Source organism: Burkholderia sp. 9779_493 (assembly GCF_015712215.1).
Classification (GTDB): Bacteria; Pseudomonadota; Gammaproteobacteria; order Burkholderiales; family Burkholderiaceae; genus Burkholderia; species Burkholderia cenocepacia.
Genome location: NZ_JACCQA010000045.1, coordinates 1 through 46,281 on the forward strand (window position 1 = coordinate 1; position 46,281 = coordinate 46,281).

The 46,281-nt window shown below is 64.9% G+C and carries 39 protein-coding genes and 1 pseudogene; 13 read left to right on the forward strand and 27 right to left on the reverse strand.

The genetic code is table 11. The annotated features are described in order from the left end of the window. Positions 1-82: 82 nt before the first annotated feature. The 10 genes from H0X95_RS36230 to H0X95_RS31380 form a co-directional block, all read right to left on the reverse strand. Complete coding sequence (locus H0X95_RS36230; protein WP_269060594.1) at positions 83-211, reverse strand: hypothetical protein; 129 nt, start codon at positions 209-211, stop codon at positions 83-85. 18 nt (positions 212-229) lie between these two features. Beyond that, positions 230-1,222, reverse strand: a complete 993-nt coding sequence (locus H0X95_RS31340) for a type II secretion system F family protein (protein ID WP_059723727.1) — start codon at positions 1,220-1,222, stop codon at positions 230-232. A 4-nt stretch (positions 1,223-1,226) separates the two neighbouring features. After that, on the reverse strand, positions 1,227-2,219 hold the full coding sequence (locus tag H0X95_RS31345; protein WP_077056277.1) for a type II secretion system F family protein: 993 nt from the start codon (positions 2,217-2,219) through the stop codon (positions 1,227-1,229). Next, on the reverse strand, positions 2,212-3,585 hold the full coding sequence (locus H0X95_RS31350; RefSeq protein WP_059723731.1) for a CpaF family protein: 1,374 nt from the start codon (positions 3,583-3,585) through the stop codon (positions 2,212-2,214). Before H0X95_RS31350 ends, H0X95_RS31345 begins: the two co-directional genes overlap by 8 nt. A gap of 3 nt (positions 3,586-3,588) precedes the next feature. Beyond that, on the reverse strand, positions 3,589-4,863 hold the full coding sequence (locus tag H0X95_RS31355; RefSeq protein ID WP_059723733.1) for a fimbrial protein: 1,275 nt from the start codon (positions 4,861-4,863) through the stop codon (positions 3,589-3,591). Positions 4,864-4,923: 60 nt separating this feature from the next. Then, the gene (locus tag H0X95_RS31360) at positions 4,924-6,255 is read right to left on the reverse strand and encodes a type II and III secretion system protein family protein (RefSeq protein WP_059723781.1); all 1,332 of its coding nucleotides are present in this window, start codon (positions 6,253-6,255) and stop codon (positions 4,924-4,926) included. Positions 6,256-6,320: 65 nt separating this feature from the next. Continuing rightward, entirely contained in the window at positions 6,321-7,250 is a 930-nt protein-coding gene (cpaB, locus tag H0X95_RS31365) for a Flp pilus assembly protein CpaB (RefSeq protein ID WP_062884566.1), read from the reverse strand. Between the two features lie 92 nt (positions 7,251-7,342). Continuing rightward, positions 7,343-7,789, reverse strand: coding sequence for a TadE/TadG family type IV pilus assembly protein (locus H0X95_RS31370; RefSeq protein WP_059723737.1), 447 nt, complete (start codon positions 7,787-7,789; stop codon positions 7,343-7,345). Next, complete coding sequence (locus tag H0X95_RS31375) at positions 7,786-8,286, reverse strand: A24 family peptidase (protein WP_059723739.1); 501 nt, start codon at positions 8,284-8,286, stop codon at positions 7,786-7,788. Before H0X95_RS31375 ends, H0X95_RS31370 begins: the two co-directional genes overlap by 4 nt. A 97-nt stretch (positions 8,287-8,383) precedes the next feature. Then, complete coding sequence (locus tag H0X95_RS31380) at positions 8,384-8,599, reverse strand: Flp family type IVb pilin (protein ID WP_059723740.1); 216 nt, start codon at positions 8,597-8,599, stop codon at positions 8,384-8,386. A gap of 678 nt (positions 8,600-9,277) precedes the next feature. On the opposite strand from H0X95_RS31380, the gene H0X95_RS31385 reads away from it, so the two are divergent. From H0X95_RS31385 to H0X95_RS31400, 4 genes are all read left to right on the forward strand, one after another. Further along, positions 9,278-11,035 carry a collagen-like triple helix repeat-containing protein gene (locus tag H0X95_RS31385; protein WP_196446339.1) on the forward strand — a complete coding sequence of 586 codons (1,758 nt, stop codon included), beginning with the start codon at positions 9,278-9,280 and terminating at the stop codon, positions 11,033-11,035. Between the two features lie 40 nt (positions 11,036-11,075). Further along, a complete protein-coding gene (locus H0X95_RS31390) occupies positions 11,076-12,422 on the forward strand; it encodes a collagen-like triple helix repeat-containing protein (protein ID WP_062884568.1) in 1,347 nt (448 codons plus the stop codon). A gap of 144 nt (positions 12,423-12,566) precedes the next feature. Next, the gene (locus H0X95_RS31395) at positions 12,567-14,252 is read left to right on the forward strand and encodes a ShlB/FhaC/HecB family hemolysin secretion/activation protein (RefSeq protein ID WP_006495336.1); all 1,686 of its coding nucleotides are present in this window, start codon (positions 12,567-12,569) and stop codon (positions 14,250-14,252) included. A gap of 174 nt (positions 14,253-14,426) precedes the next feature. Beyond that, positions 14,427-14,888 carry a DUF2147 domain-containing protein gene (locus tag H0X95_RS31400; protein ID WP_006483501.1) on the forward strand — a complete coding sequence of 154 codons (462 nt, stop codon included), beginning with the start codon at positions 14,427-14,429 and terminating at the stop codon, positions 14,886-14,888. 101 nt (positions 14,889-14,989) lie between these two features. Here H0X95_RS31400 and H0X95_RS31405 read toward each other — a convergent pair whose 3' ends face one another. From H0X95_RS31405 to typA, 6 genes are all read right to left on the reverse strand, one after another. Further along, on the reverse strand, positions 14,990-15,400 hold the full coding sequence (locus H0X95_RS31405) for a transposase (RefSeq protein ID WP_006483499.1): 411 nt from the start codon (positions 15,398-15,400) through the stop codon (positions 14,990-14,992). A gap of 148 nt (positions 15,401-15,548) precedes the next feature. Beyond that, positions 15,549-16,646: a cell division protein ZapE gene (gene zapE, locus H0X95_RS31410; protein ID WP_012492563.1), complete on the reverse strand. Its 1,098-nt coding sequence runs from the start codon at positions 16,644-16,646 to the stop codon at positions 15,549-15,551. A gap of 98 nt (positions 16,647-16,744) precedes the next feature. Beyond that, entirely contained in the window at positions 16,745-18,175 is a 1,431-nt protein-coding gene (gene lpdA / locus H0X95_RS31415; RefSeq protein WP_006483484.1) for a dihydrolipoyl dehydrogenase, read from the reverse strand. 81 nt (positions 18,176-18,256) lie between these two features. Beyond that, positions 18,257-19,534 (reverse strand): 2-oxoglutarate dehydrogenase complex dihydrolipoyllysine-residue succinyltransferase, encoded by a 1,278-nt coding sequence (odhB, locus tag H0X95_RS31420; RefSeq protein ID WP_006493538.1) that lies wholly within the window; start codon positions 19,532-19,534, stop codon positions 18,257-18,259. Positions 19,535-19,670: 136 nt separating this feature from the next. Next, the gene (locus H0X95_RS31425; RefSeq protein ID WP_006495342.1) at positions 19,671-22,535 is read right to left on the reverse strand and encodes a 2-oxoglutarate dehydrogenase E1 component; all 2,865 of its coding nucleotides are present in this window, start codon (positions 22,533-22,535) and stop codon (positions 19,671-19,673) included. Between the two features lie 316 nt (positions 22,536-22,851). Next, complete coding sequence (typA, locus tag H0X95_RS31430) at positions 22,852-24,678, reverse strand: translational GTPase TypA (protein WP_196446340.1); 1,827 nt, start codon at positions 24,676-24,678, stop codon at positions 22,852-22,854. Positions 24,679-25,005: 327 nt separating this feature from the next. Here typA and H0X95_RS31435 point away from each other — a divergent pair, with 327 nt between their 5' ends. The 4 genes from H0X95_RS31435 to H0X95_RS31450 all read left to right on the forward strand — a co-directional run bounded on the left by H0X95_RS31435 (position 25,006) and on the right by H0X95_RS31450 (position 29,942). Continuing rightward, complete coding sequence (locus tag H0X95_RS31435) at positions 25,006-25,497, forward strand: MarR family winged helix-turn-helix transcriptional regulator (RefSeq protein WP_034178626.1); 492 nt, start codon at positions 25,006-25,008, stop codon at positions 25,495-25,497. An 87-nt stretch (positions 25,498-25,584) separates the two neighbouring features. Continuing rightward, positions 25,585-27,087, forward strand: a complete 1,503-nt coding sequence (locus H0X95_RS31440) for an efflux transporter outer membrane subunit (RefSeq protein WP_196446341.1) — start codon at positions 25,585-25,587, stop codon at positions 27,085-27,087. Positions 27,088-27,139: 52 nt separating this feature from the next. Beyond that, on the forward strand, positions 27,140-28,354 hold the full coding sequence (locus H0X95_RS31445) for an HlyD family secretion protein (RefSeq protein WP_059723744.1): 1,215 nt from the start codon (positions 27,140-27,142) through the stop codon (positions 28,352-28,354). A 28-nt stretch (positions 28,355-28,382) separates the two neighbouring features. Further along, positions 28,383-29,942 (forward strand): DHA2 family efflux MFS transporter permease subunit, encoded by a 1,560-nt coding sequence (locus H0X95_RS31450; protein WP_012492561.1) that lies wholly within the window; start codon positions 28,383-28,385, stop codon positions 29,940-29,942. A gap of 106 nt (positions 29,943-30,048) precedes the next feature. On the opposite strand, the gene truB is transcribed toward H0X95_RS31450, so the two are convergent. From truB to H0X95_RS31495, 9 genes are all read right to left on the reverse strand, one after another. After that, on the reverse strand, positions 30,049-30,981 hold the full coding sequence (truB, locus tag H0X95_RS31455) for a tRNA pseudouridine(55) synthase TruB (protein ID WP_034200655.1): 933 nt from the start codon (positions 30,979-30,981) through the stop codon (positions 30,049-30,051). 13 nt (positions 30,982-30,994) lie between these two features. After that, positions 30,995-31,393: a 30S ribosome-binding factor RbfA gene (rbfA, locus tag H0X95_RS31460; RefSeq protein ID WP_006495346.1), complete on the reverse strand. Its 399-nt coding sequence runs from the start codon at positions 31,391-31,393 to the stop codon at positions 30,995-30,997. A gap of 115 nt (positions 31,394-31,508) precedes the next feature. Continuing rightward, positions 31,509-34,424 carry a translation initiation factor IF-2 gene (gene infB, locus H0X95_RS31465; RefSeq protein WP_006495347.1) on the reverse strand — a complete coding sequence of 972 codons (2,916 nt, stop codon included), beginning with the start codon at positions 34,422-34,424 and terminating at the stop codon, positions 31,509-31,511. 91 nt (positions 34,425-34,515) lie between these two features. After that, positions 34,516-35,991 carry a transcription termination factor NusA gene (gene nusA / locus H0X95_RS31470; protein WP_006495348.1) on the reverse strand — a complete coding sequence of 492 codons (1,476 nt, stop codon included), beginning with the start codon at positions 35,989-35,991 and terminating at the stop codon, positions 34,516-34,518. Next, positions 35,991-36,449, reverse strand: coding sequence for a ribosome maturation factor RimP (rimP, locus tag H0X95_RS31475; RefSeq protein WP_006490686.1), 459 nt, complete (start codon positions 36,447-36,449; stop codon positions 35,991-35,993). The genes nusA and rimP overlap by 1 nt, the downstream gene beginning before the upstream one ends. A 430-nt stretch (positions 36,450-36,879) precedes the next feature. Next, positions 36,880-38,631 carry a 23S rRNA pseudouridine(2605) synthase RluB gene (gene rluB / locus H0X95_RS31480; RefSeq protein WP_196446342.1) on the reverse strand — a complete coding sequence of 584 codons (1,752 nt, stop codon included), beginning with the start codon at positions 38,629-38,631 and terminating at the stop codon, positions 36,880-36,882. A 60-nt stretch (positions 38,632-38,691) separates the two neighbouring features. Continuing rightward, the gene (gene scpB, locus H0X95_RS31485) at positions 38,692-39,729 is read right to left on the reverse strand and encodes an SMC-Scp complex subunit ScpB (protein ID WP_034200656.1); all 1,038 of its coding nucleotides are present in this window, start codon (positions 39,727-39,729) and stop codon (positions 38,692-38,694) included. A gap of 272 nt (positions 39,730-40,001) precedes the next feature. Continuing rightward, positions 40,002-41,204 carry a pyridoxal phosphate-dependent aminotransferase gene (locus tag H0X95_RS31490; RefSeq protein ID WP_062884571.1) on the reverse strand — a complete coding sequence of 401 codons (1,203 nt, stop codon included), beginning with the start codon at positions 41,202-41,204 and terminating at the stop codon, positions 40,002-40,004. 74 nt (positions 41,205-41,278) lie between these two features. Then, positions 41,279-42,181 carry a LysR family transcriptional regulator gene (locus H0X95_RS31495; RefSeq protein WP_006495352.1) on the reverse strand — a complete coding sequence of 301 codons (903 nt, stop codon included), beginning with the start codon at positions 42,179-42,181 and terminating at the stop codon, positions 41,279-41,281. A gap of 431 nt (positions 42,182-42,612) precedes the next feature. On the opposite strand from H0X95_RS31495, the pseudogene H0X95_RS31500 reads away from it, so the two are divergent. Further along, positions 42,613-43,008, forward strand: a pseudogene (locus H0X95_RS31500) (transposase); the annotation flags it as partial. A 201-nt stretch (positions 43,009-43,209) separates the two neighbouring features. Continuing rightward, positions 43,210-43,461 (forward strand): hypothetical protein, encoded by a 252-nt coding sequence (locus H0X95_RS31505; protein WP_006495353.1) that lies wholly within the window; start codon positions 43,210-43,212, stop codon positions 43,459-43,461. 194 nt (positions 43,462-43,655) lie between these two features. Here the strand turns inward: H0X95_RS31505 and H0X95_RS31510 are convergent, their stop codons facing one another. Further along, on the reverse strand, positions 43,656-43,973 hold the full coding sequence (locus H0X95_RS31510) for a hypothetical protein (RefSeq protein ID WP_006495354.1): 318 nt from the start codon (positions 43,971-43,973) through the stop codon (positions 43,656-43,658). A 160-nt stretch (positions 43,974-44,133) separates the two neighbouring features. Here H0X95_RS31510 and H0X95_RS31515 point away from each other — a divergent pair, with 160 nt between their 5' ends. The 3 genes from H0X95_RS31515 (at position 44,134) to H0X95_RS31525 (ending at position 45,729) form a co-directional block, all read left to right on the forward strand. Beyond that, positions 44,134-44,850: a YdcF family protein gene (locus H0X95_RS31515; protein ID WP_012492558.1), complete on the forward strand. Its 717-nt coding sequence runs from the start codon at positions 44,134-44,136 to the stop codon at positions 44,848-44,850. 209 nt (positions 44,851-45,059) lie between these two features. Continuing rightward, entirely contained in the window at positions 45,060-45,335 is a 276-nt protein-coding gene (locus tag H0X95_RS31520) for a hypothetical protein (RefSeq protein WP_006486101.1), read from the forward strand. A 136-nt stretch (positions 45,336-45,471) separates the two neighbouring features. Beyond that, positions 45,472-45,729 carry a hypothetical protein gene (locus H0X95_RS31525; RefSeq protein ID WP_006486090.1) on the forward strand — a complete coding sequence of 86 codons (258 nt, stop codon included), beginning with the start codon at positions 45,472-45,474 and terminating at the stop codon, positions 45,727-45,729. A gap of 47 nt (positions 45,730-45,776) precedes the next feature. Here the strand turns inward: H0X95_RS31525 and H0X95_RS31530 are convergent, their stop codons facing one another. Next, on the reverse strand, positions 45,777-46,067 hold the full coding sequence (locus H0X95_RS31530) for a putative quinol monooxygenase (RefSeq protein WP_006486097.1): 291 nt from the start codon (positions 46,065-46,067) through the stop codon (positions 45,777-45,779). Positions 46,068-46,281: the final 214 nt, after the last annotated feature.

Below are 46,281 nucleotides of genomic sequence, written 5' to 3' on the forward strand. Positions count from 1 at the left end.
GGCAACTCAGGCAGCGGCCCGCGGGCCGCTGCCTGACGCGCTACGGTTTGTCTTTTCTTCTTCATCGGCATATCCATGGCTTTTACACCTCATGATATGCCCCGCCCACAAAATGACGGATAGGTCCGCTTTCCTTGGTTGCGCATGCGCCGAGCATCAACACCGCCGCCAGCATGCCTGCCCGGGTCACCGCTTCGTCGATTCGCTTCATCGTCTGTCCTTCCGTCCTTCAATGCTGCGACGACAACGCACGCATCACCGCCAGCATGCCGGGCCCCGCCGTCACGATCAGCAGAGCGGGCAACAGCGTCAACACCATTACGCCCGTCATCTTTACCGTCAATCTACCGATCCGTTCGCGCAGCATCGCACGACGCGTCTCGCGCAAACGGTCCCCGAACTGTTTGAGCGGTTCCTGGACCGCACCGCCATGCTTGTCGACCTGAATCATCAATCGCACGATCGCGCGCAAATCCTCGTTGTCGAATCCACTGGACAGCCGTTGCAGCGACTGCTCGCGCGTACGGCCCGCGGCGAACTGACGCTGCGCGATTCCCACTTCCGACGACAAGACCGGCAGCATCCCGCGAAAATCGTTCGTCACGACTTGCAGGCTCTGATCGAGCGACAGGCCGACGCCTTGCAGTAAACGCAACATGTCGACGAGCAGCGGCAGTTCATCGACGACGCTCTGTCGCCGCGATGCTGCACGGCGCTGCACATAAAGTTTCGGCAGCATGAAACCCAACCCCAAGGCGATGCACAAACCGACCATCCAGATACTGCCTTTCATGCGCCCGCTCGCGCAGATCGCGAACAGCAGCGGCAACGCGATCCCGCACGCGACACGCGCACTCAGAAACAGCCCTCGCGTGCGTGCATCGACATATCCGCATTGCTCCAGCAGACGGCGGTCTTCCTCCGCGACCGCGTATTTTCCGAATCCGGTGTCCAGCCAGCGCATGCCTGCCACCGACAAGCGATCGAGCCAATGTTCGACACGTTGCCCGCCGCGCACCTTGGCTTTCGCCGGCACATCGCCATCCTGCGCGGGCCGCGCTTTCGCCGCCTCGAGTGCAGCCATGCGCCGATCCAACGCATCGACCAACGCTCGTTCGGCACGCGCCGCGGCATTCGCACGCAACATCGCAACCATACCGAGCAGCAGCACCCCAAGCGCGCCCACGGCCAATGCAATCGCTCCGATTTGAGTTGCTGTCATAGTGTCACCTGAGCCGAGCCATTCGATACAGCCATATGCTGCCTATCACTTGAGCCAGGAACGCGATCATGAGCAGCGATCGCCCGCTCGGATCTCCCCACATCCCGTACAGATACTTCGGATTGGTCATCACGACAAAGCTCCCGATTGCGATCGGCAGCATGACGAGGACGAATGCGGACAACCGTGTCTCCGACGACATCGCGGTCAATTCACGCTCGGCCTGTTCGAGGTCGCGCATGAATACGGCCATCCGCTCGAGCATCACATCCGCGCGACCACCGTACTTGACCGACAAGCGCAGCACCGAGCCGACGAGCTCGAACTCTTCGGTCCGGTAGATCTTCGCGATGTGCATCATGGCGCGGTCGATCTCGATACCGCCGCGCAGCATCCGCGACACGACGTCGAGACAGCCGCGCAGCGGCTCCTCGGTCGTCAGCAACGCGGACTGGAAAGCAGCCGGCACGCTATTGCCCAGCGTCACGAGACGCACGATCCCGTCGAGAAACGACGGGATCTGCCGAACGATCTTCAACCGGCGCCGTTGAATTCGCGACGCGAGCCAGACGCCGAGTATCGCGCTTCCGCACATGATTGCCGCGAAACACGCCAGCATACCGCCGCGACTACCCGCGACGACCGCAACCGCGACGAGCACTCCAAGCGCGACGAGCGCCTTGCCGCGCGCATCGTCGATCCCCGCGCGACTCGCAAGATTGGACAGATATTCGGAAGCGGTCGTATACCAGTGCGCCCAGAAAGCATCGGACGATATCGTTCGTGCTGCACCCGGTTGCTGCGCGGCACGCACGGCACCAGCGGCCTGCGCACGTGCCCCCTGTGCGGCGACGCGTGCCCCCGGCTCGAGCCGGCTGTCGATGAAGCGCTTTGCGTCGGTCCGTACGCGCCGGGTCTCCGCATGACGCCACAGCATCATCGCAGCCGCGACGCACAGCATCGCGATCGCCAGCACCCATACCATCGCGCTATACATTGAAGCCTCCGCCTCCGCGGCCAAACCCGCCACCGCCAAAGCCTCCGCCACCGAATCCGCCATCGCCGAACCCACCGCTCGTCAGCGTCTGACGGAAGCGCGCGAGCTTCGGTGAATGCGGATGAATGCCCAGGGTTTCCCAGTGATCGACTTCCTCGCCCTCCGGTGTCACACGCGCTTCGTAACGGTAAAGCTCCTGGGTCGCGATGATGTTGTCGGACAGCCCGGTCACTTCGGTGATCGACAGAATCCGGCGCCGCCCGTTCGACAGGCGTCCGATCTGCACGATGAAGTCGATGGCGTTCGCGATCTGCCGGCGCAGGCTCGACTCGGTGCCCTGGAAACCTGCAAAGCCGGCAAGCATCTCGAGACGGTACAGACACTCGCGCGGCGAACTCGCATGCACGGTGCCCATCGAGCCGTCGTGACCCGTGTTCATGGCCTGCAGCATTTCCAGCACCTCGCCGCCGCGCACTTCGCCGACGATGATCCGGTCCGGACGCATCCGCAACGTATTGCGCAGCAAGTCGCGAATCGACACGACGCCGGTACCGTCGAACCCGCCCGGTCGGCTCTCGAGCCGCACGACGTGCGGGTGGTTCAGCGACAACTCAGCCGTATCCTCGATCGTCACGACACGCTCGATCTCCGGAATATGGAAGGCGAGCGCGTTGAGCAGCGACGTCTTGCCGGAACTCGTACCGCCCGACACGAGAATGTTGCAGCGCGCCTCGACTGCTGCCTGAAGCAACGTGTTGATCTCTTCGTTGAACGTCCCGTTGCCGAGCAGATCGGCTGGCTTGAGCGGATCCTTGCGGAATTTCCGGATCGACACGACCGGGCCGTCGATCGACAGTGGCTCGATCACCACGTTCACGCGGCCGCCGTCGGGCAGCCGTGCATCGACCATCGGATTCGACTCGTCGAGACGGCGACCGATCGGCGCGAGGATCCGCCGCACGATCCGCAACAGGTGCGCGTTATCGGTGAAGCGTACCGGCAGCTTGGCAAGGATCCCGTGACGCGACACGTACACGTCGTTGTAGCCGTTGATCAGGATGTCCTCGACCGCCGGGTCCGCGAGCAGATCCTCGATCGGTCCGAAACCCGCGAGTTCCTTCGTCAGCGCCTCCGCGATCGTCCGTACTTCGTTCTCGTTGAGCGGAATGCGACGCAGACGCACGAAGCTGTCGATCTCGAGATCGACGAACTGGTTGATCGCCTGGCGGGACCATCTGCCGAATTCGGCGCCCAATTCTTCGATGCGCGTCAACAAATGTTCGTGCGCGGCATTCTTGATGTCGTGGAATTGCTGCGTCTGGGAGAACGGCGCTGCGCCGTCGGCAAATTGAATGTCGTGTGCCATCGCTTACGACCGCTTGGACGAGGGTTGAATGAAACGCTTCAGCGCGGACAGGCCAGGCGCCGGACGCGGTGCAGCCGGACGAATCGACACACCTGGCAACCGCGCGGCGAGCGATTCGAGCGCGCGCACGTACGGGTCGCGCTCCGCCATATCGACGATGAGCCGGCCCTGGTTCGCCGCATGGCCGATCACGACGCGGCGCGAGGGCAACGTGCCGGCCAGCGACAGCCCTAGGCGCTCCGCAATCTGTGCGGGCGTCAGATCGAGTGCAGGGTCGTACTGGTTGACGACGAGCCGTATGCGGTCCGTCTCGACACCCGCATCGCGCAGCCCGGTGAGCAGATCGGCCGCCGACACGATCGACGCGACGCCCTGGTCGCAGACGAGCCACGCTTCATCAGCCGAACTCGTGACCTGTGCAACGAATTCGCGGTTCGAAAAACCGCCGAGGTCGACGATCTGCTGATCGAAGAATGCACGAAACCGGTTCAGCAAACCGGCACACGACGCGTACGACACGTCGCGCAGCCCGCCGAGATCCGGCGGCAGCGTTGTCAATGCGACGCCGCTCTCATGCCGGGTCAACGCGGTATTCACGAAGGTGCGGTCGATGCGGCGCAGATTGTGAACCGCATCGATGAAATGGAATTCACAGCGGGTATTCAGGAACAGCGCGCCATCGCCTGCCGGCAACCCGAGGTCGACGAGCGCGGTCTGACGACCAGCCGGCGTCCCACCGTTCGGCACGCCGCCCCCCTCCGGACCCACCGCGCGCCTCTGCAACCATACGGCCAGATTCGCCGCGAGCGTGCTCACCCCCATTCCTGCGCGCGCGCCGAGCAATGCAACCAGCTTGCCGTGGCGGCTCGCCGGCTCGCCAACGTTAGTCAACAACCCGCGCGTCGTGCGCAACGCATCTTCCGCCGGTGCCGACACGTCGATGAAATCGCGGACGCCAGCGCGCAATGCAGCGAGCGTGCTCTCAGGCTGTGCGAGCGAACCCAGCGCGACAATCGGCAGCCCCGGATGCGTGGCGCGAATCGCAGCCGCAGCAATGCTCGCCGCCGCACTGCCGTCGGAGAAATCGATGAAGACGAGCGCGGGATTGAGGCCCGTAATGCGCTGCGCCAGCATACCCGGTTCAAGCGACGCGGCCTCGACCGCGCCGGCCGATACGAGCGTATCGGCCAGCCAGCGGACATGCGCCTCATGCTGCGACGCACACACGAAATAGTCGGTCACGGCGGGTTCACACAATGATTGAATTCGCGCATTCATGTCGGACACCCCCGATTACACAAGGCGTGGCGATGCATCGCAAGCCGCGAGACATTGCACTCATTTCGAAAATCCGGGAGCAGCGTCCGGCGAAGCGGCTCCGCCCAAATACGATTTCCAGACCGGCCCGTCGCGCTGCTCGGACAACTCGCCAGGCGTCGCGGGCAACACTGCGCCCTTCGCGATCGGCGCGACGAGATGCGGCGTCACGATGATCAGCAGTTCCTTGTCGTTCTGCTGATAGCTCAGATTCTTGAAGAACGTCCCGATGATCGGCAGATCGCCGAGCAGCGGCACCTTGCTCACGTTAGACATCGTCTGGCGATCGATCAGGCCACCAATCACGAAGCTCTCCCCATCGCCCAGCTCGACGGTCGTGTCCGCCCGGCGCGTCGTAATGCCGGGCACCGCAACGCCGCTGATCGTCACGCTGTTCACGAAGTCGAGCTGACTCGATTCCGGTGCGACCTTCAGTGCAATCCGGCTCGGACTCAGGACCGTCGGCGTCAATGAGAGTCCGACACCGTATTGCTTCCACTGGATCGCCGTCGAACCGAGTCCCTGCGGCGATGGCACCGGAATCTCGCCGCCCGCGAGGAAACTTGCGCTCTGCCCGGACAGCGCGACCAGTGTGGGCTCCGCCAGCACGCGTGCCAGGTTGTTCGCCTCCAGCAGAGACAGGTCGGCAAAGATGCCGCGTCCGGCCGCGTTCACGACCAGGTTGAATGCGGACGCGACTGGCGATCCGAGCGTCGGAACGTATCCGCCGGTCCCCGGGCCCGAACCGCCGCTGTAAGACTGCACGCCTCCCGGCGAAAACGATCCGAACGAAAAACCGTTGCTTTGCTTGAAGAAATTGAACCCGACCTGCTTGAGCACCGAACGGCTGAATTCGACGACCCGCACGTCGACTTGCACGACACTCTTGCCGGGAACCGTCGAGCGGTCGATCACGGCGCCCTTTACGCTCATGTTCTTGCCGACCGCGGCCGCCCGCGCATGCGCCTCGAGCGACGCTGCCGAGCCTTGCAGCACCGCCGTGCCGCCGTATGCATTCACGCGCGGCGCAGCGCCGTCGAGCACGGCTTGCGCGGCCGCGTCGACCACCTCGACGTTCCAGATCGTTGGTTCATCGCGGCCGCGCTCCCACAGCATCACGTTGGTTGCGCCGGGAGCCTTCGCAGTAAGCAGCACGGAACCCGAGCGGCTGCCCTTCATGATCAGCACGTCGGCAATTGCCGGATCGCCGACCGCGACGCGCTGCAGGGTGCGGCCCGCCGAAATCTGCCGTTGTGCGCCGACCGCGAGCTCGATCGTAGCGCTCGCGCTCGCGAACGAGGTGAAAGTCATGGTGCAGATGGCAATCGCGAATGCAATCAGTGTGTTTTTCATCGTTTGGTAGACCGTCGCGCGGCCCTTTGCTTGTCGTCGCTGATATCGATGGCCGTCGACCTGGTTCAATAGGCAACCGTTTCCGACCGGCCGCCGCGAATCACTTCGATACTGCCGCCGCCCCCGCTTGGCCGCACCGGCGGCGGCAAATGCGACGGCAACGGAGGCACGTTCGCGCTGGCTACCGGCGTTCTCGGTGTGCCAGACAGTTGTTGCAGCGAGACGCCTGCCGCGGCCAACGCCGACGGCGACAGTTTGTTGTCGGTACGCACCGCAACCGTCTGTAGCGCAAGCTCCTCGTCACGCGGATTACGCAATGCAAAGGTCAGCCGGCCGCTCGCCTCGCCGAGCGTCAGCGCATCGACCTGCGCGGTCGGCACCGCGAGCACCGCGATGCGGGCGCCGGTCGGCTGCCCGTTACCACCGTTGTTGTTGCCGCTGTCGCGCTCGGCGGTCGCATCGCCGAACGACAGCACCCGAACCTTCGATAACAGAAGCCGCGCCTGGGTCTGCGAAACCTCGCCGTCGAGCATCGTGGTGCCGACTTCACGTTTCAGGTTCAGGAACACGTCGACGAAATTTCCGGGCCGCAGCCGGTTACCGACCGCGTTCGTTTCGTCGACGCGAACCGCAACCGCACGCTCGCCAGGCTGCACGTCCTCGGCAAGCCCCGACACCAGGGCATCTGCAACGACCGGAGTCGAGGCTGGAACGTCACGAATCGGCATGCGGCCAACAAGCAGGGCCGGATCGTTGAACGCGCCTGCCGGCGCCGGCACCGTCGTTGGTTGAACCTTCAGCGCATCGGCCGGAATCGGCTGCCCCCCGGGCAAAGTACGCGTTGCAATCACAATCGGCACGGCAGTTACCGCCGTCATCGGCTGTGCCGGCGGGGGACTTGATGCGCTGCGTCCGAGCACCCATGCATAGATTCCGAGCAGAACGGCGATCGCAATCAGCAGCCCCGCAATGATCTTCGTTAAGTTGTTGGCCATGTTGTCGTATGGATGCCGGAATAAAAATCCAATGAGTTTCTTCTTGTTGCGCGATTTGCGTGTGACAGGTCTATCGCGTCATGATGCCCAACTCACAGCATGGACTGCGGGATTTGCACCACTGCCGTACCGGTCAGCGGTTTGGTGATGATCGCCCCAAGGAATGGCATGATCGTCATCCAGCTATCTGGCGTATAGCTCACCGTAACTGTCAGGCAATACAACAACGGCGTAGGCGTGCTGTTGTAGTTGCATTGCTGAGCCACCACGTTGGGCGGACTGCTGTTCAGCCAGCCGAGGACGTTCTGCGTAGTTGTTTTTGCGTTCGCGACGCGTGTCGTGAGATTCGGTGCGTAGCTCAATCCTGCGCGTGCCCCCTCGCTAGCAGCCAATGTCAAGCTTTGCTGAATGACGAAAATCATCCCGAAACTCAGGATCGCGTAAAAAATCACGAAGAACAGCGGAAACACGATCGCGAACTCCACCGCTGTCGCTCCACGTTGCCGTTGCCGTCCCCGACACGCGCTCTGTCGTTTCATCGCACGCCCCCTGTTGCGATCAGATAGATCAACCATGCAGCAGCCGGTACCGCGAGGCATGCGGCATAGGGCGTCGCCCGATATCTGCCAAGTATCAGCGTCGGTCGGCGCTGCCGCCACAGCCCCCCCAACAACGTGCGCGACAGCAGCATCAGTGCGAGCGCGTGCAGCCCTGCAGCCAGACTGGCAGCCACCCAGAGCCAAAGTAGCGCGTGCGCACCGCACCAGATACCGAGCACAGCGAAAATTTTCACGTCTGCTGCGCCCATGACGCGCAGAAGAAAAAATGGTATCAGTCCGATCAGGCCGACCAGCATGCCGACCACTGCTTGATGCACCGAAATACCAAATGGACTCGCGGCCACGCACGCGGCGCCGAGCCCACCGACTAATCCGGCCACGACAAGCACGTTCGAAATACGGCGGAGACGAATATCGCTGACCACGACCAAAGCCGCCCAGGCCAGAAATATCCCGCTAGAAATGAGATGTCCCATCACACCACGACCCGCAGCAGATGCAAGGGCGGGCGGATTACCGAGGCAGTCCGCCCGCTACTACGCCACGACGACTTCCACGAACGAAGAAGTCAACTTAGGCCGCATTTCCGCGAATCGCGTTGGCAGAACAGTTTGTAGCGGAAGGAGTGGACACGCAGGTGCCAAGATTCGTGAACATGGTACCGAGACTGCTACCGATGTTCGTCACCCCGGCGACGATCGCGACAGCGATCAGACCCGCGATCAGCCCGTACTCGATCGCGGTAACCCCGTCGTTTTCCTTAAGGAAACGCTTGATGATTGCTTTCATTTTATTCCTCGTGCCTGTATTTACGTTTTCTGGCCTTTTATACGTATACGTCCCCGCATATCTGGCCGTTTGCCCCAACCGTTCGCCACATCTGCTGTAACGACAACCGGGTGCGCTTTCTTTATAGGTCGCCCCGAAGGGCCTTGCTCACGATTTGATGCAAGTTAACATTCGCGATAGCGCTCCTCCTCGAACGTAGTGTACCGAACCGTACATTTCCTTACATCTGCTCCGGATTCTATATCCGATCCTATTTAAGTTCCAACCTCTTTTAACCACTCTGACGGAAAAAAAATGACCAGGAGCACAACGTATTTGTACGGCGTTTCGGTACGACTTACACATAGGATTTACGATAGGTTAGATGTGCACACCTAATCCACCAGTAAAACAATTGCCTCGTCCACCAAGCCTGCGCGGGCCCCACGTTACGCCGCACGCGTAACGCCAATGTTGTGACGTTACGTTACGAAACGGCCGAAACCGTTCTCATTCATCTGCACTTAAACAGATTCAACAATCTTTCAATTTCCGGAACTTCCTTTTCCGACAAGGAATTGCCTCGTTTAAAACCGGTTGTCGAACCGTCGAGCCTCGAAATGGCACGACAGTTGCAGAGTAGTCCTCGCACCACTCAACACAACGCAGTTCACAACACATTTTTAATGCGAGGACGAAATGGACATTAAGGTTATCCCTCATGGCGTGTTCCGGACGACTCTGATCGCGGCCACCGTTGCAGCCATGCTTTCCCTCTCCGCGTGCGGCGGCTCCGGCTCCATCAGCCAGGGTCTCGGCGGCGGCGGCTCGAGCTCCGGCGGCGGCGATACGATCTCCACGTCGGGCGGCAACGGCTCCAGCGGCACCTCGGGTACGAGCGGTACGTCCGGCACCAGCGGAACCTCAGGCACGAGCGGCACGTCCGGCACCAGCGGAACCTCGGGCACGAGCGGCACGTCCGGCACCAGCGGAACCTCGGGCACGAGCGGTACGTCCGGCACCTCCGGTGTGTCGGCGAACCCGGTGGGAAATGTCCTCGCACAAAGCAGCAACATCATCACGAATGCCGGCGACACCGTCTCCGGCCTCGGCTCCGTCATCGGCAGCCAGACGCTGCCGGGCGTCAATCCGGCCACCACGCAAGCCGCGGGCGGCATCGTGCAAAGCGTCGGCGGTGCGGTTACCGCACTCGGCAACGGCCTCGGCAGCGGGCTCGGCCAACTCGGCGCGACGAAGGATCCGGTCGGCACCACGGTCGCCAGCACCGGCGGCGTGGTGAATCAGCTCGGCGGCGCAGTCACGCAAACGGGCAACCTGGTCACGAGCCTCGGCAGCGGCCCGCTGTCACCGCTCGCACCGGTCACGGGCGCGGTCGGCGGCCTCGTCACGACGCTCGGCGGTGCCGTGTCGAACGGCGGCACCACGCTCACCAACGTGCTGTCGACCGGCCCGATCCAGCAGGTTACGCAGACGGTCAGCTCGGCCATCACGCCGATCACGACCATGGTCGGCCAGACGACCCAGACGATCGGCACCGCAACCGGCCTCGGCGCGCCGGTCAACACGCTGCTCGGCACGGTTGGCAACGGTCTGAACCAGGCTGGCGCCCTGCTCGCATCGACGGGCGGCAACCCGGTCACCACGGGCCTCGGCAACACCGTCTCGTCGACGGGCAACACCGTCAAGGCCGTCGGCGGCCTGCTCACGGGCGGCACCGGCGGCGTGACCAACCCGCTCGCCCCGCTCACGGGTCTCGTGTCGACGGTGACCGGCTCACTCGGCGGCGCAACGGGTGGCGGCAGCGGCCCGCTCGCCCCGGTCACGGGTCTCGTCTCGACGGTCACGGGCGCGCTCGGCGGCGCAGCCGGCGGCAGCGGCGGCCCGCTCGCGCCGGTCACCGGTCTCGTCTCGACGGTCACGGGTGCACTCGGCGGCGCAGCCGGCGGCAGCGGCGGTCCGCTCGCGCCGGTCACCGGTCTCGTCTCGACGGTCACGGGTGCGCTCGGCGGCGCAGCAGGTGGCAGCGGCGGCCCGCTCGCGCCGGTCACCGGTCTCGTCTCGACGGTCACGGGTGCACTCGGCGGCGCAGCAGGTGGCAGCGGCGGTCCGCTCGCGCCGGTCACGGGTCTCGTGTCGACGGTCACGGGCGCACTCGGCGGCGCAACGGGTGGCGCAGGCAGCGCAAATCCTCTGGCGCCCGTCACCGGTCTTCTCGGCGCAGTCACGGGCGCCCTCGGCGGCGCGACGGCTGGCGCAGGCGGCAGCAGCCCGCTCGCCCCGGTGACGAACGTCGTCTCCACGGTCACGAGCACGGTGGGCGTGCCGGCACTGAGCGGCGGCACGGGTGCCGTCACGAATTCGGGTCCGTCGTCGAATCCGCTGGCACCCGTCACGTCGCTGATCGGCGGCCTGCTCGGCGGCACGCACGGCAAGTAATCCGACATCCATTCATCGAAAAGACAGCGAGGAGTCCATCATGTCCCAGCAACGTTCCCTCCCGACGGTCGCCCTGCGCCATTGGCGCGCGCCCCTCACCGCCTTCGCCGCGGCGTGCCTGCTGGCCGCCTGCGGCGGTGGCGGCGTCAGCTCGCCGCCGACCAGCAGCAACGACAACAACAATCCGAGCACGAGCGGCACGTCCGGGACGAGCGGCACCAGCGGCTCGTCGACCGGCACCAAGGGTGTCATCAGCACGGTCGGCCAGACGGCCACCGACCTCGGCAGCACGGTCGGCAACATCAGCCTGCCGGGCCTCGGCGACGGCGTGCCGAAGGGTATCGGCAGCACGCTGTCCAGCACCGGCACGATCGTCGGTGCGGCAGCCGATGCGGTGAGCAACGGGCTGGGACAGATCGGTTCGACCAAGGACCCGGTCGGCACCACGGTGGCCGGTCTCGGCAACGTCGTCGGTGCGACCAGCAACACGGTGTCCGGCCTGAGCTCGACGGTCAAGGCGCTGGGCACGGGCCCGCTGGCCCCGCTCGCGCCGGTCACGACGCCGGTCGGCACCGTGCTCGACACGGTCGCCAACGGCCTGACGGCCGCCGGCACGACGATCGGCTCGACGCTGTCGTCGGGCGCCGTGCAGCAGGTCACGCAACCGATCAGCTCGGCGATCACGCCGCTCGTGATCACCGCCGGCCAAGTCACGCAGCAGGTCGGCACGACGACCGGCCTCGGCCAACCCGTCTCGGGCCTGCTCGGCCAGATCGGCGGCGCGATCAGCTCGGCTGGCAAGCAGGTCGGCGGCACGTCGAGCCAGCCGCTCGTCGGCGACGTCGGCCAGCTCGTGACGGCAGTCGGCAACACCGTGACCAACGCGGGCGGCCTCGTCAATCCGAACGGCCCGAATGGCGCGGCGCCGATCCCCGGCCTGATCACGAGCCTCGTCGGCGGCTCGACGGCAACCGTCCAGAACGGCTCGTCGTCAGGTTCCGGTTCGACGAACCCGCTCGGCGGCTTGTTGTCGGGTCTGGGCTCGACGCCGCTCGGCTCGCTCACGGGCGCGCTCGGTGGCGCAGCAGGCGGCAGCAGCGGCCCGCTCGCACCCGTCACGAATCTCGTGTCGACGGTCACGGGCACGCTCGGCGGCGCCACAGGTGGCGCAGGCAGTGCAAACCCTCTCGCGCCCGTCACCGGTTTGCTGAATACTGTCACCGGAGCAGTTGGCGGTGCGGCAGGGTCCGGGGGGGCGAGCCCGCTCGCGCCGGTCACGTCGCTGGTCGGCAGCGTGTCGGGTACGGCATCGTCGAGCAGCGGTTCGACGGGCCTGCTGGCACCGGTCACGGGGTTGCTGGGTACGCTGGGTAGCGTTGGCAAGTAAGGAGGACGGTCGCGTCATCGCAGCCGGAGCGAATGGCGCGGCCGTACAAACACAACCGGCATTGCGGCACGCGGCGCGCGACACCCCGGTGTCGCGCGCCGGCATTACAAAGAAGACGAAAAGCAAGGCCTACGAGGAAGAACAATGAAATCCAGACTCGACAGATGGATGATGCTGCTCGCCATCGCGGCAGCAGGTACGGCACAGGCACAAACGCGCGTCGGCGGTAACCCGCTCGACTCCCTTCCCCAGATCAACGCGCCGAAGACGGGCCCGAACGTCACCGTGCAGGTCGCGCCGCAGGCGCCGCAATTGCAGGAGCTGCTGTCGCGGCACCTGACGCCGAAGACGTTCCAGGTCGAAGGCGTGAAGTCGATACCGTTCGAAGAAATCACGCGCCGCTTCACACCGCTCGTCGGCAAGGACATCACGATCGGCGAACTGATCGAAACCGCCAACGGCGTGACGACGCTGTACCAGGAACGCGGCTACGCGCTGTCGTTCGCGTTCGTCCCCGCGCAAACGTTCGAGAACGGCGTCGTGCGCATCACGGTGGTCGAAGGCTATGTGTCGGACGTCAAGGTCACCGGCAAGCCCGGCGCGATGGAACCGAAGATTCGCGCGATTGCCGCGCACATCACGGCCGATCGCCCGCTGCGCCGCGCGACGTTCGAGCGTTACGTGAACACGTTCGGCCTGCTGCCCGGCCTCACGGTGAAGGCGAATGTCCCGCCGCCGCAGACCACCGACGGCGCGACGACGCTCGAGCTCGCGGTCGATCGCAAGCCGTTCAACGTCAGCACGGGTATCGACTTCAACCACCCCGGCGTGCAGGGCCTCATCACCGCGACCGAAAACGGCCTGACGCGGTTCGGCGAGCAGTTGAGCATCTCGGCGCTCGCGCCGCCGGGACGCGACAAGCAAACCTATTTCGCGTTCAGCGGCGCGGTGCCCGTCGGCAGCAGCGGCCTGATCACGCGCCTCGACGCCAGCACGTATCGCGGCAAGCCGACCGACAACCCGGGGTTGCCGTCGTACGTCGAGCGGACGGTCAAGAACGAAAAACTCGGTCTTTCGGCTTCCTATCCGTTGCTCTTGAACAACCAGCGCAGCCTGCTCGGCACCGTGTCGGGCTATGCGTCGCACAACGAGGACCGCTACCAGAACCAGATCAACGGTGCGAGTCTCGATACGCGCTCGCAGGTCCGCGTGCTGCAGATGCAGCTCGACTACACGAGCGTCCAGCCGAAACAGGTACAGAAGCTGAGCGTTAACGTCGCGAAAGGCTTCAACATCCTCGGCGCATCGAAAGCGCAGGACATCACCGTCGGCACGACCACGACCTCGGTGGACAGCCCGATCTCGCTGACCTTCGTGCGCACCGGCGCGACCTTCACGCAGACGAACGAATGGCCGTTCCGGATCGGCACGTCGGTCTCGCTGACCGGGCAATACAGTCCCGACTCGCTGCCGACGTCCGAACAGATCTCGTTCGGCTCGACCCGTTACGCGCTCGGCTACCAGCCGGGCGAGACATCGGGCGACTCGGGCTGGGGGATGTCGCTGGAGGTCAACCGCGGCTTCACGCCCGGCTGGACGTATCTGAAATCGATCACGCCGTACATCGCATACGACATGGCGCGCGTGTATCTGCACTCGGGCACGCCGTCGCCGAACCGCATGTCGTCGGTCGGCATCGGCGTGCGGCTCACGGACAGCCGTTACTACAGTCTCGACCTGAACGTCGCCAAACCGGTGGGCGACGCACCGGTCGAAAGCGCATCGCGCAGCCCACGGATCAATGCGGCGTTCTCCTATCAGCTCAACTGATCGGTCACCCAAGTCACGAAACAGCCCGCGTCACGCGGGCTGTTTCGATTAGAGTCCCCTCTATCAAACGTGGCGCGCGGTTTCACGTATTCTGGCGAAGCTCGCAACATGCCCGCCCCATGCAGACGGTCGTGCGGGCGAATCGAACAGACATGCAAAACAAGGAGGATGACAATGATTCAACTGACCCGCCCGTTGCGTGCAATCGCCATTGCCGGCGCCCTGCTCGCGTGCGCAGCCCCCACGTTCGCGCAAGCCGATAGCCCCATCGGCATGTGGCAGACGATCGACGACAACACCCATCAACCGAAGGCACTCGTACAGATCGCCGAAGATGGCGACGGCTCGCTGACGGGTAAGGTCGTCAAGGGCCTCGGCGCGAACGATACGCCCGATCGCCGCTGCACCGCGTGCACGGACGAGCGCAAGGATCAGCTCATCAAGGGCATGACGATCATCAAGGCGATGAAGAAGGACGGCGACCACTGGGACGGCGGCAACATTCTCGACCCGGAGAACGGCAAGGTCTACAAGTGCAAGATGACGCTCGAAGACGGCGGCCAGAAGCTCGTGGTGCGCGGCTACATCGGCGTGTCGCTGCTCGGTCGTTCGCAGACCTGGGTTCGCCAGCAATAACGCCGTACGCGCCGAAACGCGCGGCTCAATGAAGAAATCGGCCTGCGACGACGTCGCCAGGCCGATTTCTTTTGGTGCGCGCACAACGAAACGCGACGGCATCACGCCGCGTGCTTCATCGCATCCGCTGCATAGCTACCCGGTGCACGATACGCGGGCGCTGCGTTGCTACGCGCCTCCGCCGCCTTCGATTGCGTGTGCTTGCGCATCCGCGCGGACAGTTCATTGCACAGATTCATGCCGGCGTCGCCATAAAGCTCACGCATCACGTTCATCAGCGTACCCGTTTCGTGCCACACCTTGAAGCGGCGATGGCATGTTTGATACGACGGGTAACGGCGCGGCATGGCCGACCATGTTGCGCCACTGTAGATCACCCAGAGCACGCCGTTCAGCACGGCCCGCGTATTGGCTAACGGCCGGCCGCGCAACTCGGTGCGCGGTTGCATTTCGGGCAGAAGCGGCGCGACGCAGCGCCATTCGTGGTCGGTCAAATCGCGATACGGGGTCATGGACATCTCCAGCCTTAATAACCATGACACCACAATATCGGCTCACCTCAACGATGAATATAAGACAAATCCGAAAATACCCGGAGATCGGCAGAATTTAACCGAAATTGACGTTTAAATCCCGCCAATTACCAAGCTCACCATCCGCTCAGGTCAACGACGTATCGACGATGCGGCGCGGCGTTTCGAGATACTCCTTCGACTGCATCTCGACGATGCGCGAGACCGTACGCGCGAATTCGTTGGCCATCGGGCCTTCGACGTACAACTCCTCGGCCGGCACCGCAGCGGACATCAGCAGCTTGACCTTGTGGTCGTACAGCACGTCGATGAGCCACGTGAAGCGGCGCGCTTCGGATGCCATCCGCGGCGACATCTGCGGCACCTCGGACAGCACGATCGCATGGAAGCGGCTCGCCAGTTCCAGGTAGTCGTTCTGCGAACGCGGGCCGCCGCACAGCGTCGCGAAATCGAACCACACGACGCCGTCCGCCTTGCGCAGCGCCTTCAATTCGCGTTTCTCGATATGCAGGATCGGGCTCTCGTCGGGCACCGCCGCGAGCTTGCCGAATGCATGGCGCAGTTCGCGATCGGCCTCCGCGCCGAGCGGCGTGTGATACATCTTCACCTGCGCGAGCGTGCGCTGGCGATAGTCGACCCCCGCATCGACGTTGAGCACGTCGAGCTTTTCCTTGATCAGCGCGATCGCCGGCAGCATGCGGTCGCGATGCAGACCGTCCGGATACAGATCGTCGGGATCGTAATTCGACGTCATCACGAACTGCACGCCGTTGTTGAACAGGCGATCGAGCAGGCGGTACAGGATCATCGCGTCGGCGATGTCCGACACGTGAAACTCGTCGAAACAGATCAGCCGGTAACGCTTCGCGATGCGTCGCGCGAGTTCGTCGAGCGGATCGGCCTGCCCTTTCAGCTCCTCGAGCTCGCGGTGCACTTCGCGCATGAATTCGTGGAAATGCAGGCGCGTCTTGCGCTGCACGGGTACGACTGCGTAGAAGCTGTCCATCAGGAAGCTCTTGCCGCGACCGACACCGCCCCACATGTAGACGCCGCGCGGAAGATCCGGATGATTGATGAGCTTCTTGAAAGCGTTCGAGCGGCGCGCCTTGTATTCGACCCATTCGTCGAAACAGCGCTGCAGGCGATCGACGGCCGCGCGCTGCGCGGGATCGGACTGATAGCCGCGCGTGGTCAGTTCGCGCGTGTAGTATTCGGTGACGTTCATCGGGCAAACCGGAAAGAACGAAGGCGAGCGGGAAACCCCGCCCGCCTTCGTCATGAGACGGCTGCGCCGGCCGACGGCCGGCAGGCGCTACCCCGTGCTCAGCTGTTCAGCGAGCGCTTGTCGACGGCGAGCGCCGCTTCGCGCATCACTTCCGACATCGACGGGTGCGGATGGCAGATGCGGGCGATGTCTTCCGACGCCGCCTTGAATTCCATCGCCACCACGGCTTCCGCGATCAGGTCCGACGCGTTCGCGGCGATCACGTGCACGCCGAGCAGTTCGTCGGTCTTCGCATCCGCGATCATCTTCACGAAACCGTCCGGCGCGTTCATGCCGAGCGCGCGACCGTTGATCGAGAACGGGAACTTGCCCGTCTTGATCTCGCGGCCTTCCGCCTTCAGCTGCTGCTCCGTCTTGCCGACCCATGCGATTTCCGGGTACGTGTAGATCACCCACGGAATGCAGTTGTAGTCGATGTGCGGCTTCTGGCCGTCGATCACTTCCGCGACCAGCACGCCTTCGTCTTCCGCCTTGTGCGCGAGCATCGGGCCGCGCACCACGTCGCCGATCGCGTACACGTTCGGCACCGCCGTGCGGCAATGGTCGTCCACGTCGATGAAGCCACGCTCGTTCGCCTTCAGGCCGATCGCCTCGAGGCCGAGGTTATCGGTGTTCGGCACGCGGCCGACCGACACGATCAGGCGGTCGGCGTCGAGCGTCTGCGCGTTGCCGTCCTTGTCCGTGTAGGCGATCGACACGCCGTTCGCGGTCGTCTTCACTTCACCGATCTTCACGCCGAGATGGATGTCGAGGCCTTGCTTCTTGAACAGCTTGGCCGCTTCCTTCGCGAGCGCTTCGTCGGCTGCACCGAGGAATGCCGGCAGCGCTTCGAGCACCGTCACGTCGGCGCCGAGGCGACGCCACACCGAGCCGAGCTCGAGGCCGATCACGCCTGCGCCGATCACGGCGAGCTTCTTCGGCACCGAGTCGAACGTCAGCGCACCTTCGTTGTCCGACACGATCTTGTTGTCGACCGGAATGTTCGGCAGGTGACGCGCCTTCGAACCCGTCGCGATGATCACGTTCTTCGCGGTGACGACTTCGGTTTCACCCTCGCCGCTCACTTCGATCTGCACGCCGGCGTCGGTCTTGCCGGTGAACTTGCCATGGCCCTTCAGCCAGGTGATCTTGTTCTTCTTGAACAGGAACTCGATCCCGCTCGTCATCTTCTCGACGATCGCGTCCTTGCGGCCGAGCATCTTCGCGACGTCGATCTTCACGCCGTCGACGGTGATGCCGTGGTCGGCCAGGTGATGCGACGTGTTCTCGAACTCTTCCGACGACGCGAGCAGCGCCTTCGACGGGATGCAGCCGACGTTCAGGCAGGTGCCGCCGAGCTTCAGCGCGCCGGCCGGGTTCTTCCACTTCTCGATACAGGCAACGGTCTTGCCGAGCTGCGCGGCGCGAATCGCGGCGATGTAGCCGCCGGGGCCGGCGCCGATCACGACGACGTCAAATTCCTTGGACATGACAATCCTTTCTACTTGTACGCCCGCAGGTTCGCGTGTGAGCGCGATCCTGCGGAACGGGTCGATGCAGTGAGACTCGGCTTACAGGTCGAGCAGCAGGCGTGCCGGATCTTCCAGCGCATCCTTCATCGCGACGAGCGACAGCACGGCTTCGCGGCCGTCGATGATGCGGTGGTCGTACGACAGCGCGAGGTAGTTGATCGGGCGGATCACGATCTGGCCGTTCTCGACGACCGGGCGCTCCTTCGTCGCGTGCACGCCGAGGATGGCCGACTGCGGCGGGTTGATGATCGGGGTCGACAGCATCGAGCCGAACACGCCGCCGTTCGAGATCGAGAACGTACCGCCCGTCATTTCCTCGATCGACAGCTTGCCGTCCTTCGCCTTCTGGCCGAATTCGGCGATCTTCTTCTCGATCTCGGCGAGGCTCAGTTGATCCGCGTTGCGCAGGATCGGCACGACCAGGCCGCGCGGCGAACCGACCGCGATACCGATGTCGAAGTAGCCGTGATAGACGATGTCGTTACCGTCGATCGACGCGTTCACGAGCGGGAATTTCTTCAGCGCATGGACGGCGGCCTTCACGAAGAACGACATGAAGCCGAGCTTCACGCCATGTTCCTTCTCGAACTTGTCCTTGTACTTGTTGCGCAGTTCCATGACCGGAGCCATGTTCACTTCGTTGAACGTCGTCAGGATCGCGTTGGTCTGCTGCGATTCGAGCAGACGCTCGGCGATACGCGCACGCAGACGCGACATCGGCACGCGCTGTTCCGGACGATCGTTCAGCCACGTCGCGGCCGACGCTGGCACCTTCACTTCCGGCAGCGACGGCTTCGCAGCGGCGGTCTTCGCCGGTGCGGCGGCCGGAGCAGCCTTCGGTGCGCTGCCTGCAGCCAGCGCGTCGCCCTTCGTGACGCGGCCGTCGCGGCCCGAACCTGCGACGTCGCCCGTCGACAGGCCCTTCTCGGCCAGCAGCTTCGCTGCGGCCGGCGATGCGGCGGCCGAGCTCGATGCGGTTGCGGCGGCCGGCTGAGCGGCCGGTGCGGCGGCAGCCGGCGCGGCGGCCGGCTTGACTTCGGCGGCGCCTGCCGCTGCTTCGGCAGCACCTGCCTTCGCTTCGGTGTCGATCGTCGCGATGATCTGGTCGGCCACGACCGTGTCGCCGTCGTTCTGCAGCACTTGCGCGAGCACGCCCGCTGCCGGTGCCGGTACTTCGAGGACGACCTTGTCGGTCTCGAGTTCGATCAGGATTTCATCCTGCGCGACTGCTTCGCCCGGCTTCTTCTTCCACTGCAGCATGGTGGCTTCCGACACCGACTCCGACAGCTGGGGGACTTTGACTTCTACGATAGCCATGTGATTTTCCTGGATGCTTAATCTGGGGTGTGACGAGGTTCGTGCGATTCCTTCGGCCGGAGCGGCGCGCTACGCGCCCGGCGGGCCAAAAGGGACGGGAAAGCGCCGCGCGCCTTCCCGTTTCGCTTGACGTCGGTTATTTCGCGATCGATGCGCTCTTCAGGCGGCCGAATGCCCCTTCGATCAGGGCCTTCTGCTGCTCGTAGTGCTTCGCGTAGTAGCCAACCGCCGGCGAGGCCGAAGCCGGACGGCCGCTGTATGCCAGCTTCTGCCCTTCCTTCATGCCTTCCTTCAGATGGTGCTCGACGTAGAACCAGGGCCCCTGGTTCTGCGGCTCGTCCTGCACCCAGACCACTTCAGTCGCGTTCTCGTACTTCTTCATTTCGGCTTCGAACTGCTTGTGCGCGAACGGATACAGCTGCTCGATCCGGATGATCGCGACGTCGTTCGCCTTCGCTTCGCGGCGATGTGCAACGAGGTCGTAATACACGCGGCCCGAGCATACCAGCACGCGCTTGACCTTCTTCGCGTCGATGCCGCCGTCGGTTTCGCCCAGCACCGGCTGGAACGAACCCTTCGCCAGTTCGGACAGGTCCGACACGGCTTCCTTGTGACGCAGCAGCGACTTCGGCGTGGCGACGATCAGCGGCTTGCGGAACAGGCGGATCATCTGGCGACGCAGCAGGTGGAAGATCTGCGCCGGCGTCGTCGGCTGAACGACCTGCATGTTGTGGTCAGCGCACAGTTGCAGGAAACGCTCGATACGCGTCGACGAGTGTTCCGGACCCTGGCCTTCGTAGCCGTGCGGCAGCAGCATCGTGAGACCCGACACGCGGCCCCACTTCACTTCGCCCGACGAGATGAACTGGTCGATCACGACCTGCGCGCCGTTGACGAAGTCGCCGAACTGCGCTTCCCACAGCACGAGCGTGTTCGGCTCGGCGGTCGAGTAACCGTACTCGAAGCCCAGCACCGCTTCTTCCGACAGCACCGAGTCGATCACCGTGAACTTCGCCTGACCTTCGGCGATGTTCTGCAGCGGCACGTACGTGCCGTCGTTCCAGCGCTCGCGGTTCTGGTCGTGCAGCACCGCGTGACGGTGCGTGAACGTGCCGCGGCCCGAGTCCTGGCCCGTCAGGCGCACCGAGTAGCCCGATGCGACGAGCGACGCGAATGCGAGGTGTTCGCCCATGCCCCAGTCGAGCGGCTGGTCGCCGCGCGCCATGTTGCGGCGGTCGTTGATCACGCGCTCGACGAGCGGGTGGACCTTGAAGTTTTCCGGGACGGTCGTGATGCGTTCGCCCAGGCGCTTCAGTTCGGCGAGCGGCACGGCCGTGTCGGCTGCGTCCGTCCACTTGCGGTTCAGGAACGGAACCCAGTCGACCGCGTACTTGCTCTTGTAGTTCGACAGGACCGGATCGACGGTGTGGTGGCCGTCGTCCATCGCCTTGCGGTACGCCTTCACGTAGTTGTCGGCGTCTTCGGCGGTGATCACGCCCTGCTGCACGAGCTTCTCGGCGTACAGCGCACGGGTGCCCGGGTGCTGCGCGATCTTCTTGTACATCAGCGGCTGCGTGACCGCCGGCGTGTCCTGCTCGTTGTGACCCAGCTTGCGGAAGCAGACGATGTCGATCACGACATCCTTGTGGAACTGCATCCGGTAGTCGATCGCGATCTGGATCGCGAGCACGACGGCTTCCGGATCGTCGCCGTTCACGTGCAGCACCGGCGCTTCGATCATCTTGACGACGTCGGTACAGTACAGCGTCGAACGCGCATCGCGCGGGTCGGACGTCGTGAAGCCGATCTGGTTGTTGATGACGATGTGCAGCGTGCCGTGCGTGCCGTAACCGCGCGTCTGCGCGAGGTTCAGCGTTTCCATCACGACGCCCTGGCCAGCGAAGGCCGCGTCACCGTGGATCTGCACCGGCAGCACTTGCAGGCCGTCTTCGTCACCGCGACGGTCCATCCGCGCCTTCGCGGAACCTTCGACCACCGGGTTCACGATTTCGAGGTGCGACGGGTTGAACGCGAGCGACAGGTGGACCGGGCCGCCTTCCGTCGACACGTCCGACGAGAAGCCCTTGTGGTACTTGACGTCACCGGCCGGCAGGTCGTCGACGTGCTTGCCTTCGAATTCGGCGAACAGGTCGGCCGGCATCTTGCCCAGCGTGTTGACCAGCACGTTCAGACGGCCGCGGTGAGCCATGCCGATGATGATTTCCTGCACGCCGCTCTTGCCCGCGTGCTGGACGACTTCGTCCATCGCCGCGATGAAGCTCTCGCCGCCTTCGAGCGAGAAGCGCTTCTGGCCGACGTACTTGGTGTGCAGATAGCGCTCGAGGCCTTCGGCGGCCGTCAGGCGATTCAGGATGTGCTTCTTCTTGTCGATCGAGAACGACGGCGTCGCGCGGGTCGACTCCAGGCGCTCCTGCCACCAGCGCTTCTGTTCCGGATCACTGATGTACATGTACTCGGCGCCGATCGTGCCGCAGTACGTGTCGCGCAGACCCTTGACGATGTCGCGCAGCGAAGCCTGGTCGAAGCCGAAGTACAGGTTGCTTGCGCTGTAGGTCTGGTCGAGGTCGCCTTCGGAGAAGTCGTAGAACGCGGGTTCGAGCTCGGGAATGGCCGGGCGTTCGCGGCGCTTCAGCGGATCGAGATTGGCCCATTGCGAGCCGAGGAAGCGGTAGGCGCTGATCAGCGACTGGACGTGCACCTGCTTGCGTGCGGTCGCGAGATTGCTGGTGCTTTCGCGCGGGATGAAGGCATTGGCCTTAGCACGCTCGGCGAACGATTCGACGATCGGGAAATGCGCAACGTCATTGGCGTTCGAGCCGTCCGTTGCAGGCACGTTCTGCAGCGCGTCGAAATACTCTCGCCAGTTCTCCGGCACCGACGCCGGATTGTTGAGGTATGCATCGTACAGTTCTTCAACGTACGAAGCATTGCCGCCGAACAGATAGGAGTTCAGCTGAAACTGCTTCATTACATCTGACATTTTACGCTCACCTTTCTTCGAGCTTCTCGAGAAATAGCGGGTTACTCAACCTTCCGCGACACGGCCTGACCGTTTAGCGGATTGCGAATCAAGTCTTGCTTGGAAGGACCTAAAACTTGCGTGCGCGCAGCATATCACAGAACCGATACCGGAGTTCACGGCGAAATGTGCCTGAAAGCACCGCGCGGCGGGGTTTTGCCGGATTGCCGCGACCTGCGGGAACAGTGTTTTGCCGGCAATCCGGTTGCCCGACGCGCGGATGCAAAAAAGGCTGCCCGAAGGCAGCCTTTTTCGTCGTGTCGGGAACGGCCGATGCTCAGTCGACCGCGCCTTCGCGGCTCGCGCGGCGACGTTCGTGTTCCTTCAGGAAGCGCTTGCGCAGGCGGATCGACTGCGGCGTCACTTCGACGAGCTCGTCGTCGTCGATGAATTCGACCGCGTATTCCAGCGACATCTGGACCGGCGGCACGAGGCGCACGGCTTCGTCGGTACCCGACGCACGCACGTTGGTCAGCTGCTTGCCCTTGATCGGGTTCACGACGAGGTCGTTGTCGCGGCTGTGGATGCCGATGATCATGCCCTCATACAGCGCGTCGCCCGGCTTCACGAACATGCGGCCGCGATCCTGCAGCTTCCACAGCGCGTAGGCCACGGCCGCGCCGTCGTCCTGCGAGATCAGCACGCCGTTGCGACGTTCGAAGACCGAACCGTCCTTGACCGGTGCGTACGAGTCGAAGATGTGGCTCATCAGGCCCGTGCCACGCGTGAGCGTCAGGAATTCGCTCTGGAAGCCGATCAGGCCACGCGCCGAGATCTTGTATTCGAGACGCGTGCGGCCGCGGCCGTCCGACGCCATGTCGAGCATTTCGCCCTTGCGGCGGCCGAGCTCTTCCATCACGCCGCCCTGGTGTTCGTCCTCGACGTCGACCGTCAGCAGCTCGTACGGCTCGTGACGCACGCCGTCGATCTCCTGCATCACGACGCGCGGACGCGACACGGCCAGCTCGTAGCCTTCGCGGCGCATGTTCTCGACGAGAATCGTCAGGTGCAGCTCGCCGCGACCCGACACTTCGAACACCGTTTCGTCGCCGGTATCCTTCACGCGCAGCGCGACGTTGTGGTTCAGCTCCTTCATCAAGCGGTCGCGGATCTGGCGGCTCGTCACGAACTTGCCTTCGCGGCCGGCGAGCGGCGACGAGTTGACGAGGAAGTTCATCGTCAGCGTCGGTTCGTCGACGGTGATCATCGGCAGCGCTTCCGGCGTGTCGACCGCGCAGATCGTCGCGCCGATGCCGACGTCTTCAATACCGTTGATCAGCACGATGTCGCCCGCTTCGGCCGACTCGACCTGCACGCGCTCCAGGCCCTTGAAAGACAGCACCTGGTTGATCTTGCGGTTCAGCACGTCGCCTTCCGGGCCGAAGCGCATCACGACCGGCTGGCCCGGCTTGATGCGACCGCGCGTGATGCGGCCGACGCCGATCCGGCCGACGTACGTCGAATAGTCGAGCGACGTGATCTGGAGCTGCAACGGCGCTTCCGGATCGGCCGGGCGAACCGGCACGTGCTCGAGGATCGCCTCGAACAGCGGACGCATGTCGCCTTCGCGAGCCGCCGGGTCGAGCGACGCGTAGCCGTTCAGGCCCGACGCGTAGACGATCGGAAAGTCGAGCTGCTCCTCGGTCGCGCCGAGCTTGTCGAACAGGTCGAAGGTCTGGTTGATCACCCAGTCGATCCGCGCGCCCGGGCGGTCGATCTTGTTGACGATGACGATCGGCTTCAGGCCGAGCGCGAGCGCCTTCTTCGTGACGAAGCGCGTCTGCGGCATCGGGCCCTCGACCGCGTCGACGAGCAGCAGCACCGAGTCGACCATCGACAGCACGCGCTCGACTTCGCCGCCGAAGTCCGCGTGCCCCGGGGTGTCGACGATGTTGACGTGCGTGCCTTCGTATTCGACCGCGCAGTTCTTCGCGAGAATCGTGATCCCGCGTTCCTTTTCGATGTCGTTCGAGTCCATCACACGCTCGGCGACTTGCTGGTTGTCGCGGAAGGTGCCGGACTGGCGAAGCAGTTGGTCGACGAGCGTCGTCTTGCCGTGGTCGACGTGAGCGATGATGGCGATATTGCGAAGGGCGCGGGTCATAGAAACCTGGAAATCGTTTGAACGCGCAAACGCGCGCGCTCGTTTTCACGGGCGCGCGCTGTTGCAGCTTGGAAAGCCACAAATTATAGCACGTGCGCGTGTCGACAGCTGACCCGCACGGTGCAACGCAACAAAACGGGCGCCACCGCCACCCTTCCGAACCGGTCGACCGCCCGGCGCGCCGCCATCGAACGACCGAAAAAACCTTATCCCGACAAGGGACTCTCGCCGGACAAAGCGCGCGTTTTGCCGTTCGATTAACATTTGCCGCGGCAAGCAATTGTGCCTATACTGCTGCCTAGTCAACTATTGCAGCTTCAGGGTTTTATGTCGGATTCTCCTACCCCACCGCCCGTTTCGCCGCTGTCTTCTTACCAGATGAACGACAGCGTCGGTTATCTGATGTCGCGCGTGAAGTCCGTGATGACCAACCTCGTCACGCAACGCACGCAGGAAGAGCTCGGCATCACGGGCACGCAGGCGAGCATGTTGTTCATGATCGCGGTCGGCAAGTGCTCGACGGCCGCCGAACTCGCGCGCGAATACGGGATCGACGCAAGCGCGGTCACGCGCCTGCTCGACCGGGTCGAGAAACGCGGCCTGCTGTCGCGCGTGCGCAGCGTCGAGGACAGGCGCGTCGTGCGGCTCGAGCTCACCGACGAAGGCCGTGCGCTGGCCGAACGGCTGCCGCCGATTTTCCGCAGCGTGCTCGACCAGGTGCTGGACGGGTTTACGCCGGAAGAAGTCGGGTTCCTGAAGAGCATGCTGCGCCGCATTCTCAGCAACTATTGCGAGACGGCCGGCGGTAGCATCACGTAATAGTTGCCATAACAATTACTTTTGACAGATTAATGTAAGGAAATCCTTGCAGTGTCCATCATTCATTCCGAGTCAGGGGTTAGCGCGATGAAAACCTCCCCGTTGTCCGTGCGCGCCGGGTCGTGCCGCGCCGCCGTCGCCGTCGCCGCCGCGGTCGCCGCGCTGGCGCTGGCGGGCTGCGCGAATTACATCGGCATCAAGAGCGACAAGCAGATCGCCCCCGCGTCGCAATTCGAATCCACCCAGAGCCTGCCGGCCCAGGGCGGCCAGTGGCCGGCGCTCGACTGGGCCAGCCAGTTCGGCGATCCGCAACTGCCGAAGCTGATCGACGAAGCACTGCAGGGCAACCCGTCGATCGCGCAGGCGCAGGCGCGCATCGCGAAGGCCTCGTCGTACATCGAATCGTCGCGCTCGAACCTGATGCCGAAGGCCGAAGCCAGCTATTCGTGGACACGCGAGTTGTATTCAGCGAACGGGCTGTTCCCGCCCCCGTACGGCGGCCAGTGGTACAGCGAGAACAACGCGCTCGCGAGCGCGTCGTGGGAACTCGATCTGTGGGGCAAGAACCGCGAACGCCTGCACACGGCCGTATCGCAGGAAAAAGCGGCCGAAGCCGACATGCAGCAGGCGCGCATCACACTCGCGTCGTCGGTCGCGCGCACCTACAACTCGCTCGCGCAGCTCTACGCACTGCGCGACATCGCGCAACGCGAGATCACCAACCGCGAGACGGTCGGCAAGATCACCGACGGCCGCGTATCCGCCGGCCTCGACACCAACGTCGAACGCCAGACGGCGCGCGGCAACATCGCGACGACCCAGGCTTCGCTGTCGGACCTCGACGGCCAGATCACGACGGTGCGCTACCAGCTTGCCGCGCTGCTCGGCAAGGGTCCGGATCGCGGGCTGCAGATCGCGGCGCCCGTGATGAACCCGAGCGGCAACGTCACGCTGCCCGGCAACCTGCCGGCCGACCTCGTCTCGCGCCGCCCCGACATCGTCGCCGCGCGCTGGCAGGTCGAAGCCGCGATGCACGACGTGAAGGAAGCGAAGGCCGAGTTCTACCCCGACGTGAACCTCGCGGCCGGCTTCGGCTTCGATGCGTTCGGCTGGGGCAAATTCCTGAACTTCGCGAGCCGCCAGGCGCAGTTCGGCCCGGCGATCCACCTGCCGATCTTCGATGCCGGCGCGCTGCGCGCGCAGCTCAAGGGCCGCTACGCGGACTTCGACCTGTCGGTCGCGAACTACAACCAGACGCTGATCAGCGCGCTGAACGACGTCGCCACGCAGGTCGCGTCGATCCGTGCGATCGATCGCCAGATGGGCGACGCGCAGCGTGCGCTCGACGCGTCGACGCGCGCGTACGATCTCGCGGTCATCCGCTACAAGGCCGGCCTGTCGCCGCAACTGCAGGTGCTGACGGCGGACAGCAACCGCCTCGCAGCGGAACAGACGGTGACCAACCTGAAGATGCGTCGCCGCGACATGCAGCTCGCCCTGATCAAGGCGCTCGGCGGCGGGTTCGACGCGACCGGCACGCCGCTCGCCGCGCCCGATGCCGCCACGCCGACCAAACAGGCCGCCAACTGAGCCGGCGCCACCACTACGCAGACACTCGAAATAACGGACGGAGAAAATCGCCATGAGCGACCAACAAAACGCCGCCAGCGCGCAGCCGCAGAACAACGGCAAGCGCAAACGAATGATGACGCTGCTCGTCGCGGTCATCGTGATCGCGGCCATCGCATACGGCCTGTACTACTTCCTCGTCGCCCGCTTCCATGAAGACACCGACGATGCCTACGTGAACGGCAACGTCGTGCAGATCACGCCGCAGATCACCGGCACCGTGATCGCCGTGAAGGCGGACGACACGCAGACGGTCAAGGCCGGCGACCCGCTGGTCGTGCTCGACCCGGCCGATTCACAGGTCGCGCTGCAGCAGGCGGAAGCCAACCTCGCGCAGACGGTACGCCAGGTGCGCGGCCTGTTCGTCAACGACGACCAGTACCGCGCGCAAGTCGCGCTGCGCCAGTCCGACCTGTCGAAGGCCCAGGACGACCTGCGTCGCCGCCTGGCCGTCGCGCAAACGGGCGCCGTGTCGCAGGAAGAAATCTCGCACGCCCGCGACGCGGTGAAGGCCGCGCAGGCATCGGTCGACGCCGCGCAGCAGCAGCTCGCATCGAATCGCGCATTGACCGCGAACACGACGATCGCATCGCATCCGAACGTGATGGCCGCCGCCGCGAAGGTGCGCGACGCATACCTCGCGAACGCACGTAACGTGCTGCCGGCGCCGGTCACCGGCTACGTCGCGAAGCGCTCGGTGCAGGTCGGCCAGCGCGTGTCGCCCGGCAACCCGCTGATGTCGGTGGTGCCGCTGAATGCCGTGTGGGTCGACGCGAACTTCAAGGAAGTCCAGTTGAAGCACATGCGCATCGGCCAGCCGGTCGAAATGACGGCCGACATCTACGGTTCGTCGGTCACGTACCACGGCAAGGTCGTCGGTTTCTCGGCCGGCACGGGCTCGGCGTTCTCGCTGCTGCCGGCGCAAAACGCGACCGGCAACTGGATCAAGGTCGTGCAGCGCCTGCCGGTGCGGATCGAACTCGATCCGAAGGATCTCGACAAGCATCCGCTGCGCATCGGCCTGTCGATGCAGGTCGACGTGGACATCAAGGACGAACGCGGCGACCAGCTCGTCAACGCGCCGAACACCGTCTACGAGACCAACGTGTTCGCGAAATACGGCGACGAAGCCGACGCCGAAATCGCGCGCATCATCGCCGAGAACGCAGGCGGCAACGCGTCGGCGCCGGTCGCGGCGAAGCAGAACAGCGCCGCGAAAATGATGTAACCGTTCCGACTCCGGAAAGACAACCGACATGGCACAGGCTCCTGTCTCCCACCCGCCCTTGCAGGGCGGGCAACTCGTGCTCGGCACGATCGCGGTGTCGCTCGCGGTGTTCATGAACGTGCTCGACACGTCCATCGCGAACGTCGCGATCCCGACCATCTCGGGCGACCTCGGCGTGTCGTCCGACCAGGGCACGTGGGTCATCACGTCGTTCGCGGTCGCGAACGCAATCTCGGTGCCGCTGACCGGCTGGCTGACCGACCGTTTCGGGCAGGTTCGCCTGTTCCTCGCGTCGATCATCCTGTTCGTGATCTCGTCGTGGATGTGCGGGCTGTCGCCGAACCTGCCGTTCCTGCTCGGCTCGCGCGTGCTCCAGGGCGCGGTCGCCGGCCCGATGATTCCGCTGTCGCAAGCGCTCCTGCTGTCGAGCTATCCGCGCGCGAAGGCGCCGATGGCGCTCGCGCTATGGGCGATGACGACGCTGATCGCGCCCGTCGCGGGTCCGATTCTCGGTGGCTGGATCTCCGACAACTATTCGTGGCCGTGGATCTTCTACGTCAACATCCCGGTCGGCATCGCTGCCGCCGCCGCGACGTGGGCGATCTACCGTAATCGGGAGTCGGCCGTGCGCCGCGCGCCGATCGACGGCGTGGGCCTCGCGCTGCTGGTCGTCTGGGTCGGCTCGCTGCAGATCATGCTCGACAAGGGCAAGGATCTCGACTGGTTCGCGTCGACGACCATCGTCGTGCTCGCGCTGACCGCTGTCATCGCGTTCGCGTTCTTCGTGATCTGGGAGCTGACCGCCGAGCACCCGGTCGTCGACCTGTCGCTGTTCCGCATACGGAACTTCACCGGCGGCACGGTCGCGCTGTCGATCGGGTACGGCCTGTACTTCGGTAATCTCGTGCTGTTACCGCTGTGGCTGCAGACGCAAATCGGCTACACCGCGACCGACGCCGGCCTCGTGATGGCGCCGGTCGGGTTGTTCGCCATCCTGTTGTCGCCCCTCACCGGGAAGTATCTGCCACGCACCGATCCGCGCTTCATCTCGACGGCGTCGTTCCTGACGTTTGCGCTGTGCTTCTGGATGCGTTCGCGATATACGACGGGCGTCGACGAATGGTCGCTGACGCTGCCGACGCTCGTGCAGGGCATCGCGATGGCGGGCTTCTTCATCCCGCTCGTGTCGATCACGTTGTCCGGCCTGCCCGGCCACCGCATTCCCGCGGCGTCCGGCCTGTCGAACTTCGTGCGGATCATGTGCGGCGGCATCGGCACGTCGATCTTCCAGACCGCATGGGACCACCGCAACAACTTCCATCACGCGCAACTGGTCGAGCAGGCGAACCCGTACAACCCGACGTTCAACCAGGCCGTCACGCAGATGGGCAATCTCGGGCTGTCGCAGAACCAGGCACACGGACTGATCAACAACATGGCCACGCAACAGGCCGCGCAGCTCGGCGTGAACGACCTGTTCTACATCTCGGCGGTCATCTTCGTGCTGCTGATCGCACTGATCTGGATCACCAAGCCCGAACGCGCGGGCGGTGGCGATGCCGGTGCGGCGGCGTCGGCGGCGCACTGAGCGCTACCGGCACGCCGCATCCCTGCGCGGTCACGCCAAACAAAAGCCCGGTCGAAATCGACCGGGCTTTTTCATGCCGCTGCATGCACTTGCGTGCACGACTACATCATTGCGCCGTCACGACCAGCCGTTCCGGGGCGAGCACGCCATTCGCCTTGCGCGCCACGCCGAGCAACCGTGTTGCGTCGTACACGCGCACGCGCTCGCCATCGGCCGCGTCGATCGGCTCCAGCGCCGACAGCGGCAGGCGCTGACCATGCAGGAACCGCTTCGCGGACGCGTCGTCGAGCCGAATGGCCGGGAACGTCGACAGCAACGCATCGACCGGCTGCAGCCATGCATCGCGCGCCGCTTCGGCAGCGTCCGACAGCGCATCGAGCGTCACCGCATGCTCGAGCGTCAGCGCGCCGACGCCCGTGCGACGCAGCATCGTCAGATGCGCGCCGCAACCCAGCGCCTCGCCGATATCCTCCGCCAGCGTGCGCACATACGTGCCCTTGCTGCAGGTCACGCGAAACGTCACGTCGGGCAGCTCGCAGGCGAGCAGATCGAGCGCATGAATCGTCACGTTGCGGCCTTCCCGCTCGACGGTCTGGCCGGCCCGCGCATATTCGTACAGCGGCTTGCCGTCGCGCTTGAGCGCCGAATACATCGGCGGCACCTGCACGATGTCGCCGGTGAAGCGCACGAGCGCGGCTTCCACCGCCGCACGATCGCATTCGACCGGCCGCGTGTCGATCACGTCGCCTTCCGCGTCACCGGTAGCCGTGCGCTGGCCGAGGCGCATCGTCGCTTCATAGGTCTTGTCGGCGTCGAGCAAGTCCTGCGAGAACTTGGTCGCCTCGCCGAAGCACAGCGGCAGCAGGCCCGAAGCCAGCGGATCGAGCGTGCCGGTGTGACCGGCTTTCTTCGCGAGAAGCAGGCGCTTTGCGCGAATCAGCGCATCGTTGCTCGACAGGCCGACCGGCTTGTCGAGCAGGAGAACGCCGTCCAGCACGCGCCGGGGCACGCGCGGACGTTGGGGTGCTGCATTCGTCATAGGCCGGTCGAGCTCAATCGTCCTTGGCAGGCGCGTCGGCCTCGTCGTCGTCCTTCGCGCGCGTCGAATTTGCTTCCTTGATCAGGCGCGACATTTCGACGGCCTTCTCGATCGTCTGGTCGTAGTGGAAATGCAGCGTCGGCACCGTATGAATGTGCAGGCGCTTGAACAGCAGGTTGTGCAGGTGGCCCGACGCATGGTTCAGCGCCTCCTGCGTCTTGTCCGGATCGCCGGTGAGCGCCGTGAAGTAGACCTTCGCGTGCGCATAGTCCGGCGTGAGTTCCACGCTCTGGATGGTTACGATGCCGATGCGCGGATCCTTGACCTCGCGCATGATGAGTTCGGACAGATCGCGCTGAATCTGGTCGGCGATCTGAACGTTGCGATTGGGGGAAGTACGTTTCCTGGACATGATCGATCCGTGATCCGTTTATCAGGATGAAGCGGCGGCCATGTTCGGCACGCCACCATGAAAATGGGCGGGACAGGCCCAAGCCTGCCCCGCCCATGAGCCGATTACGCGACGATTACAGCGTCCGCGCGACTTCGGTCACTTCGAAGACTTCGAACTGGTCGCCTTCGATGATGTCGTTGAAGTTCTTCACCGACATACCGCACTCGAAGCCTTGCTTCACTTCCTTCACGTCGTCCTTGAAACGCTTCAGCGATTCGAGTTCGCCCGTGAAGATCACGACGTTGTTGCGCAGCACGCGCACCGACGACGAGCGCTTGACGATACCGTCCGTGACCATACAGCCTGCGACCGTGCCGACCTTCGGTACCTTGAAGACCTGGCGCACCTCGACCATACCGGTGATGACTTCGCGCTTCTCCGGCGCCAGCATGCCCGACATCGCCGCCTTCACCTCATCCACTGCGTCGTAGATGATGTTGTAGTAGCGGATATCGATGCCGTTCGCTTCGGCCAGCTTGCGTGCCTGAGCATCCGCACGCGTGTTGAAGCCGATGATGACCGCCTTCGATGCCGTCGCGAGGTTGACGTCGTTTTCGCTGATGCCACCGACCGCGCTGTGCACGATCTGCACGCGCACTTCGTCGGTCGACAGCTTGAGCAGCGACTGCACGAGCGCTTCCTGCGAACCCTGCACGTCTGCCTTGATGATGAGCGGCAGGTTCTGCACTTCGCCTTCGCCCATCTGCTCGAGCATGCTTTCCAGCTTCGCGGCCTGCTGCTTCGCGAGCTTCACGTCGCGGAACTTGCCTTGACGGAACAGCGCGATTTCGCGCGCCTTGCGCTCGTCCGGCAGCACGATCACTTCCTCGCCCGCACCCGGCACTTCCGACAGACCCTGGATTTCGACCGGGATCGACGGACCGGCTTCCTTCGTCGGCTTGCCGTTCTCGTCGAGCATCGCACGGACGCGGCCGTAAGCCGTACCGGCCAGCACGATGTCGCCGCGGTTCAGCGTACCGGACTGCACCAGGATCGTCGCGACCGGGCCTTTACCCTTGTCGAGCTTCGCTTCGATCACGATGCCCTTGGCCGGCGCCTCGACCGGTGCCTTCAGTTCCAGCACTTCGGCCTGCAGCAGCACGTTCTCGAGCAGATCGTCGATCCCTGCGCCCGTCTTGGCCGACACCGGCACGAACGGCGAATCGCCACCGTATTCTTCCGGCACGACGCCTTCCGCGACCAGCTCCTGCTTGACGCGATCCGGGTTCGCTTCCGGCTTGTCGATCTTGTTGATCGCGACGACGATCGGCACGCCACCCGCCTTCGCGTGGGCGATTGCTTCCTTCGTCTGCGGCATCACGCCGTCGTCGGCCGCCACCACCAGCACCACGATGTCGGTCGCCTTCGCGCCGCGTGCACGCATTGCCGTGAACGCTTCGTGACCCGGCGTATCGAGGAACGTGATGACGCCACGCGGCGTGTCGACGTGATAAGCGCCGATGTGCTGCGTGATGCCGCCCGCTTCGCCCGCGGCAACCTTCGCGCGGCGGATGTGGTCGAGCAGCGAGGTCTTGCCGTGGTCGACGTGACCCATCACCGTGACGACCGGCGGACGCGGCAGTTGCTCCGCATCGGTACCGGTTTCGCCTTCGACGAGCAGCGCTTCCGGATCGTCCAGCTTCGCGGCGACCGCGCGGTGGCCCAGTTCCTCGACGATGATCATCGCCGTTTCCTGGTCCAGCACCTGGTTGATCGTGACCATCTGGCCCATCTTCATCATCACCTTGATGACTTCGGAGGCCTTGATCGACATCTTGTGCGCGAGATCGGCAACCGACACGGTTTCCGGCACGTGCACTTCACGGACGATCGGTTCGGTCGGCGCCTGGAACGACGATGCGCTGTCCTGGTGACGGCCGCGACCCTTCGGGCCGCCGCGCCAGCCGCGGTCGACGCCGCCGCTCGAGTCGCCGCGCGTCTTGATGCCGCGACGCTTCGACGCGTCGTCCTGCCAGCCGCCCTTGCCTGCGCCCGGCTTCTTGTTGCGGTCGCCCGCGCCTGCCGGCGCTTGCGTCGTGGCCGGTGCCGCGGCGCCGGCCGGCTTCTTCACGGCCGGACGCGCCTGCGCACCTTCCGGCTTCGCCGGCTTGTGCAGCGTGCCCTTCGCTTCGGCCGGCTTCGCCGGTTCCGCCGGCTTCGGCGGCTCGACTGCCTTGACCACGGCCTTGCGCGGCGTGTTCATCATTTCGCGGATCGCACGCGCTTCGGCCTCCGCCGCCGCGCGACGCTTGCTGATCTCTTCCTGCTCGGCGCGCGCCTTGTCGGCCGCCTCGCGGGCAGCGTCCTCGGCCTTCTTCGCCGCTTCGCGCTGCGCCGCACGTTCGGCGGCTGCGCGTGCCTCGTCCTGCGCGGACTGCGTCGGCGCGGTTTCCTGCTCGGCGGCGGCCTGCTGGGCTGCCGCCTGCTGCGCTGCGGCGGCTTCCGCCGCGGCACGCTTCGCCGCGGCTTCTTCCTCGGCGCGACGACGCTCGGCCTCGGCCGCTTCCTCGCGGGCGCGACGCTCGGCTTCCTCGCGTTCGAGGCGTTCCTGACGCTCGCGCAGCTCCTGCGCCTGCTTCTCGAGCAGCTCGGCCTCGCGGCGCGCTTCTTCCTCGCGACGCTTCAGTTCCGCATCGTCGTCCGCTTCGGCGACCTGCGCCTGACCCTGTTCCGCACCTTCGCTCACGTCGTCGCGCTTGACGAACGTACGCTTCTTGCGAACCTCGACCTGAATGGTGCGAGCCTTGCCCGTCGCGTCAGATTGCTTGATCTCCGACGTATGCTTGCGGGTCAGCGTGATCTTGCGCTTGTCGCCGTCGGTTGCGCCGTGTGACTTGCGCAAATGATCGAGCAGACGCGCCTTGTCCGCTTCGGACAGCGCATCGTCTTCACTCGCTTTCTGGACGCCCGCTGCCTGCAGCTGTTCGAGCAGCACACCAGCAGGCATTTTCAGTTCCGCGGCAAATTGGGCTACGTTGTTACTCGCCATTCATTCCTCTTAGTGCAAGGACCGATTCCTTGCGGTTAGCATCGGGTCAGGCCATACGGCCGCCATCAAATCAGTGCGCCATGGTCATTTCTCACTGGAACCAGTGTTCACGTGCTTTCATGATCAACGCCTTAGCGGCATCCTCTTCCATCCCGGTCATGTCGACCAGTTCATCTACAGCCAGCTCGGCGAGATCGTCGCGCGTCTGCACGGCGTGTTCGGCCAGCTTCGCGAGCAGCTCCGGCGTGATGCCGTCGAGGCTCTTGAGATCCAGCGCTGCGTTCTCGACCTTTTCTTCGTTCGCGATGGCCATCGTCAACAGCGCGTCGCGTGCGCGGTTGCGCAGTTCGTGCACGGTGTCCTCGTCGAACGCTTCGATTTCGAGCATTTCGTTGAGCGGCACGTACGCGATCTCTTCGAGGCTCGTGAAGCCTTCGTCGATCAGGATGTCGGCAACTTCTTCGTCGACGTCGAGGCGCGCCATGAACAGTGCACGCAGCCGGTCGCGCTCTTCACCCTGCTTCAGGGCGGATTCGTCCGGCGTCATGATGTTGATCTGCCAGCCGGTCAGTTCGCCGGCAAGGCGAACGTTCTGACCGCTGCGGCCGATCGCGACAGCCAGTTCGTTCTCGTCGACGACGACGTCCATCGAATGCTTTTCTTCATCGACGACGATCGACTGGACGGCTGCCGGCGCGAGCGCGCCGATCACGAACTGGGCGGGATCCTCCGACCATAGCACGATGTCGATGTTTTCGCCACCGAGCTCGTTGCGCACGGCCTGCACGCGCGAACCGCGGATGCCGACGCAGGTGCCGATCGGATCGATCCGCTTGTCGTATGCGATGACGCCGATCTTCGCGCGCACGCCCGGGTCGCGGGCAGCCGCCTTGATCTCGAGCAGGCCCTGTTCGATTTCCGGCACTTCCATCTCGAACAGCTTCATCAGGAATTCGGGCGCCGTACGCGACAGCTCGATCTGCGGGCCGCGCGCGGTGCGGTCGACCTTCGCGATGTACGCACGCACGCGGTCGCCCACGCGCAGGTTTTCCTTCGGGATCAGCTGATCGCGGCGCAGCAGCGCCTCGACGCGGCCCGATTCGACGATGAAGTTGCCCTTGTCGAGGCGCTTCACCGTACCCGTCATGATCTTTTCGCCACGCTCGAGGTAGTCGTTCAGGATCTGCTCGCGCTCCGCGTCGCGCACCTTCTGCAGGATCACCTGCTTCGCGGCCTGCGCGCCGATGCGACCGAACTCGATCGACGGAACGGGTTCCTCGACATACTCGCCGACTTCGACGTCGGGCTTCTGCTCACGTGCTTCGAACAGCAGGATCTCGCGATCCGGCTCCTGCAAGCCTGCCTCGTCGGGCACGACGAGCCAGCGACGGAAGGTTTCGTGCTCGCCGCTTTCGCGATCGATATGGACGCGGATTTCGGCGCCTTCGTCGAACAGCTTCTTGGAAGCGGACGCGAGCGCAGCCTCGAGGGCGCCCAGCACCACATCCTTGTCGACGTTTTTCTCGCGCGCCAGCGCATCCACCAGCATCAACACTTCGCGACTCATTATTTGCGGCTCCTAAAGTCAACTTGCGGAATCAGGCGGGCTTTGTCGATATCGGCCAGCGTGAAATCCAGCATGGCTGCCTCGCCCTTCTTCCCCTCAAATTCCAAACCGATCGTTTCGCCATTCGGCGCGTGCAGAATGCCCCGGTACGTCTTGCGCCCGTCCAGCGGCTTTTTCAAGGTCACGGAAACTTCGCTGCCGGCGAAGCGCTCGAAGTCGGCCAGCTTCTTCAACGGGCGGTCGAGCCCCGGGGACGAGACTTCGAGCCGTTCGTAATCGATATTTTCGACCGTCAAGACGTGCTGGAGCTGACGCGTAACCTTTTCGCAGTCATCGAGCGAGATGCCGGCAGGCTGATCGATATAGATGCAAAGCATGCCGCGCCCGGTGCGCTCGAGTTCCACCAGCTCGTAGCCGAGCCCGGTGACCGTGGTTTCTATCAGTTCCGTCAGTTGCACAGTGTCCTCTCAGGTGTTCGCGCCCGCCGCTCGCGATTCACCCGCGGGCGCGCGCCTTAGCCGGCGCAGGAAGCGCTACCCGAGATGCCTAACCGTTTCAGCAAAAAAAAATGGGCGGAACGCCCATCTTCTTACTGGTGGTCGCACCTGAGCCGCACATTGAATCCGTACGCCCAGCGACTCCGCGATTATAGCGATTTTTGGCGCAAACGCCAAGCCAGCCGGTAAAAGCAGCGCGTCGACTGCCTTTACGGACCAAAAATACGAAATCGGGCTACCCGATCGACCGGGACTCCCGTGCCGCGCCGGTGATCGTCGTTGTCGCGGCACGCGACACGGATCAGCCGAAACGCGTCGACAAAGCCGGCCGGATGCCGGCCTGGCCGACGCGCCAGCGGCCTTGGGCCGACGCACGCCGACCGACAGGCGCTTAGCGGCTGCGCGTACGACTGCGCTGCGGACGCTGACCGCCGCGCGGGCCGCCGTTGCCGCCGCCATCGGCACGATTGCCGTTCGGCGTGCGGTTACCACCGCCCTTGCTGCCGCCGCGCTTGCCGCCCGCGCCATCGCGCTTGGGGCCCGCACCATACGACGCGCGATTGCCGTCGACATCGCGACCACCGCCAGCGCGGTTGCCGTCGCGGCCGCCACCCATGCGGTTGCCGTCACGACCGCCGCCCGTGCGGTTGCCGTAGCCCGACGGTGCAACCGGCAGGCTGCCGTAGCCGCTCAGGCCCGGCAGGCCCGGCGCGCCGCGCCGGCCACCACCGCGACGCGGCTGGTCGAGTTGCCCGTGCGTCGTCAGCACCGGCTCGCGGCCGATGAAACCCATCGACGTCTGCATCGGATCGGGCTGGCGCCGCTCGGTCGGACCGGCACCGCCGCGCTTGCCCTTCTCCTCGGACGGCGCCTTCAGGCCGACGGTCGCCATCAGCTTGCGCACCTGCGCATCGTCGAGCTCTTCCCAACGACCACGCTTCAGGCCGCGCGGCAGCGGAATCGGGCCGTGACGCGTACGGATCAGCCGGCTCACCATCAAGCCGACCGCTTCGAACATCCGGCGCACTTCGCGGTTGCGGCCTTCGGCCAGCGCGACGTGATACCAGTGGTTCGTGCCTTCGCCGCCGCCATCGCGGATGCGCAGGAAATTCGCCGGACCGTCTTCGAGCTCGACCCCATGCAGCAGCTTCTGCCGCATGCCTTCGGCCAGCTCGCCGACCACACGCACCGCGTACTCGCGCTCGACGCTGTAACGCGGATGCATGAAGCGGTTCGCGAGGTCGCCGGAGGTCGTCAGCATCAGCAGGCCTTCGGTATTGAAGTCGAGGCGGCCCACCGCCAGCCATTTCGCCGTCTTCATCGGCGGCAGGCGGTCGAACACCGACGGACGACCTTCCGGATCCGCGTGGCTGACGATCTCGCCGGTCGGCTTGTGATACAGCAGCACGCGCGGCGGCTTGTTCGGCAGCTTGCGCTTGACCGGCTTGCCGTTGATCCGCACCTGGTCGGTCGGCATGATCCGCTGGCCGATGTGCGCGGGCTCGCCGTTCACCGACACGCGGCCGGCAACGATCAGTTCTTCCATTTCGCGGCGCGAGCCCATGCCCGCTTCCGCCAGCACCTTGTGGAGCTTCGGCGCGTCGTCGTCCGGCGACAGCACGCGCTTGTTCGCCGGCTGGTTGCGGCCGCGACGCAGCATCGGCGCACGCACGCCGCTACCGCCCGCGGAGTTGTCCGCGTCGAAGGCGGGCGACGTCACGTACGCGAACAGTTCGTCCTGGGACGCATCGCCTTCCACGGCCTTCGCCGCGCCACCTTCGGCTTTCGATGCACCGCGACGGCCCTGGCCGCCTTGACCGCCCTTGGCCGCACTTTCGCGCTTGCCGGCCGGCTTGCGACCGCCCTTGGCCGCACCTTCCTTGCGCGGCGCACGCGCCGGCGGCGCATCGGCGGCCTCGGCCGGCTGCGCATCCGCGCCCTCGGCACCCAGCTGCTCGCCTTCGGCGCCCTTCGACTTGGCCGCCGCGCGACGCCGCGCGATCAGGCTGCGCGGGCCGCGCCGCAGACCGCGGCGGGGACGCTCGTCGCCACCCGCGGCCGAAGCATCCTGCTCCGGCGCATCGTCGGCACGCGCTGCCTGCACGGCAGGCGCGGACGATTCAATATCGTGGATATCTGTCAAAACAACCTCAAAATGTCAGGTCTCGCGCCCGGCGCGGGCGCGGCAAGAAGTTGGCCGCGATCAGGCGCGACGCTGTTCGGGTTCTGCTTCGTCGTCCGGCAGCGCGTCGGCGCCGATGGGCGCACTGGCGCTTCGTACGGCATCCGCGAGACTGTCGGACGTGTCGTCCAGCGTCTCGTCGTCCGCGGGACGGGAACGGGAGGCGTCGGCCTGATCGGCCTCGCCGGGCATGTCGCCGGCCGCTTCCGCTCCGTCTCCGGCAGCCGCTTCGGCGGCCGGCTTGCGATCTTCCTCGCTCCAATCCGCTGGCTGCGGCTCGGGCTGCACATCGGTCGGCACTGCTTCGGCGCCAACCTGCTCCGTCTGCTCCGTTTGCCCGCGATCAGCATCGAGCGTATCGCGACTCGGCATTTCCTGCGTCGACGCGACGTCGGCCGCGGCATCGCCGGAGGCCTCGGCCGACTCGCCGGCGGGCACTTCATTCGCCAGTGCCTGCGGTACGTCGCCCGCCGCATCGTCGGCCACCGGCACGTCACCGTCGAAATCCATGGCCTGCTGCGCGAGCAGCGCGGCCTCGATGTTCGCGGCCGGCTCTTCGAGCGCCGGCAGGTCGTCGAGCGCCTTCAGGCCGAGATCGTCGAGGAACTGCTTGGTCGTCGCATACAGCGCCGGACGCCCCGGCACGTCGCGATGACCGATCACCTCGATCCAGCCGCGATCCTCGAGTTGCTTGACCACCTGCGTATTGACCGTGACGCCGCGAATCTCTTCGATGTCGCCGCGCGTGACGGGCTGCCGGTACGCGATGATCGCGAGCGTTTCGAGCACCGCGCGCGAATATTTCGGCGGCTTCTCGGGATGCAGGCGATCGAGATAATGACGCATCGCCGGCTTGCTCTGAAAGCGCCATCCGGTCGCCAACGCCACCAGTTCGACACCGCGACCGGACCAATCCTGTTTCAGATCTTCGAGCAACGTGCGGACCGTGTCAGCCGACACGCCGTCGGCAAAGAGCTTGCGCAAATCGCCGAGCTTCAGCGGTTCCTGCGCGCAGATCAAAGCAGTCTCGAGGACGATCTTCGCCTCTTGGGTATTCATGCAGCTAGGCCAGACCCTGTGGTCAAACGAACCGGATCAACAAACAGACGAAAGGAACGGAAGACGCGCTCGCCCGATTCTGATCGGTCATATTGATGGGAGCACGAACCGGGGGCGGCGAACCAACTTCAGGCCAGGCCCAAACCGGACGGAACAGCACGGCTCAACGACGGAACCGCGTGACTGAGCGCCATATTACGCAAAATTGCCCGGTGCGTAAAGATGAGTGGAACAGGCCGCCGCCCGGGCGGCGCGCCCGCTCCGGCCCCGCTTCAGCGGGCGCCCGCGCCGTGTGCAAGGAACCGGCGCAGCCGCTCGACGCCCGCATCGAGCCGCGCCGGATCGCATGCGTAGCACCAGCGCACGAACCCTTCTCCCTCCGGGCCGAATGCGCGCCCGGGCGCAAGACCGAGCCCCGCTTCGCGCACCAGCGTCGTGCAGAACGCCAGGCTGTCGGCCGCACCCGGCAGCCGCAGGAACAGGTACATCGCGCCCGGCGGGGGCGGCACCTCGACGCCCGGCAGGGTCCGCAGCGCGGCAACCAGGTGATCGCGCGCGTCGCGCAGCGCCGCGACGAACGACCGCACGAACGGCTCGCCGTCGCGCAACGCGACCTCGGCCGCGGCCTGCACGAAGCCCGGCGCACACGACGTGTTGTATTCGACGAGCTTCGACAGGTCGCCCATCATCGATGCCGGCGCAATCAGCCATCCGAGCCGCCAGCCCGTCATCGCCCACGCCTTCGAGAATGAATTGACGACCACGACGCGCTCGTCGCGCGACGCGATATCGAGGAACGACGGCGCGCCGCCGTCGCCGAATGCAAGCCGCTCGTACACCTCGTCGGCGACCAGCCAGATGCCGTGACGGCGGCAATGGGCGAGCACGACCTGCTGATCGTCGCGCGACATCGTCCAGCCCGTCGGGTTGTTCGGCGAATTGATTAGCAGCATCCGCGTATCGGGCGTCAGCGCCGCGAGCAACCGGCCGACATCGAGCTGCCAGCCCGCGTCGCCATAGTCGAGCGGCACGCAGTCGACTTGCGCACCGAGGATCTTCGGAATCTCGACGAGATTCGGCCACAGCGGCGTGATCGCGACGACCCGCTCGCCCGGCCCGACGAGCATCTGCGCAGCCAGCATCAGCGCACTCACACCCGAACTCGTCACGGCCACCGTGTCCGCCGGCGTCGCACCGTGACGCGCGCCGACATAGGTCGCGATCGCGTCGCGCAGCGGCGCCGTGCCGAGATTGTGCGTGTAGAAGGTCGCGCCGTCGCGCAGCGCGGCCGCTGCGGCGTCGCGGACGAAGTCCGGCGTCACGCGATCGGATTCGCCGAACCAGAACGGCAGCATGTCCGGCACGCCGAAGCCGGCGTTTGCGACCTCGCGGATCAGCGACGGACGCAGCGCCTGCACCGCGGCACGCGCCGCCGGCTCGTCGTTTGCCGGAAAAAAACCTGCGGATTGCGTCATCGAGCACCACCGCCGAGGAACACGATCCGCGTAGTGTACCGGCCGGCAAGCCGGACCGCGCACGTTGGCAAGCGTCAGTCGAGATCCTCGGCCCTTGCCGGCATCTGCCGCACGAGCTCCCAGATCGCCTGCGCGGCGGGCGACAACGACCGGTCGCGACGACGCACCAGCTCGACGGTACGCTCCGTGCGCGGCGTAAGCGGCCGCGCGACGAGCGTCGAGCCGGCGGGCAGCGGCAGCGACAGCCACGGCTGCACGCTCACGCCGACACCGGCCTCGACCAGCCCGAACACGGTCGCCGAATGCCCGAGTTCCTGCATGACCGTCGCGTTCACGCGATGCGTGGCCAGCGCCGCATCGATCAGCGGCCGGCTGCCCGACGCATGATCGAGCAGCACGAGGCGCTCGCCGTCCAGCGCCGTCCACGGCACCTCGGCCCGCGCCGCGAGCGGATGGTCGGCGCGCGCGACAAGGCAGAACGAATCGGTCATCAGCGGCTCGCAGACGAGATCGGCGACCGTCAGCGGCCCGATCACGACGCCGAAGTCGACTTCGCTCGACTTCACCTTGCGCAGCACGTCGCTCTGCACGTCGTCGCGCAGGCCGAGCGTCACGAACGGGAACTGGCGCTCGCACGACGCCACCACGCGCGGCATCAGCCTGCATGCGATCGTCGGGCTTGCCGCGACGATCACGCGCCCGCGACGCTGCTCCCCTATTTCGCGAATCTCGCGCAGCGTGTCGTCGAGATCGTCGAGCAGGCGCGACACGCTCGCGATCAGGTTCGCGCCGACGTCGGTCAGTTGCACGTCGCGCGTCGTGCGATCGATCAGCTTCAGCCCGAGTTCGGCCTCGAGCTCGCGCACGCAGCGGCTGACCGCGGACTGCGTGAGCCCGATCTCGTCCCCCGCCCGACTGAAGCTCCTGAGCCGCGCGACTTCGATGAATACGCGAAGCTGGCGCAGCGTAACGTTCATCTCCTGACCTCATCAATCGTCGATATCGATGCGCGATTTTAATGTGCGAACCCGGCTTCGGCGAACGAATCCGGCACCCGCCGCACATGTTTCGCTGCGGTGCAATACGTTCGCAAACGCACGTGACACGGGCGAATTGCACAAGATTGGTGATTGTCCCGATTTGCTGCCGGGTTATTTTGGCGTCTTATACGCCCCTAGCTGACTTAGCCGTTAGCTCGCTGCCAAGCGGCTCTCGAGGGATTCACCTCCGACATGGCACGCTTCGTGCATTACCTGGCGCACAGGGCACAGGTTTCGTCGGACGGAAGAGCAGAAACGCCGCTGCCGGCCAACCGGACGCCCCCACCCGGCACTCGCCGATCGAGTGCCTGAAGAGTGCGCGGCGCAGGGCAGCGCACCGGAGTTAGCTTCGCTGAGGTGAGGACATGATGCTGTTCGACGATTTGAGAGATAACGAGTGGGCGCTGGTCGAGGGTCTGTTTTGCTCGGAGCCCGCACGGAGTGAGCGGCGCGGCCGTCCCCGCGTGGAAGCCCGGTCGGTGGTCAACGCCGTACTGTGGGTACTGTCGACGGGTGAAGGTTGGTCGAAACTGCCGGGCCGCTATCCGTCCCCGCCGACCTGCCGCCGCCGCTTCGACGAATGGCAGGCCGACGGCACGCTCGCCGAGATCGTGAAGCGACTCGGCACGAGCGGCCGGCAAATCTCGCTGCGCGGACGCATCGGCGCAAGCGCGGCGAAGCCGCCTGCCCCGCCGAGCCGCGACCGGCTGCGCGGCGCCTTCTGGACCAACCCGGAATCCTGGCGCGCGCCCGTCAAGATGGCGTAACGCATGCTCGATCGGGCGGCTTCGGCCGCCCGGTTTCTTTCTGCGATGCGACTTTGTCGCGACGCATGTCTTGCCGTCGATTACCGTTGTCGTGCCGCGAAACATCTATTTACTATTATTTACAGCAAGCCTGCACTCCCACGCTTACCTTAGCGACATATCAACAGGCCGCACGGACGGCTTGAAGGGAGCCCCGCCATGAAAACAATGTCACTGCTCGTTGCATGCGGCATTGTCGTTTCCGTGGCGCTCGCCGCTCCTGTCCATGCCGACGATCGCGTGAAGCCGCCCCATCGCCAGCAGGATCATCGCAACACCCTCCGCCAGCCGCCGTCCGCCAACTCGTCCAGCCGGCAAACCGTGCCGCGCGGCGACTTGCGTGGCGACATCGCGAGCAACGCACGGGCGCGGATCGGCTCGCAGCCGCCGGGCGTGCCGCGTCATCCGTAGTCCTGCCGATTTCGACGTTTCGCCAAAGAAAATGCCCGCATCCGGGAACTGCGCCGCATGCGGCGAGTCACATCGTTGCCATGAGCACAGCGTGGCAGCAGCAAAAGTATCCGGTACGCCCGTATCCTCGCGATACGGGCTTTTTTTGCGTCGCCGGCCTGCCGCGGCGATGCACGGGGCGGGATGAAGAACCGCTACAGGCGGCTTTCGAGAATCGCCACGGCGCTCGCTTCGCTCAATGCGTAGTCGTCCATGCGGCGATCAGTCCAGGACAGTAATTTCTCGTCGCGCTCGAGGCGCGAGAATTCGGCTCGACCGCTGTCGGTCAGTACGGCGATGTCGACCGGTGCATGGAAGCCCGGTGCGGGGGCAACGGTTTTCTGCCTGACCGTGTCCATCAGCCCGAGCGAACGGAGATACTCGAACACGCCCGGGCGGCGTGCCCACGGTACCTGGCGGTACTGCACTCGTCTCAATGCGTCGAGCACCGCTTCGTTGGAATACGTGGCCATCTCGATTCTTTCTTAAAGTGCAGCGACAATGCGAAGCGGCGCGCCGGGCGGGGTCTCCGCCCGCCGAAACCGCCACCGATTCTGGAGGCCGACGTTGTTCGGCGTCGCGTCAGGGCCGGATCGTCAGCCGTCCATAAAAAGACACCATACCCCAATCAAATTGATTCTGTTCGATTCATTTGTACTTCTCTTCATCGGTTTCATGCTCTGCCGCAAGCGGCGTCGAACCATTTCGATCGTCGCCGCTGCGCTGTTCTGGCTGCTCGCGACGGGCTGGCTCGCCGCGCCGCTGATCGCCTGGAGCGAGGCAGGCGTCACGCCGGTCGAGCATCCCGACATGCATGGACGAACCACGCTGATCCTCATCGGCGCCGGCACGCTTCGCACCGATGCCGGATTGCAGCCGCCGCCCGACGGCGCCGCGCGCATCCGCAAGATTGCGGCGCTCTATCGTACGTGCCGGCAGCAGGCCGAACGCTGCACCGTGGTGATGTCGGGCGGCGATCCGCAGCATCACGGCGATACCGAGGCGGCCGTCTACGGGCGCCAGCTCGTCGCGCAAGGCGTGGCGCCGGCCGACCTCGTGCTCGAACCGAACAGCCGTACAACCTACGAAAACGCGAAATTCACTGCGTCTATACTACGCTCACAGTATGACGACGCGCGCATTCTCGTCACGTCGTCGTACCAGATGCGCCGGGCGCTGCTCGATTTCCGCCGCTTCGGCATCGATCCGCAACCCGTTTATGCGAATCTCCGGCGCGCGCAGACGGGGTGGCTGCCGCGCTGGCGCAATGTAGCCAACGCCGAACACGCGCTGCACGAGCTGGTCGGGATCGCGCAATTCCACGTGTATCGGTGGCTCGGCTGGTTTTGACGACCGCATGGAAATCTCCGCACTCCCCTGGATGGCAGGCGCGTGACGAACCGCGCGAAGTGTTGCGCGACTTCAACGGGGCCTTGCGTCGTGCGGCGATCCGGTGCACATTGATCCGTCACTTTTGTTACACTCGACACGCACTCGATTGCAGTCGCCAGACAAAACGGCAACACTCGGGTTCATCACCACTTAGCGGAGGTAAAGCAATGAAGAAGACGTCCCTGGCTATCCTGGTAGCGATGTCGGCGCTGACTGGCGCAGCGTATGCGCAAGAGAGCACGCAGATCCAGACCATCACCGATCCGGCCAAGATCGCCGAGATCGAGCAGCGTGCACAAGCGCTGCAACAGCAGCAAGCGGCCGAAGCGGCTCAGCCGGCGGCGCAGGAAGAGCATCACCACGGCAAGAAGGCTGCGCATCACAAGGCAGCTGCGAAGAAGGCCGGCAAGAAGGCAAAGGCTGCAGACGCTGCCAGCCAGTAAGTTCGGCGGCACCGCATCAGCGAAAAGCCGAATCCGGGCAACCGGGTTCGGCTTTTTTGGTTGCGGCGCCCGCGCGCTGTGCTAAAGTCGCGCACCGAAATTTTCCACCCGTGCGCACCCCGGTGCGGAGGACAGCATGAGCAACATTCAACTCGACATCGAGTGGACCGAAGCCGCCACTCGCAAGATCAAGCAACTGATGCCCCGCGGCTCGGACGACGCGTTCCTCGCGCTGCCGCCGATCGAGTGCCTGCCGATGGAGGGCGACGTGCTGTTCCTCGGCCCGCAAGGCAAGCAGCAACCGTTCATCGTTGCCGAGCGCCAGTATCACCATGACGGCGACGCAGACTGGACGATCATCCTGATTCTCGACGTACCCAGCGCGTCGCACTGACGCGCCGCCGCGACCGGACACGTCCGGTCGCCCCACCCGGCTCAGACTCAGAGGAGCTTCGACAGCACGCGGATTTCGGAACGCTCGATCCAGTCCGCGGCCGCTTCGCGATAAGCGAGAATATGCGCGGAACGCGCATGAGCGGCCAGCGCCTCCTCGCTCTCCCAACGCTCGACGAATACGAACCGCGCGGGCTCCTTCAGATCGCGGTGCAGGTCGTACTGCAACGCGCCGGCTTCGTTGCGGGTCGGCTCGACGATTCCCTCGAGCACGGCGCGCAGTTTTTCCTCGGCCCCCGGCTTCGCCACGATCAGCGCCACGACTGCAATTTCCGCCATTCCCGCCTCCTTCATCCGAAAAAGTCCGAGAATACGCGAATCCCGCGCCGCACATCGGCTACCCGGATACGACATGGCGACGGCACCAATTAGGATAGGGGCAGGCCTCGCGGCCCGACCCCTCCTGCACCACCGTGCGTACGGGTCCGTACACGGCGGTTCGGATCAGTTGATCGGCGATGGACCCAGCGACGGAAGACCCAACGAGCGGAAG

Bases quoted from the DNA above. Each gene is read 5' to 3' on its own strand.
- H0X95_RS31510 (WP_006495354.1), bottom strand. From the start codon at position 43,973: ATGGCCACGTATTCCAACGAAGCGGTGCTCGACGCATTGAGACGAGTG.
- H0X95_RS31355 (WP_059723733.1), bottom strand. From the start codon at position 4,863: ATGAATGCGCGAATTCAATCATTGTGTGAACCCGCCGTGACCGACTAT.
- truB (WP_034200655.1), bottom strand. From the start codon at position 30,981: ATGACGAATGCAGCACCCCAACGTCCGCGCGTGCCCCGGCGCGTGCTG.
- H0X95_RS31445 (WP_059723744.1), top strand. From the start codon at position 27,140: ATGAGCGACCAACAAAACGCCGCCAGCGCGCAGCCGCAGAACAACGGC.
- H0X95_RS31340 (WP_059723727.1), bottom strand. From the start codon at position 1,222: ATGACAGCAACTCAAATCGGAGCGATTGCATTGGCCGTGGGCGCGCTT.
- H0X95_RS31435 (WP_034178626.1), top strand. From the start codon at position 25,006: ATGTCGGATTCTCCTACCCCACCGCCCGTTTCGCCGCTGTCTTCTTAC.
- H0X95_RS31385 (WP_196446339.1), top strand. From the start codon at position 9,278: ATGGACATTAAGGTTATCCCTCATGGCGTGTTCCGGACGACTCTGATC.
- H0X95_RS31395 (WP_006495336.1), top strand. From the start codon at position 12,567: ATGAAATCCAGACTCGACAGATGGATGATGCTGCTCGCCATCGCGGCA.
- H0X95_RS31405 (WP_006483499.1), bottom strand. From the start codon at position 15,400: ATGACCCCGTATCGCGATTTGACCGACCACGAATGGCGCTGCGTCGCG.
- H0X95_RS31505 (WP_006495353.1), top strand. From the start codon at position 43,210: ATGAAAACAATGTCACTGCTCGTTGCATGCGGCATTGTCGTTTCCGTG.
- H0X95_RS31530 (WP_006486097.1), bottom strand. From the start codon at position 46,067: ATGGCGGAAATTGCAGTCGTGGCGCTGATCGTGGCGAAGCCGGGGGCC.
- nusA (WP_006495348.1), bottom strand. From the start codon at position 35,991: ATGAGTCGCGAAGTGTTGATGCTGGTGGATGCGCTGGCGCGCGAGAAA.
- H0X95_RS36230 (WP_269060594.1), bottom strand. From the start codon at position 211: ATGAAGCGAATCGACGAAGCGGTGACCCGGGCAGGCATGCTGGCGGCG.
- rbfA (WP_006495346.1), bottom strand. From the start codon at position 31,393: ATGTCCAGGAAACGTACTTCCCCCAATCGCAACGTTCAGATCGCCGAC.
- H0X95_RS31520 (WP_006486101.1), top strand. From the start codon at position 45,060: ATGAAGAAGACGTCCCTGGCTATCCTGGTAGCGATGTCGGCGCTGACT.
- odhB (WP_006493538.1), bottom strand. From the start codon at position 19,534: ATGGCTATCGTAGAAGTCAAAGTCCCCCAGCTGTCGGAGTCGGTGTCG.
- H0X95_RS31370 (WP_059723737.1), bottom strand. From the start codon at position 7,789: ATGAAACGACAGAGCGCGTGTCGGGGACGGCAACGGCAACGTGGAGCG.
- infB (WP_006495347.1), bottom strand. From the start codon at position 34,424: ATGGCGAGTAACAACGTAGCCCAATTTGCCGCGGAACTGAAAATGCCT.
- zapE (WP_012492563.1), bottom strand. From the start codon at position 16,646: ATGAACGTCACCGAATACTACACGCGCGAACTGACCACGCGCGGCTAT.
- typA (WP_196446340.1), bottom strand. From the start codon at position 24,678: ATGACCCGCGCCCTTCGCAATATCGCCATCATCGCTCACGTCGACCAC.
- H0X95_RS31400 (WP_006483501.1), top strand. From the start codon at position 14,427: ATGATTCAACTGACCCGCCCGTTGCGTGCAATCGCCATTGCCGGCGCC.
- lpdA (WP_006483484.1), bottom strand. From the start codon at position 18,175: ATGTCCAAGGAATTTGACGTCGTCGTGATCGGCGCCGGCCCCGGCGGC.
- scpB (WP_034200656.1), bottom strand. From the start codon at position 39,729: ATGAATACCCAAGAGGCGAAGATCGTCCTCGAGACTGCTTTGATCTGC.
- H0X95_RS31425 (WP_006495342.1), bottom strand. From the start codon at position 22,535: ATGTCAGATGTAATGAAGCAGTTTCAGCTGAACTCCTATCTGTTCGGC.
- H0X95_RS31390 (WP_062884568.1), top strand. From the start codon at position 11,076: ATGTCCCAGCAACGTTCCCTCCCGACGGTCGCCCTGCGCCATTGGCGC.
- H0X95_RS31440 (WP_196446341.1), top strand. From the start codon at position 25,585: ATGAAAACCTCCCCGTTGTCCGTGCGCGCCGGGTCGTGCCGCGCCGCC.
- H0X95_RS31525 (WP_006486090.1), top strand. From the start codon at position 45,472: ATGAGCAACATTCAACTCGACATCGAGTGGACCGAAGCCGCCACTCGC.
- H0X95_RS31360 (WP_059723781.1), bottom strand. From the start codon at position 6,255: ATGAAAAACACACTGATTGCATTCGCGATTGCCATCTGCACCATGACT.
- H0X95_RS31375 (WP_059723739.1), bottom strand. From the start codon at position 8,286: ATGGGACATCTCATTTCTAGCGGGATATTTCTGGCCTGGGCGGCTTTG.
- H0X95_RS31490 (WP_062884571.1), bottom strand. From the start codon at position 41,204: ATGACGCAATCCGCAGGTTTTTTTCCGGCAAACGACGAGCCGGCGGCG.
- H0X95_RS31380 (WP_059723740.1), bottom strand. From the start codon at position 8,599: ATGAAAGCAATCATCAAGCGTTTCCTTAAGGAAAACGACGGGGTTACC.
- H0X95_RS31450 (WP_012492561.1), top strand. From the start codon at position 28,383: ATGGCACAGGCTCCTGTCTCCCACCCGCCCTTGCAGGGCGGGCAACTC.
- cpaB (WP_062884566.1), bottom strand. From the start codon at position 7,250: ATGGCCAACAACTTAACGAAGATCATTGCGGGGCTGCTGATTGCGATC.
- H0X95_RS31350 (WP_059723731.1), bottom strand. From the start codon at position 3,585: ATGGCACACGACATTCAATTTGCCGACGGCGCAGCGCCGTTCTCCCAG.
- H0X95_RS31495 (WP_006495352.1), bottom strand. From the start codon at position 42,181: ATGAACGTTACGCTGCGCCAGCTTCGCGTATTCATCGAAGTCGCGCGG.
- H0X95_RS31345 (WP_077056277.1), bottom strand. From the start codon at position 2,219: ATGTATAGCGCGATGGTATGGGTGCTGGCGATCGCGATGCTGTGCGTC.